A 55,683-nucleotide genomic window follows, 5' to 3' on the forward strand; every position below is an offset into this window, starting at 1 on the left:
CAGCCGTACGTGCCGCCCGCCGCGACAGCCACAACGGCCAGCAGAACGAGCACCGCGCGCCGCAGCCTCCTGCGCTTCTTCGGCTGCCGGGCGTGGGCGCGCCGGGGGCCGTAGCGAGAGCTGGGGCGTTCGGCGAACCGCTCACGCACGGCAGAGTCCTCCGGGGCCGCGTACAGGCCCTGGCCGACGCGCGGATCCGGATCAACGTACGGATCCGGTTCAAGGTACGGATCCGGGTCGGCGTACGGATCCGGATCGGCGTACGGCCCCCAGTGCGCAGGACGACTCACGGCATCGCCGTGCCTGCCCTGCTCCCCCGTGGGTATGGTGCGCCCGGCCCGCTGGTCAAGCGGGTCTGTCATCGTCAACTCCCTTGGTCACGTCCCAGCTCCGACTCGCGCGGCCGCTCGCCGGTTCCCCTCCTGTCGCATCCCGCCCCTCGCGGACCTGGATCACCGCGACGACAGGCTCCGCCGCGGGGGCGGCTCGTCGAGCGGATCTCCGGTCGGCGCTTCGAGGAGATACGGGTCGGCGGTTCCGGCGCGCTTCATGCTGTGCCACTTCAGGCGGGTGCCGAGCAGCGCCGTGGTCACGGAGTGAATGACCACCAGGTACATCAACTGCCGGTAGACGAACTGCTGGAGCGGCAGCACCCACAGCACGCGCAGCCGTTCGCGGTCGAGCCGCAGCGCGTACACGGCGGTGACCAACTGGACGGAGAGGAACCCGAACCAGACCAGGGCTGCCTCCCCGGGGTCGCGGAACAGCGCCCCGAACAGAGCGAACATGTCCACGACCGGTGCGCACAGCGGCAGCGCGATCTGGAACAGCGTGACGTAGAGCAGCACGCGACGGCCGAAGCGTCCGGCGGGGCCGACCTCCGTCACCGCGTGACGGTGTTTCCACATCGACTGGAGGGTGCCGTAGCACCAGCGGTAGCGCTGGCGCCACAACTGCCGCAGGGTGGTGGGCACTTCGGTCCAGGCCACCGCCGACTGCTCGTAGACCACGCGCCAGCCGGCCCGCCAGAGCGCCATCGTGAGGTCGGTGTCCTCGGCCAGGGTCTCGTCGCTGACGCCGCCGACGCCCATCAGCGCATCCCTGCGGAAGGCGCCGATCGCCCCCGGCACCGTCGGCATGCACTCCAGGACCTCGAACATCCGCCGGTCGAGGTTGAAGCCGAGTACGTACTCCAGGTGCTGCCATTTGCCCAGCAGGCGGCGCCGGTTGCCGACCTTGGTGTTGCCGCTGACCGCACCGACGGCCGGGTGGGCGAGCGGCTGGACAAGACGGGCCAGCGCCTCGGGTTCGAAGACGGTGTCCGCGTCGACCATGACGACGATGTCGTGCCGGGCGCGCGCCAGGCCGGTGTTGAGGGCGCTGGGCTTGCCGCCGTTGGGCTGCCGGATCACCGTCACCCGCGGGTCACCGATGCCCTCCGCGATGTCGGCGGTGGCGTCGGTCGAGCCGTCGTCGATCACGATGATCTCGAAGTGCGGGTGGGTGGAGGCGAGCAGCGAGTACACGGTGGAGGCGATGCCTACCTCCTCGTTGTACGCGGGCACCAGGACCGTCACCGGGTCCCGCACCTCGCGCAGCCGTGGTGCGCCGGGCCGGTACCGGTGCAGTCTGCGCACGTGGAGCCGGGCGAACACCGCGAACAGGAGCATCCGCAGGACACCGAGCACGCCGGTGAGGGTCAGCGCCCACACCATCGCCGTGAGGAAGGCGTGCCCGAGCCGCGCCGACCAGATCAGGCCCTCGCCCTTGATCTCCTGGGCGACCGGCACCCCGTCGACGAAGGCGGGGCGCCCGAGCCCGCCACTGATGGTGGTGAACCGCTTCGCCCCGGGGTCCCGCAGCAGGTCCTCGGCCTCGTGGTAGCCCAGATCGGTCTGGCTGTGCTGCGTGACCACCCCCCGCCACGGCTCGCGGTCCTTGTGGTCCGACGCGACCACCAGATACCCCTGCGCCGCCGCGCGCTGCGCGGCCGGCCACTCGGGGCCGCAGAGCGTGTCCGCAGCCGTGGTGTGCGGCAGCCGCAGCAAGGTGGTGTTGATGCCCGCCGCACCCGCGAAAGCAGCCTGGCTGAGCGACAGTTCGAGGCGCGAGCGCAGCGGCGAGGCGACACCGAGATCGCCACCGCTGTAGGTGTACGAGCCGATCTCGTGGCCCTCGTCCAGGATCCGCCGCAGCAGCTTCGGGTGCCGGGCAGCATCCTGCCCGTAGACGAAGAAGGTCGCCCGCGCGTGGTGCATGCGCAGCAGGTCGAGCAGGCGCGGCGTCCACACCGGGTCGAACCCGCCGTCGAAGGTGAGGGCGACGGTCCCCGGCGGCATGGCTGCCGTGGTGACCCCCTTGGGGCCGAACCGCAGCAGCGGCTTCCCGTCGTCCGCCTCGCGCGGGATCGGTCGGGTGCATGGCGGCTTGACGCGCGCGGCGTCGACCTGGTGGGTCGTCCAGCCCTCGAAGAGGAGAGTGACGCCGACCACCAGGAGCACCAGCAGGAGCACCAGCCAGTGTCCGCGCGGCGGGCGACGGACGGCGGCGCGCCGGCTCACTGCTTCGGGCCTCCGGCCGACGGCGGTGCGGATCTGCCGGACAGCGGGCGGCGGTAGTGGTCCGCGTGGGCGTCGGCCCGGACCGGTGTGCCGGAGCCGTGCGACGACTTGCCGGTGTCCGGGCCGGAACGCGCAGGTCCGTTCGTACTCGGCGGTTGCGTGCCGACGGGCTGCCGGAGTCCGCTGATCAGCACTCCGGCGAACAGCAGATACCCGAGGCAGGCGAGGCCCACGGCCAGCCCCACGCCTTGCAGCGTCCGCCTTCGCCAGCCCGACTGGTCGATGAAGACAGGGAGTTGAGGGGCGGCGGCCCGGGGACGCCGTGTCACCGGGGCCACGTGGGTCGCCACCACCTGGTGCGGCAGGCGTTGCGTCATGTCCCGCCCTGGGTGCTGCGCACTGCGCGCAGGGGGTAGGGGCGACGATCGCCCGTCGTGCGGTGTGCCGGCTATGTGGGGGGTGCCCTGCACTGGTGCTCCTGATCTGCGGCCGCGCACGCGCGGCTCTTTGTGTAGAGGGGTACGGCCCCCTGAGGGAGCCGCTGTCATGCCCGCGAAACGTCAGGAGCCGCATCCCGGTGCCCGGCGCGTACGGGGCCCGTACGCGCGCATGCCGTGCGCCCTTCCCGGGTGGGGCCGGGAAGGCCACGTACGCATGTGTCCCCACAAGGACCGGGAGGCCAGGGTGCAGCCGTCAGCCGTCACGCAGCCCCCGACCCTACTCGGACACCCGGGTGGCACGGCAACAGGCCACCCAGGAGCGGCAGTCGGCCGAAGGCCGTCGGCATCCTCCAGGCCGACGGACGTACGGATCATGCTGTCGGCGATGCCGCGTTCGACGGGGCCGAGGCCGTGGCGGTGACCGGCTGGGCGCCGAGGCTTTGCACACCGCCGAGGCGCAGACCTTCGCCGACAAGGTGTACGGCACGGTGTGACTGCTCGCCCGGAACGAGGCCGATGTCACCGCGCTGACGGGAGCCTGCGGCGTCGCGCGCCCGGCAGTGAGCCGGCACCTCGCGGTTTCTGGAGACCGGTGCAGCACGTGGTCGGTTCGACCGGGCCGCGAGCGGTTTGTGCAGGCGCTCGGCCGGGGTTTCCCAACCGAGCGTTGTGCGTGGGCGGCCGCTGAGCTCGGCGGCGTCAGCTCTGTGCGGTGTCGTCGCCCGTCTGCCCGGCGCCCTCGGCCGCGCCTGTCTTCTCGCGCATCTTGCGCACCAGCTCCGCCTTCTGGTCGGCTGCACCCCGGCGGTCGAGGTTGCGGTGCGGACCGTTGTTCTGCCGTTCGGTGCGGGACAGCTTCTTGCGCTGGCCGCCGCCCATGCCCACCGGGTTGTTGATGTTCTTGCTCACGGTCACGGGTTCTCCCGGTATTGATGTGAAGTGATCTACGGATTCATCGGTGAGGGCCGGGCGCGGCGAAGTCGAAGGACGTCAGCATGTGCCGGGTCGTTCCGAAGGAGGGACCGATGACACCTGCTCCACCGCAGTGAGGCGCTGCCCGGCCCCGGGGTGGGGTCAGGGGGTTGCCGTGGACACCACGAAAACGACCGGCTTGTCCGGGTCGGTCTCGTCGACGGTGATGTTCTGGGTGGGCAGCGGGTCCTTCTGGGCGTGCGTGGTGCCCGCCCAGTCATGGCCCGCCGGGAAGGTCCAGCCGACCTTCAGGGCGTCCTCGGGGGCGATCGTCACGTCGCCGGGCTTGAGGGCGGCCGTGCTGGTGCCGCCGTCCTTCATGAACTCCGCGAGGCCCGCCGCACTGGTCTTGAACTGGACGTACAGCTTGCTGACCTTCCAGCTGTTCGTCTCGTAGTAGGCGACGGAGACCGCGTCGTCGGGGACGGGCACGTCGTAGATGCGCCGCTGGGTCTTGGACGGCCAGTCGTTCTGGAGGCCGTGCGCCGAGGCTTCGGACTCCTTGTCGCGGCCGCTGGTGCGGCTCTGCTCGGCGGAGATCGCCAGATATCCGGCGGGCACCCCGATGAGCAGCACGATGATCACCGCGGTGATCCAGCGCCGCCGGATCATGTGCCGGCGGGTCTCCGGGGGCTTCTCGTCCGGCGGCGGGGACTGGCGCGGCACCGCGGGGCGGTCGGACGGTGTCATCAGTCGGATCCCTGGGTGGTGCGGGTGGTGCCCGTCCTGCGGACGGCTTCGGCGGCCTTGGCGTACCGCTCGTAGCGCTCGACGCGGCGGCGGTTGGCCCGGCGGAAGCGGCGGGCCACGAGCCGGGCGAGGTCGGCGGCGCCGACCATACCCGCCTCGGGGCCCAGCTGAGCCTTGGCGATCCGCGCCTCGGGGCGGTAGCCGCGGCCGGTGAGGTGGCGCCTGAAGGCGTCCCTTGCGGGGGCGATCAGGAGGTCGTCGGCGGCGCTGACGCCCCCGCCGATGACGAAGCAGGAGGGATCGAGCGCGGCCGCCAGGTTGGCGATGCCGACGCCGAGCCACTGGCCGATGTCCTGGAGCAGTTCGACGCACATGGCGTCGCCCTCGCGGGCCAGCTCGGTGATGAGCGGCCCGGTGATCTCGGGGATGTTCCCGCCGACCCGCTCGATGATGTTGTACGCCACCGGGGAGTCGGCCGTGGCGAGCTCGCGGGCCTCGCGGACCAGGGCGTTGCCGGAGCTGTACTGCTCCCAGCAGCCGCGGTTGCCGCAGGCACAGCGGTGACCGCCGGGCACGACCTGCATATGGCCGAACTCGCCCGCCACCCCGTACTTGCCGCGCTTGACCTGGCCGTCCTCCAGGATCGCGCCGCCGATGCCGGTGCCAAGGGTGATCATGACCAGGTGGTCCTCGCCGCGCCCTGCGCCGAAGCGCCACTCGGCCCAGGCGGCCGTGTTGGCGTCGTTGTCGACCATCACCGGCACCGCGAGGCGGGCCTGGAGGGCGTCGCGCAGCGGCTCGTTGCGCCAGGCGAGGTGCGGGGCGAACAGGATGGTGGAGCGGTCGGCGTCGACCCAGCCGGCCGCGCCGATGCCGACCGCGTGCACGTCGTGCCGGTCGGAGAGGTCGAGGACCAGCTCGGTGATGGTGTCCTCGACGACCTTGGGGCTCTTGGACTTGTCCGGGGTCTCCGTGCGGAGCTTCTCCAGGATGTTCCCGTCCGCGTCCACGACGCCGGCCATCACCTTCGTACCGCCGATGTCGATGCCGACGGTGGGAACCCGGGGGGCCGTCAGGTGCGAACGGCGTTCCCGGGTGCCTACGGTGCGCAGCACGGTGGCCCGGGCGGAACCCCGGTGGGCTAGGGCGAAGTCGCGGTACGTGGTCATCGGGGCCGATTCTGCCACCCCTGGGGGTGGCGGACCGTGCGCCGGGGGCCGCCCCGGTGACCCGGGGCGGCCTGCTCACTCCTTGTCGGACGGCCCGCCGAGGTGGCCGGGGTCGGGGGCCCGCTGGAGTTCGTGGCTGAGCTCTTCGAGCTCGCTGCCGCCCGCCATCTGGCGGGTGAGCTCGTCCAGGGTGATGTCCGAGCGCAGGTGGCTGCCGGTCATCGTGCCGCGCTTGAGCAGGACGAAACGGTCGCCGACGAGGTAGGCGTGGTGCGGGTTGTGCGTGATGAGAACCACGCCGAGCCCGGCATCCCGGGCGGCCGCCACGTACTTCAGGACGACGCCGGACTGCTTCACGCCGAGGGCCGCGGTCGGCTCGTCGAGGACGAGGACCTTGGCGCCGAAGTAGACGGCGCGCGCGATGGCGACGCACTGGCGCTCGCCGCCGGACAGGGTGCCGATCGGCTGGTCGACGTCGCGCAGGTCGATGCCCATGCGGAGCAGCTCCGCGCGGGTGGTGGCGCGCATCTTCTCGACGTCGAGGCGCTTGAAGGGTCCCTTGCCCTTGGTGGGCTCGGAGCCGAGGAAGAAGTTGCGCCAGACCGGCATCAGCGGGACCACGGCCAGGTCCTGGTAGACGGTGGCGATGCCCCGGTCCAGGGCCTCGCGGGGATTGTTCAGCGAGACGTCCTCGCCCTCGATGCGGAAGCCGCCGGCGTCGTGCCGGTGCAGCCCCGCGATGATCTTGATGAGGGTGGACTTGCCGGCTCCGTTGTCGCCCAGTACGCAGGTGATCTCCCCGGCGTGCACCTCCAGGGAGACGCCCTCCAGGGCGCGGATGTTGCCGTAGTACTTGCTGACGTCGTCGAGCTCGACGAGCGCGGTGCGCCCGTCCGTCTTCTCCGGGGCCGTCTTCTCAGGGGTGGTTGTCATGCTGTCGCCTCCGCCCGCTTGCGCACCCACGCGTTGAGGAGGGTGGCGAGCAGGAGCATCGCTCCGAGGAAGAACTTGAACCAGTCCGGGTTCCACTCCGCGTACACGATGCCCTTGCTGGTCATGCCGAAGATGAAGGCGCCCACGGCCGAGCCGATCGCCGAGCCGTAGCCGCCGGTGATCAGGCAGCCGCCGATGACGGCCGCGATGATGTAGATCAGCTCGTTGCCGACGCCCTCGCCGGACTGCACCACGTCGAACGAGAACAGCAGGTGCTGACCGGATACCCAGGCCGCGAACGCGACGCCCATGTAGAGGCCGATCTTCGTCTTGAAGACCGGTACGCCGACCGCGCGGGCCGCGTCCGCCTCGCCGCCGACCGCGAAGATCCAGTTGCCGAAGCGGGTCCGCAGCAGGATCCAGGTGGCGACCGCGACCAGCGCGAACCACCACAGGATGGTGACCTTCAGGTCGACGGAGCCGACGGTCAGCTGGGAGGCGAAGAGCTTCTTCGCCGATTCGAAGCCCTCCATGTCGGCGATGGACTTCGTCGAGACCGTGCCGCTGATCAGCTTGGTGAAGCCGAGGTTGAGGCCGGTCAGCATCAGGAACGTACCGAGCGTGATGATGAAGCTCGGGAGCTTGGTGCGGGTCAGCATGAAGCCGTTGAACGCGCCGATGGCGAGGGTGACCAGGAGCGAGACGCCCACGCCCACCCAGACGTTGGCCGTCATCTGGTAGCTGAACATCGAGGAGACCAGGGCCGAGGTCGTCACCAGGACACCGGCCGACAGGTCGAACTCGCCGCCGATCATCAGCAGCGCGACCGGCACCGCCATGATGCCGATCGTCGAGGCCGCGTACAGGACCGTGGAGAGGCTGGAGGGCTGCAGGAAGCTTCCGGCGACGACCGAGAAGAAGAGGAAGACGGCGCCGGCGCCGACCACCGAGCCGAGTTCGGGACGGCCGATGATCTTGCGCCAGACCGAGCGGCGCAGCAGCCGCTCGTCCTCGGCGATGTCTGTCGCGCTCATCGCGTCCCCCGCTTCGTGTACTCCTCCAGCTTGGCGGCCTGGTCCTTGGTGATGATCTGCGGCCCGGTCAGGACCGGGAGCCCACCGCCGAGGACGTCGGCGTTGTACTTGTAGAGCCAGAGCAGGTCCACCGCCTCGTACCCCTGGAGGTAGGGCTGCTGGTCGACGGCGAAGCCGAGCGTGCCGGCCTCCAGGGCCGTGGCCACCTTGGCGTTGAGGTCGAAGGTGTCGATCTCGGCGGAGCTGCCGGCCGACTGCTTGGCCTTGACGGCCGTGTCCGCGAAGGGAGCGCCGAGGGTGACCACCGCGTCGATGGACGGGTCGGCCTGGAGCTTGGCCTCGATGGAGGACTGCACGTCGGGCATGCTGGTGCCGGTGACGTAGAGGTTCTGGACCTCGCCCTTGAACGTCTTCTTGGTGCCCGCGCAGCGCTGTTCGTGGCCGACGTTGCCCTGCTCGTGCAGGACGCACAGGGCCTTCTTCCTACCGCGCTTGCTGAGCTCGTCGCCGACGGCCTCGCCCGCGATGGTCTCGTCCTGGCCGATGTGGGTGAGCGCCCCGAACTCCTTGGACTTCTCCGAGCCCGAGTTCACGGTGATCACCGGGATGCCGGCCTTCTCGGCCTTGGCCACGACGTCTTTGAGGGCGTCCGGCTTTGCGAGCGTGACGATGAGGCCGTCGACCTTCTGGTCGATGGCGGCCTGCACGAACTGCGCCTGCTGCTGACCCTGGTCGCTGTGCGAGTAGAGGAAGTCGATGTTGTCCTTGACGGCGGCCTGCTTGGCGCCGTTCTGGACGATGTCCCAGAACGTGTCGCCGTCGCCCGAGTGGGTGACCATCGCGATCTTCCAGCGGGGCGTGTCCACCGCGGCCCTGCCCTGGGCCTGCGCGGACTTGCGCGCGTCCTCGGCGCGCTTGCCGCCGGTGCTGCTGCACCCCGCCAAGGAGGCCCCGAGCACCGCTGCCAGCACCGCGCCCATGACGCGTACCCCTGTCCGAACCCTTGCCACGACGCCGTGCCCTTCTTGCTGTACCACCGGGTGCCTCCGGGGCTGGTTCAGGCCTGCCCCGGCCGCCCAAGTATGGGTCACGCCGGGTCGCCGGGCGATCATCGGGTACCGCGGGCGGTGTACTTCTCCAGCGTCGGCACGTCCTTCTCGGTGACGATCGCGGGTCCGGTCAGGACCGGCCGGCCGCCGCCGATCACGTCCCCGTTGGTCTTGTTCAGCCACAACTCGTCGACGGCGAGATAGCCCTGGAGGTAGGGCTGCTGGTCGACGGCGAAGCCGATCTCCTTGGCCTTGAACTGCTTGATCACGGCCGCGTTCAGGTCGAAGGTGTCGACCTCGGCGGAGCTGTTCGCGTCGCCCTTCGCCTTGACCGCGGCGGCCGCCATCGGCGCGCCGAGCGTGACGACCGAGTCGATGTCCTTGGCCGACTGGAGCTTGGCCTCGATGGACGAGGTGGACGCGGGCGTGTTGGTGCCGTCGACATCGAGGTTCTCGACGCTGCCCCGGAAGGTCTTCTTCGCTCCCGCACAGCGCTGCTCCAGGGAGACGTTGCCCTGCTCGTGGATGACACACAGGGCCTTCTTCCTGCCCCGCTTGGTGAGCTCGTCGCCGACCGCCTCGCCGGCCACGCCCTCGTCCTGGCCGATGTGGCCGAGCGCGCCGAACTCCTTCGAGAAGTCGGCGCCGGAGTTGATCGTGACGACGGGTATCCCCGCCGCGACGGCCTTCTTGACAACGTCCTTGACCGCCTCCGGCTTGGCCAGCGTCACGACGATGCCGTCGACCTTCTGGTCGATGGCCGCCTGCACGAGCTGCGCCTGCTGCTGACCCTCCTTGTTCGCCGAGTACAGAAAGTCGACGTTGTCCTTGGCCGCGGCCTGTTTCGCGCCGCTCTGGACGATGTCCCAGAAGGTGTCGCCCTCGCCGGAGTGGGTCACCATCGCGATCTTGAGGCGGGGGGTGTTCACGCCCTTGCCGCCGCCCGGTGATCCGGAACCCTTGTCCTCGGAGCTCTTGCCCCCCGAGCTGCTGCAGCCGCCGAGCGCGAGCGTCAGTGCGGCGACGGCCACGGCCGCCGTGGTTGCCGTGCGGGGTGTGCGCATGGGTTCCGCCTTCTGTCCCGGCCGCCCGGTTGCGGCACGTGAGTTCTAGCGGCGGTTCCGCAACACCGTCAATACTTTGTCCGAACATTCTTACTCAAGAGCGTTCCGGGACCGCCCACGCCCGTCACGGGCGTATCTCACGGGCGTACGAGCAGCTGGAACTCGAAGGAGTAGCGCGAGGCCCGGTAGATGTGCGAGCCGAACTCGACCGCCCGGCCGGTGTCGTCGAAGGTGGTGCGCTCCATGGTGAGCAGCGGCGCGCCCACGGTCTCGGTGAGGAGGTCGGCCTCCTGCGCGGTGGCCGCCCGCGCCCCCACCGTCTGGCGCGCGCTGTGCAGGGTGATGCCCGCGCCCCGCATCAGCCGGTACAGGCCGGTGCCCTCCAAGTACTCCGTGTCCAGCGGAAGCAGCCCGGCCGGCAGGTGGTTGCGCAGCCGCGCCATGGGCTCGCCGTGCGCGTACCGCAGCCGCTCCACCAGGTGTACGTCGCTGCCCTCGGGCACCCCGAGCGCTGCGGCGACCTCGGCGGTGGCCGGCTCGAAGGTGTTGCGAAGGACGGTGGTGGCGGGCTTCTGGCCGGCCGCCTCCAGGTCGTCGTACAGGCTGCTCAGTTCGAGCGGGCGCTTGACCTGGCTGTGCACGACCTGGGTGCCCACCCCCCGGCGCCGGACCAGGAGGCCCTTGTCGACCAGGGCCTGGATGGCCTGGCGGACCGTGGGGCGGGACAGGCCGAGGCGGCTCGCCAGGTCGATCTCGTTGCCGAGGAGGCTGCCGGGCGTGAGCGTGCCCTTCTCGATGGCCGCCTCCAGCTGCTGCGAGAGCTGGAAGTAGAGCGGGACCGGGCTCGTGCGGTCCACGCTGAGCTGGAGCGGCTTGGGGAAGTCCATCGCTGGTCTGGGCTGCTTGGGCACGGAGCGAGCGTAATGCGCCGGGATGTTGACGGGAAGTCCAGAAGTTCGATTGTCAGGACAAACTCTTGACAGGATGAGCCTCCACGGCCACGGTGTGCCCATGCGTATCGGACTGATCGGAACGGGACGGATCGGCTCATTCCACGCGGGAGTCCTCGCCCGGCATCCCGGGGTCGAGCGCCTGGTGGTCGCGGACACCGACGCCGCGCGGGCCGCCGAGGTCGCCGCGCTGACCGGCGCGACGGCCGCGGCCACGGTGGCGGATGCGTTCTCGGGGGTCGACGCGGTGGTGATCGCCTCGGCGACCTCCGCGCACGCCGGGCTCATCACGGCCGCCGCACACGCCGGACTGCCCGCCTTCTGCGAGAAACCGGTGGCCCTGGACGTGCCGGGCACCCTTGAGGCCCTCCGCGCGGTCGAGGCGGCGGGCACCGAGCTCCAGCTCGGCTTCATGCGCCGCTTCGACGCGGGCTACCGAAACGCCCGGGACCTCGTGCGTTCGGGGCGGCTCGGCCGACTGCACACCGTGCGGGCCGTCACCTCCGACCCGGCGCCGCCGCCCGCCGCCTATCTGCCGCTCTCCGGCGGGCTCTACCGCGACTGTCTGGTCCACGACTTCGACATCGTGCGCTGGGTGACCGGCCGCGAGGTCACCGAGGTGTACGCGATGGGCTCGGACGCGGGGCCCGCGATGTTCCGCGCGGCCGGCGACGTCGACACGGCGGCCGTCGTCCTCACCCTGGACGACGGCACCCTGGCGACGGCGACGGCCGCCCGCTGCAACGGCGCCGGCTACGACGTACGGCTCGAACTGGCCGGAGAAAGGGACCAGTTCGCCGTCGGTCTGGACGACCGCACCCCGCTGACCTCCGCCGAACCGCACGGCCCCGGCCGCCCCGACAAGCCGTGGCCCGGCTTCCTGGAACGCTTCGCCCCCGCCTACGAGGCCGAACTGGACGCCTTCCTCCAGCTCGTACGGGGCGAGGCGCCGAACCCCTGCGACGGCCGCGACGCCCTGCACGCGCTGCGCATCGCGGAGGCCTGCGAGGTGTCGCGCCGGGAGCGGCGGGTGGTGCCGGTGGCGGAGATCCCGGCGGGCTGAGCTACCACCTGACCGGCAGCGCCTCCGGCCCCCGCACCAGCATCCCCGTACGCCACTGGATGGCCGCCGGGTGGATGTCCAGGGTGAGGTCCGGGCAGCGGTCGAGCAGCGTGCGGACCGCGATCCGGGCCTCCAGACGGGCCAGCGGGGCGCCCAGGCAGTAGTGGATGCCGTGGCCGAAGGCGACGTGGCCGCGGGCATCGCGCCGGATGTCGAAGCGGTGCGGCTCCTCGAAACGCGCCGGGTCGCGGTTGGCGTCGGCCATGGCGACGAGGACCAGCTGGCCGCCGCCGGGAATGAGGGTGCCGCCGATCTCGACCGGATCCTTGGTGAAGCGGTACGTCGGCGTCTCCACCGGGCCGTCGTAGCGCAGCATCTCCTCGACCGCGTTGTCGATGAGCCCGTCGAAGTCGACGCGCAGGGCGGCCAGTTGCTCGGGGTGGGACAGCAGGGCGAGCATGCCGTTGGAGATGAGGTTGACGGTGGTCTCGTGGCCCGCGACCAGCAGCAGCCAGGCCATGCCGAGGAGTTCGGGGCCGGACAGGTGGTCCCCGTCCTCGTCGTCGACGGCCTGGATCAGCGCGCTGATCAGGTCGTCGCCGGGATCGGCGCGCTTCTCGTCCAGCAGGCACCTCAGGTACGCGTCGATCGCCTTCGCGGCGGCGAGCCGGTCTTCGAGTGCGGGCGCCGAGACGGAGATGTTGGACCACTGGCGGAACTTGTCCTGATCGAGCGTCGGCACGCCGATCAGTTCGCAGATGACCGTTATCGGCAGTGGGAAGGACAGCGACTCGACGAGGTCGGCCGTGCGGTCCGGGGCGGCCAGCATCGCGTCGACGAAGCCGTTGGTCATCTCCTGGATGCGCGGGGCGAGTTCGTCGACCCGGCGGGGTGTGAAGTGCCGCGTCACCAGCTTGCGCAGCCGGGTGTGGGCGGGTGCGTCGGAGCTCAGCATGGTGGGCGCGGGCGAGACCGCCTGCACACCGAGGCCGGGTGCGGCCCTGCGCCACTCCTTGGAGAGCCGGTCGTCGGCGAGCGTGGCCCGCCCGGCCTCGTACCCGACGACGAGCCAGGCGTCGGCCCCCTCGGGCATCCGGATACGGTGCACGGGGCCCTGTGCCCGCAGCTCCGCGTACACCGGGTAGGGGTCGCGGGTGAAGTCCTCACCCAGTGCGGCGAGATCGACTATGACATCGCTGGTCAACGCGTGTCCCTTCAGGACGGTCCGGTGGATACGGCGGACAGTACGGTGCCCTGGGCGACCGCGCACAGCTTTTCCCCGCCGTCGCCGTCCCGGGTGAACAGGTCGCAGCGGACGGGCCGATCCGAGATCGGGTCCCCCCATGCCCCGCACCTCTCGTCGAGTGATCGGCCACACCCTGACTCTCCAGTAGCTTATGAGGCTTCTACCCTGGTCGGAGCGAGGGAGGCAAGGGTGCTGAGGCGTTGGTGGTTCATGGAGAGGCTGCGCCCCGCCGTGCCCGTGCAGCGGCCCGGGGAGCTGTCGAAGGAGCAGCAGCTGGTCCTCGACGAGTGGACCACGGCCCGCGAACGGCTCGACCGGCTGGTGTCGGCGCGGGTGACGGCGGTGGGCGACGTGCTGCGGACGGCCGAACTGCCGCTTCGAACAAACCGGTTGGCGGACAACTCCGGGGCCGACTCGCAGGCCGAGGGCGACTGCGCCTGGGCCTTCGACGCGTTCCAGGCCGCGGGCAAGCTGCTCGACGAGGCGTCCGATCTGCCGGATCTCGCGGCCGCGGCGGTGCTCGCCGACCGAGCGCTCGAACGGTTCGCGGCGGTCCACGCCCGGGCGGCCGGGCAGCCGGTACCCAAGGCCGCCCGGCGCTGCTTCTACAACCCGCTGCACACGGCGGCCGAGGACACCCACTCCCCCGTCCGCAAGCAGCACCGCCAGAAGGCGCGGCGCCGCACCGGACCGCGCGAGGCGGCGGCCGACCGGCGCCCGGCCTGCCCGTCCTGCCGCCGCGCGATTCTGGCCGGCCAGACGCCTGACGTGCTGCCCGCGCTCGTTCCGGTGAAGCTGTCGCGACTGCGGACGGCCAGGGTGCTCGTGCCGTACTACTCGGTGCCGCAGCAGTGGTCGCTGTGGTCGGTCTGCGCCTGCGGGGCGTACGGGGACGAGTGGCCCTCACTCGTGCTGCGCGGCGAGCACCGCAGGCGGGCGGCGGCCGCGCGCAAGGTGTGAGTCACCGACGCGTGTGCATCACCAGCGCACCGGCAGGTGGCGCACGCCCCGGATGAGCATGCCCGGCAGCCACTCCAACTCCCCTGCTTCCGCCGCTAGTTGGAGGCCGGGGGCGCGCTCCAGGAGGGTGCGGACCGCGATCCGGCCCTCCATGCGGGCCAGCGGGGCACCGAGACAGAAGTGGATGCCGTGGCCGAACGCGAGGTGGCCCTGCGGTGCGCGGAGGATGTCGAAGCGGTCCGGGTCGGGGTGGCGGTGCGGGTCACGTCCCGCAGAGGCGAGGGAGACCAGGACAGGGGCGCCCGCCGGGATGAGCACCTCGCCGACCAGGAGGGGCTCCTTGGCGAAACGGTAGGTGGCGGTCTCGACCGGGCCCTCGTAGCGGAGCATCTCCTCCACCGCGTTGTCGATGAGCCCGTCGAAGTCGGCGCGCAGCGCGGCCAGTTGACCGGGGTGCCCCAGCAGGACGCGTATGCCGTTGGAGATCAGGTTGACCGTCGTCTCGTGGCCCGCGACGAGCAGCAGGAAGGCCATGCCGATGAGCTCGTCCGGGGACAGCTGGTCGCCGTCCTCGTCACGCGCCCGGATCAGGGCGCTCAGCAGGTCGTCGCCGGGGCGGGAGGAGCGCTTGTCCTCGATCAGCTCGATGAGGTACTCGCCCATCTCGCGCACGGCCGTGTTCTTGCCGTCGTCCGCGGCGGGCGCGACGGCCGCGTTGGACAGCACCCGGAAGGCCTCCTGGTCGAGGTCGGACACCCCGAGGAGCTCGCAGATCACCGTCATGGGCAGCGGGAAGGCGAGCGAGTCGACCAGGTCGGCGGTGCGGCCGGGAGCGGCCAGCATGGTGTCGAGCAGGCCGTCGGTGATCTCCTGGACGCGCGGCCGGAGCTCGTCGATGCGGCGCGGGGTGAACTCCCGCGCCACCAGCTTGCGCAGCCGGGTGTGCTGCGGCGGATCGGTCTCCAGCATGTTGGCGCTGGCCGGCAGCGCGCCGTACTCCCAGTCGCCGTTGCTCCGCCAGTCCTTGGACAGGCGGGGGTCGGCGAGCGCGGCCCGGCCCTCCTCGTGCCCGACGATCAGCCACACCTCGCCGCCCTCGGGGATGCGCACGAGATGCGCGGGGCCTTCGGCCCGCAGCTTGGTGTAGACCGGATGGGGGTCGGCGGTGAACTCCTCGCCGTACTCCCCCAGATCGATGACCTTCATGTCCCCGCCCTCCGCTCGGTTCTTCTCAGCCTACGTCGCGTCCGGGCGGTCGAGCAGTCCGGCATCGTGCACCAACAGGGCGATCTGGACGCGGTTGTTGAGGTCGAGCTTGGCCAGGACGCGGGATACGTGGGTCTTCACGGTGGGCACGCTCAGATACAGGCGGGCGGAGATCTCGGCGTTGGAGAAGCCCCGGCCGACGGCGACGGCGACCTCGCGTTCGCGCTCCGCGAGTTGCGCGATGCGCGCTCGGGCGCGGGCCGCCCGGTCGCCGGGTGCCGCGGACGACACCTGGGTCATCAACTGCCGCATGACGGCCGGGGACAGGACCGGATCGCCGTTGGCGACCTGGCGTACGGCGGCGACGATCTCGGCGGGCGGGGTGTCCTTGAGGACGAACCCGGCGGCTCCGGCCCGCAGCGCCCGCAACACCTGTTCGTCGGCGTGGAAGGTGGTCAGGACGATCACCTCGGGCGCGTCGGGGCGGGCGCGCAGCGTCTCGGTGGCGGTGAGGCCGTCGACGTGGGGCATGCGGATGTCCATGAGGACGACGTCCGGGCGCAGTTCCCGGGCCAGTTGCCCGACCCCGGAGCCGTCGGCCGCCTCGCCGACGATCTCGATGTCCTCCGCTCCGCCGAGCATGAAGGTGAGTCCGGCGCGGACCAGGGGGTCGTCGTCGACGATGAGCAGGCGGATGGTCATGAGGGCCACGGTAGCCAGGCGACGACCGAGAACCCGCCGTCGGGCCCGCGCCCATGGTCGAGCCGGCCGCCGGCCAGGGTGGCGCGTTCGGTGAGGCCGATGAGCCCCTGCCCCGATCCGGGGACCTCGGGTACGGGTCCCGGGGGCGCGGGGTTGCGGACCTCGACGGTGAGTCCCTCGCCGGGGCGGCCGGTCACGGTGACAGTGGCCTCGGCGCCGGGCGCGTGTTTGCGGGCGTTGGTGAGCGCCTCCTGGGCGATGCGGTACGCGTTGCGCCCGGTGGCGGCCGGGACGCCCGCCGCGTCCGGGATGCGGCTGTCCAGGGCGACCTTCATCCCGGCCGCGCGGGATTCGGCGACGAGCGCGTCGAGGGTGGCGAGGGTGGGCTGGGGCCGGTCGTCGGCGCCCTCGCCGGGGCTGCGCAGGACCCCGATGATCTGGCGCAGGTCCTGGAGCGCCTCGTGTGCGCTGTCCCGGATGACGCCGGCGGCGCGGGCGACCTGGGCGGGCGGTGCGTCGGGGCGGAATTCGAGGGCGCCCGCGTGCACGGAGAGCAGGGTGAGCCGGTGGGCGAGCACGTCGTGCATCTCGCGGGCGATGGCCTCGCGGGCGAGCCGCTGCGCGTTCTCGGCCCGCAGCGCCGCCTCGGCCTCGGCTCGGGCGGCCCGTTCGCGCAGCGCGAGGACGAGCTGGCGCCGGGAGCGGACGAGCATGCCCCAGCCGGTGACCAGCAGGATCAGGACGGTGCCCACGACGGCGTTGGTGAGGAAGCTGGTGGTCGGGTCGGGGCGGACCACGGGCTGGAGCAGCGAGCTCGCCACGGCGAGGGTGCCCACCACCAGCACGGCGGGCTTGAACGGCCGGTGCACGGCGAGGCTGAACAGGGCGACCAGGAATCCGCCCGAGGCGACCGGCGCGACGACCGACACCACGGCGAGCACCGCCGCGAGCCCCACCGGCCGGCGCCGCCGCAGCCACACCGCGCAGCAGGCCGCGGCGCCCACCAGCTGGTCGAGGAGCAGGACGGTGTCGGAGTGGCCGGGCGTCCTGCCGAGAGCGTCGGCCGTGAGCATGCCGATGAGGGCGGCGGCGAGGAAGGCGCAGATGTCGACGACCCAGTCGCGTACGGTGCGCCGCGGCCGGACCCGGTCGCCGGGCAGCTCGGGGTCGGCCACCGCCGAGGGCAGCAGCCAGCGGAACTCGGGTCCGGCTCGTGTCATGTCGACAAAGTTACGCAGCCCGGCGGGCCCGCGGCGTGATGTGGGCGCGGGACGCTACCAAAGTCGTACGGACACAGACTTTGGGCGCGGGGGCGGTGTCCCGACGGCCGACGCGGTGGCCCGGCCGGACGGCGCAGGCTCGGGGCATGAGGAAGTTTCTGGAGGTCGCCGGGTTCCTGCTGCTGCTCCAGGGCGTCGGTGGCCTGGTGCACGAGTGGACCGGGTGGTTCAGCCTGTGGACGCTGGTGCACCGCCCCGATGCGCTTGAGGGCCACGAGGTGTTCGCGAGCATCGTGCTGGCGGTGGCGGGCGTGGCGGCGCTGATCGCGTCGGAGCGGGCCGCGAAGAAGTAGTCAGGCCGCGGCCCGGCGCCCCCAGCCGGTGCCCGCGAGGACCAGGATTGCGCCCAACAGGGCGAGTGCGCCCAGGCGTTCGCCGCCGAGCGCGATGCCGGCGGCCGCCGCCCACAGCGGCTCGGTGCCGAGCAGCAGGCTCACGCGGGACGGGGAGGTGCGGCGGACCGCCCACATCTGCACGAAGAACGCGAACAGCGTGCAGAACACGGACAGGAACAGCAGCCCGCTCCACTCGCGGACGCCGAAGCCGGCGGCCACCGTCCACGGCGCGTCCGCCGTGCCGGGCGCGGCGGCCAGGACCGCGAACACCGCTACGGCGCCGCCCAGTTGGACGGTGGTCAGCGACAGCGAGTCGGCGTCCTGGACCGCCTTGACGCGGGCCATGAACAGGACGTGCGCGGTACGGGCGAGGGCGGCGAGCAGCATCAGGAGGTCGCCCGCCGAGGGCGTTGTGAAGCCGCCGCCCTGGGTCAGCAGGACGACGCCCGCCACCGAGAGCGCGGCCGCCGCGAGGAAGGCGCGCGGCGGGCGAACCCTGGTGACGGCGGCCTCCGCGAGCGGGGTGAAGATCATGGTGAGGCTGATGATGAGCCCGGCGTTGGTGGCCGAGGTGTGCACGACGCCGTATGTCTCCAGGAGGAAGATCCCGCTGAGGACGAGGCCGAGCAGTCCCGCGCCGCGCCACTGGGCGGCGGTCAGCGCACGCAGGCCGCGCCATCCGGCGGCCACCAGGACCGGCACGACGAGCCCGAAGCGCAGCACCAGGACGGCGGTCACGGTGTGCGCGGTGGTGATGTCCTTGGCGGCGAGGTAGCTGGCGCCCCAGACGACGGCCACCAGGAGGACCGGCAGGTCGGTGAGCCAGGCGCGGCGCGGGGCGAGGCCTGCGGAGGGTACGGCGATCGACGACACGGGCCCGGTCTCCAGACGGTGCGGGGGTGTGGAGACGTCGGCGGCTCGCACGGGGAACGATCACCGTACCCGTACGTGATCGACCCCGGAAGGGCGGTTTCGCACACCGGCTCTCACACGTCGATGAGGTCGAAACTCCCGTACTGGGGACGGCCGGTGGGACGGTAGCCGTTGACAGGTGCGCCTGCCGAGCAGGAACGCGTCGACGCCCCCCCGGAACTCATCGCCCTGCGCCGCGCGTCATCCGGCGTGGGTGGAGAAGAGGCCGCCCGTGGGGCCCTGCTTGTCGCCGCCCTGGGCCTTCTTCAGGGCGTTGGCCAGGCCTTCGATGGTGAGGGACTGGAGGATGACGCGGCCGTTGCCCTCCAGGGTGGCGAGCGAGAGGCCCTCGCCGCCGAAGACGGCGTTCATCAGGCCCTGGCGGTTGAGGCCGCCGATGCGCTGCACCCCGTACTGGATGCCCTCCTCGAAGGCGACGATGCAGCCGGTGTCGACCTCGATGCGGCCGCCGAAGTCGGCCGGGTTGAGGTCGATGAAGTTGCCCGCGCCACAGATGATCACGGTGCCGGTGCCGGTGAACTTCTCCAGGATGAAGCCCTCGCCGCCGCTCATTCCGGTGCGTCCGCCCTGGAAGGCGATGCCGAAGTCGACGGTGGACTCGGCGGCCACGAAGGCGTCCTTCTCGGCGAACCAGGCGCGGTTTCCGGTGAGTTCGAGGGCGCGCATCTCGCCGGGCAGCACGCCCGCGAAGCCGACCGTGCCCTCGCCTCCGGTGGAGGTGAAGTACTGGAAGGCGAGCGATTCACCGGCGAGGGCGCGCTGGCCGACCTGCATCGCGGTGCCCATGGCCTGGCGCAGCATGCCGCCCATGCCCCCGCCGCCCTGGCCGGCCTGGTCGCGGCCGCCCCTGTCGGGGCCGGAAAGACGGGTCTCCATCGACACGTTGGCGGTCTTGAAGAGGAACTTCCCGGCCTCGCAGTAGACGGTCTGGCCAGGGGTGAGGTTCACGACGGCCATCTGCATGGCGTTGCCGACGATCTCTTGCTGAAGGGTCACGGCCGGTCTCCTGTGGCGTGCGGGGGTGGTGGTGCCGGTGGTCAAGGTACGACACGGAGGGGCAGATGCCGCTCCTGCGGACTCGGTGTCCGAAGCCCGCCAGCGTGGGGGCCGCGCGAGGGCTTTGCTTGAACACGCAACCACACACGGTTCAAGGAAATCCGAAGAAAAGGACCTCACCATGAACGCGCTCAACGGCAAGAAGGCCCTGGTCACGGGTGGCAGCCGGGGCATCGGGGCAGCCACCGCGCTGCGGCTCGCCGAGCAAGGTGCCGATGTCGCCCTCACCTACGTCCAGGGCGAGGAGGCGGCCCGCGAGGTCGTCGCGAAGATCGAGGCGATGGGCCGGCGCGGGCTCGCGCTTCGTGCGGATCTCGGCGAGCCGGCGGATGCGGCCGGCGCGGTCGAGCGGGCGGCCGAGGCCTTCGGCGGGCTCGACGTCCTGGTCAACAACGCGGGCGTGGGCGTGCTCGCCCCGCTCGACCAGCTGAGCCCGGCCGATGTCGACCAGGTGCTCGCGGTGAACGTACGCGGTGTCTTCCTCGCCTCCCAGGCCGCGGCGGCCCTTCTGCCGCGCGGCGGCCGCATCATCACGATCGGTTCCTGTATGACCCAGCTGGTGCCGGGTCCCGGCGGAACGCTGTACGGGACGAGCAAGGCCGCGCTCATCGGCCTCACCAAGGCGCTGGCGCGGGAGCTCGGGGGGCGCGGGATCAACGCCACGGTCATCCACCCGGGCCCCATCGACACCGACATGAACCCGGCGGACGGGCCGTCCGCGGCCGGCCAGGCGGCGATGACCTCGCTCGGGCGGTACGGGACGGCCGACGAGGTCGCCTCGATGGTGGCGTACCTCGCGGGTGACGACGCGGCGTATGTGACGGGCGCGGAGCTGTCGGTGGACGGCGGATACGCGGCCTAGCGTGCGGGCACAAGAACGCGAGGCACCCCGGTGCTGTCGGGCCGGGGTGCCTCGCGGCTGCGGGCGGGTGTCGTGCCGCCCTGTTCTCGGGGGAACGGGCCGGGTCAGCCGCCCAGTTCCTGGTGGCGGGCGGTGAGCCGGGCCGAGCCTTCGGCGGTCAGGGAGCCGAAGAGGCGCAGGCGCGAGATGCCGCCGTCGGGGAAGATGTCGATCCGCACGTGGGTGCCCACGGCGGGGGTGTCCAGGACGAAGCGGTGGTTGGTGTCGGGCTGCAGGCGCGTGCGGGGCAGCACCTCGGCCCACTCGCCCGACTCGCCGTCGCGGACCGAGAGCGCCGCCCAGCCCGCCGAGTTGCCCTTCAGGTACGCCGTGTCGATCTCGATCGCGCGGATCTCGGACTGGGCGGCCAGCTGGTAGCGGATCCAGTCGTTGCCCTTGTCGCGGCGGCGCCGGGTCTCCCAGCCGTCGTCCATCTTGCGGGAGCGGCCCGGCTGGATGGTGTTGGTGGCGGGCGAGTAGAAGCGGTCGGAGGCGTCCTCGACCTGGCCGCCGTTCTCCAGGGCCGCGAGGTCGAAGGTGCCGAGGGTGGCCAGCCAGCGCGGGTCGGGGGCGACCTCGCCGTGGACACGCAGGCGGGCCACGCCGCCGTCGGGGTGCTGGTTGAGGCGCAGGTGGGTGAAGCGCTGCTCGACGTCCACCGCGAAGCCGTTGGCCGCATGGCCGCCAACTGCCGTACGGGGTACGAGAGTTACCCACTTCACGTCCGGGGCGAGCAGTTCCTCGGGAGAGGGGGAGCCCGCCACCGAGGTGGCCTCGACCGAGACGGCCTGCGGGTAGTTGCCGCGGAAGTGGGCGGTGTCGACGACGATGCCGCGGATCACACCGGGCGCGCCGAGGCGGATGAGCGCCCAGTCGTGGTCGTCGTCGGTGGGGTGCGGCTGCGCGGCCGAGACGCCGCGGCGGCGCCGGGTCTCCCAGCCGTCCATGATCTTGCCCTTGTGCCCGAAGTGCTCGGGGTCGAACTCGGCGGCCTCGGGCTTGAGCAGGTTCTCGCGCTCGGCGAAGAACTCGTCGTTGGCGGCGATCACGCCCGCGCCGAGGCGCCGGTCGGCCAGGTCGGCGTACTGGGTGAAGCCGAAGTCCGCGGTGCGGTAGTCGGCGTACGGGTCGCCGCCGCCGAAGGGGCTGGCGTCACCGGTGAAGGAGGGAAGGGTGCTCACGGTGTCAGTTGTTCCTTTCGAGCAGGCGGCCGGTGGGCTCGGCGATGACGCCGTCGTGCTGGATGCGCTCGCCGCGCAGCCAGGTCGACTTGACGACACCGTGCAGCGTCTTGCCGGCGTAGGCGGTGACGCGGTTGCGGTGCTGGAGTTCGGCCGGGTCCACGGTGAAGGTCTCGTCGGGGGCGAGCACCGCGAAGTCGGCGTCGCGGCCGGCCTCGATGGCGCCCTTCTGGGTCAGCCCCACCAGGTTCGCGGTCGCGGTCGACATCCAGCGGACGACGTCCTCCAGGGTGTAGCCGCGCTTGCGGGCCTCGGTCCAGACGGCGGGGAGGCTGAGCTGGAGACCGGAGATGCCGCCCCAGGCGGTGGCGAAGTCGGCGGTCTTGAGGTCGGCCGTGGAGGGCGAGTGGTCGGTGACGATGCAGTCGATGGTGCCGTCGGCCAGCGCGTCCCACAGCAGGTCGCGGTTGGCGTCCTCGCGGATCGGCGGGCAGCACTTGAACTCGCTCGCCCCGTCCGGGACTTCCTCGGCGGTGAGCGTGAGGTAGTGCGGACAGGTCTCGACGGTGAGCTTGACGCCCTCGCGCTTGGCGGCGGCGATCAGGGGCAGCGCGTCCGAGGAGGACAGGTGCAGGACGTGGACGCGGGCGCCGATGCGCCTGGCCGCGTCGATCAGGCCCTCGATCGCGGTGTTCTCCGAGACGCGCGGCCGGGTCGCCAGGTAGTCGGCGTACTTGGGCCCTGTCAGGTGCGGGGCGGCGTCGAGCTCGTGCGGGTCCTCGGCGTGGATGATCATCAAGCCGTCGAAGCCGGCGATCTCGGCGAGCGAGCGCTCCAGCTGCTTCTGGTCGAGCTCGGGGAACTCCTCGACGCCGGAGGGCGAGAGGAACGCCTTGAAGCCGAAGACGCCGGCCTCGTGCAGGGGGCCCAGGTCCTTGACGTTGTCGGGCAGCGCGCCGCCCCAGAAGCCGGTGTCGACGTGCGCCTTGCTCGCGGCGACCTCCTGCTTGACCCGCAGGTTCTCGACCGTGGTGGTCGGCGGCAGCGAGTTGAGCGGCATGTCGACGAGGGTGGTGATGCCTCCGGCGGCGGCCGCGCGGGTGGCCGTCCAGAAGCCCTCCCACTCGGTGCGGCCGGGGTCGTTCACATGCACATGGGTGTCGACGATGCCGGGCAGCAGCACGTCGTCACCGAAGTCCTCCAGGCGCGCGCCGGCCGGGACCTCGGCCTCGTACGGCAGTACGTCCGCGATCTTCCCGTCGGCGACGGCGACGGTCGCCGGGCGCGTCCCCTCGGGGGTGATGACGCGCGTCGAGCGCAGTACCAGGTTGACGTCGGACACCCGAGCCCCTCACTTCCCAGCGGATTTTCGTGTACCAGTTTTTCCGTACACCGGAATTCAACGATCTGTTGAAGGAGTTTGCGCCGCCGCCGACGAAGCCGTCAAGAGTGGCCGACGAGTGACGGCCGACACGGACGCGAGTCTTGGAGGTTTCCACAGAATGGAATTAGAATTTCGCCAAGCAAAATGTAGATATCGCCACGGGGTGCCGCGAACGAACGGACAAACCCGCTCTGACCGGCAAGGACACCCGACCTGTCCAGGGTAGGCCGGACAACCGCCCGATAGTCTGCTCCTTCGCCTGCCAGTACCGAAAGGAACGCGCCGTGCCGACGTCAAGCGCCAGCACCACCGACGCCTCCAAGACCCCTGCCGCCAGTGGAGGAGTCCAGTCTCTTGAGCGCGCCTTCGATCTCCTCGAGCGGATGGCCGACGCCGGGGGAGAGGTCGGCCTCAGCGAGCTCTCCGCGAGCAGCGGCCTTCCCCTTCCGACCATCCACCGTCTGATGCGCACGCTGGTGGCCTGCGGCTACGTACGCCAGCAGGCCAACCGGCGCTATGCGCTCGGCCCCCGTCTGATCCGCCTCGGCGAGTCGGCGTCGCGTCTGCTCGGCACGTGGGCGCGGCCGTATCTGACGCGCCTGGTCGAGGAGACCGGTGAGACCGCGAACATGGCGCTGCTCGACGGCGACGAGATCGTGTACGTGGCGCAGGTGCCCTCCAAGCACTCGATGCGGATGTTCACCGAGGTCGGCCGCCGCGTGCTGCCGCACTCCACGGGCGTGGGCAAGGCGCTGCTCGCGCACACCCCGCCCGACGAGGTCCGCGCGCTGCTCGCCCGCACCGGCATGCCGGCCGCGACGGAGAAGACGATCACCACGGCGGACGGTTTCCTCGACGCCCTCGAGCAGGTGCGGCGCGCCGGGTACGCGGTGGACGACAACGAGCAGGAAATAGGAGTGCGCTGCCTCGCGGTGTCGGTGCCCAACTCGCCCACCGCGGCGGCCATTTCGATCTCCGGCCCGGCCGGCCGGGTCACCGAGGCGGCCACGGACCGGATCGTCCCGATCCTCCAGGGCATCGCCCAGGAACTCTCGACGGCGCTGGCGAACACGGGCGCGCAGGCCTGAGCCCCACCCGGTGGGCCCCTGCCGGACGGCAGGGGCCCACCGGCGTTTTCAGCGCACGGGCAGCACGCGGGTGTGCTCGCGCCGTACGGCCTGCAGGTCCTGCGGGTCCAGGCCGAGCAGGGCCAGGATGGTGGGCGCTATCTGCGTGGTGTGGACGCGGCCCTCCTCGCGCACCCCGGCCGGGGTGCCCGCGCCGGAGACGACCAGCGGGACGTCGAGGTCGTCGGCGTTGGCTCCGCCGTGCTCGGCGATCTTCTTGGTGCCGCCGGTGTAGACCACACCGTTCTGGGCGATGCCGAAGACGTCGGGGACCCGGGCGTCGCCGGCCGGCACGCCGAAGTAGCGAGCCGCCTCCTTGCCCGCGTACGCCCTGGTCAAGCCGCTCGCCGTGAAGGCCTTCGGCTTGGCGTCGATGTCGGTGCCGGTGCCGTGCTGGGCGAGCAGGTAGGCCTTGGCGAAGTCGGCGGCGGCCTGCGAGTGGTCGGTGAGCCACAGCATCACGCCGTCGTCGTCCGCAGAGTGCGCGACGAGGTCGCCCGCGCCCGGGTGGGCCTTCTTCCAGGCCGCGTCGAGGCCCGCGAGCAGCGGCGCGTCGTCGATACGGGTCAGCGCGGCCGGGTCGGTCGGCGACTGGCCGTGCTTGGCGGACAGGACGATCGTGGTGCTCGTGTCGAGGTGGCGGGCCTTGAGCTCGGCGACCAGCGAGCCGAGCTCGGAGTCGACGAAGCCGATGCTCTTCTCGACCAGCGGCCCGGGGACGCCCTTGGCCGCGTAGCCGCCCTTGAGGCCGTCGGAGGCGGGCAGCTTCTGCGCGGTCGACACGGACTGGAAGTTGAGGCCGAAGACCGCCGGGGTTCCCGTGCGGTGGCTGCGGCTGTGGTCGTAGCCGTCGATCTCGTTGCGGACGGCCTGGACCTTGTAGTGGTCGTACTGCTGGGTGGCCTTGTTGTCCTTGGTCCAGTCGGTGCCCTTGGGGTAGCCGATGGCGTCGGAGTTGATCTCGGGCGTGAACAGGTCCTGGATGCCGTTGCCCGAGGGCCCGGCGAGGATGTCGTACGCGGCGTGCTTGTCCGACCAGGCGGTGCGCAGCCCCGCCTGGCGGGCCACGTCGAAGACGGTGTTGACGCGCAGGTAGGAGTGCGGCGCGACCGGCTTGCAGGTCTTCGGGTCGACGGGCAGCGCGGCCGGGTTGAGCAGGGTGGCGGGGTGGCCCGTCATGTTCAGGATGCTGCCGGGCAGCCCGGTCAGGCCCTGGCCCGCGTCGAGGGACGACTTGTCCTTGTCGAGGTCCTCGGTGAGGTCGACCTCGGCGCCCGCCTTGGCGTTCTTGCAGTCGGTGGTGCCGGCCGGGAGGAGGCTGCGGTCGTAGGAGTCGTCGTAGTAGACCCCGGTGGTGCCCGGGCCGCCGCCGGTGACCTGCGCGGTCATGCCGGGGAAGGAGTCCGAGGGCGTGGTGGTGCTCGCGTGCGTGTACTGCACGCCGCCGTGCGCGAGCCGGGCCAGCACGGACTGCGGGTGCTCGGCGGTGTACCGGTCGAGGTCGGCCTGGTGCAGTCCGTCCACGGAGATGAGCAGGACGTGCTGGGCGGCGGCTCGGTGCGGGCGCGCCGGGGTCGCGTCGGCGTGCAGCACGGTCGTTCCGGCGAGCGCGCCGGCGGCGCCGAACGTGGCGGCCAGCCGGAGGAGCGGGCGGTTCACAGGTATCCCCTGACGTTGGTGGAACCGGGGTGGGGGGGTGCGCCTCATGAGTAGTGGCGCGCTGTGTACCGCTGTGGCCGGGGAGGTGAACCTCCGGCGCACGGGCGGTATGGAGCAGCCCATGCGCCGGCCAATGTTGTGCCGCGCCGTGGTTCCCGGGTGCTCAGCCCGCCACCGCGCGCGCCGCGCTCAGGCGCCCGTCGGCCATGGTCACCACGGCGTCCATGCGCTCCAGGTGGGCGTGGTCGTGGGTGACCAGCACGGTGGCCGTGCCGCGGTCGCGGGTGAGGGTGAGCAGGAGGTCGAGTATCGCGGCGCCCCGCTCGTGGTCGAGGGCGCTGGTGGGCTCGTCGACCAGGAGTACGGCGGGGTCGTTCATGAGGGCGCGGGCGATGTTGACCCGCTGGCGCTGGCCGCCGGAGAGCTGGTGCGGGCGGCGGTGGGCCTCGGTGGCGAGGCCGACGGCGGCCAGCAGTTCCAGGGCGCGCCCGCGCGCCTCGCGCGGCCCGCGGCCCGCGAGGTGGGCCATCACCTGGAGCTGTTCGGCGGCCGTGAGCGAGGGCAGCAGATTGGGCTGCTGGAAGACGATGCCGATGGAGTCGCGGCGCAGCGCCGCCTTCTCGGCCGGGCCGAGCGCGCCGGTGTCGGTGCCGGCCACTTCGACGCGTCCGCTGTCCGGGGTGACCAGGGTCGCGGCGACCGCGAGCAGGCTGGACTTGCCGGATCCGGAAGGCCCGACGCAGGCCGTCACCGTGCCCGCGTCCACCGAGAGCGAGACCGCGTCGAGGGCGGTGAGGCGGCCTTCGCCGTCGGGGTAGGTCAGCGTGATGTCGTCGAGGAGCAGGGTCGAGGCAGTCATCGGGCACTCCCGAGCGCGGTCAGCGGGTCGACGGCGGTGATGCGCCGGATGGACAGGGCGGCGCCGATCACGCCGAGGACGATCAGGACGGCGGCCGGACCGAGTGTCGTGGTGAGGTCGAGCACGAAGGGCACCGCGCCGCCGACGAGCCCTCCGGCGAGCGAGGCGAGCCCGGTGCCCACGAGCGTGCCGACCGTGAGCATCACGACGGCCTGGCCGAGCGCGTCCTTGAGGAGGTAGGGCGTCGAGGCCCCGAGCGCCTTCAGTACGGCGATGTCGCCGCTGCGCTGGATCGTCCACACGGTGAAGAACGCGCCGACGACCAGCGCCGAGATGACGAAGAGGAAGCCGCGCATCAGCTGGAGCGAGCCGTTCTCGGCCTTGTACGAGGGCAGCGCCGAGAGCGCGTCGGAGAGCGTCAGGCTCTTGGTGCCGAGTTCCTTGTCGGTGGCCGCGAGGTCCGCGCCGTCGTCGAGGGTGAGTGCGACGACCGTGGCGGGTGCGTCGTCGGCGAGCGCCGTCCAGGCGACGGGGGTGTGGCTGTAGGAGTCCTCGCCCGCCACCGCCGACACGGTCAGCCGCTTCCCGCCAAGGGTCACCGTGTCGCCCGCTTTCGCGGCCAGGTCCTTGGCGGCGCCGTGCGAGAGGACGACGGATCCGGCGCGTACCGCGGCCGGGGCGAGGTCCGAGCCGGGCGGCACCGCGAACGAGGAGACCGCGGCCGTGCGGGCGGCCGCCTTGGCGTTCAGCGTGGAGACGCCGATGGGCTGGGCCTCCTTCACCCCCGGCGCCTGGCGCCACTTGTGCCAACTCCCGCTCGGCACAACGGAGTTGGTGAACGACACCGATTGCCCGGACGGCGGTGCGGCGAAGGCGAGCCGGTCGGCGGGCAGGGCACTGACGGCCGAGGTGTTGTCCCGGGCAAGGCCGGCCGTGAGTCCGGACAGCAGCCCCACCAGCAGGGTGATGAGCACCACGACCGTACCCATCAGCGCGAACCGGCCCTTGGCGAACCGGAGGTCTCTCCATGCGACGAACATGGGTCAAGCCTTCCGGCCAGGGCCCGGCGCCACATCGCGCGCGGGCATGCTTCCCCGTATCGAAGGATGCATCCGCACATCAAACTTTCGGTTGACCGGGGCCGCCCGCCTCACCCGTACGCTGGAAGGCCTATGGATTCCGCACGCCCCCACACCCCCGTCGCCGCCCTGCTGCGCCTGTGTCTGCACGCACTGCTCGGCGGGCTGCTCGCGCTCGCCGCGGTACGGGCCGTCGGCGACGGCGCGCCGCACGCGGGGGTCGTCGTGGCGGCGGTCGTCCTGATGGCTGCGGTGTACGCGGCGGGCGTCGCCCTGCCCGCGGTGCGTCCGGGGACGTCGGCGGCCGCGGTGTGGCTCGGGGCGCTCGGCGCGTCCTGGCTTGCGCTGCTCGTCCTCTCCCCCGAGGCGCTGTGGGCCGCCTTCCCGCTCTACTTCCTCCTGCTCCACCTGCTGCCGCTGCGGTGGGCGCTGCCCGCCGTGCTCGCGACGGCGGGCGCGGCCATCGCGAGTTTCGTGCTGCACGGGCAGCAGGTCACGCCGGGTGCCTTCATAGGGCCGCTGCTGGGGGCGGCGGTCGCCGTCGCGACCGTGCTCGGGTACGACGCGCTGTACCGCGAGAGCGAGCGGCGCCGCGAGCTGATCGACGAGCTGGTGGCGACGCGGGCCGAGCTCGCCGAGGCCGAGCGCACGGCCGGCACGCTTGCCGAGCGGGAGCGCCTGGCCCGCGAGATCCACGACACGCTGGCCCAGGGCCTCTCCTCGATCCAGCTGCTGCTGCGCGCGGCCGAGCGCGCGCTGCCCGCCGGAGATCCGGCCCGCGAACATGTCGAGCAGGCCCGGCGGGCGGCCCAGGACAACCTGGCCGAGGCGCGCCGGTTCGTGAAGGCGCTGACCCCGCCGGACCTGGAGCACGGCTCGCTGTCCGGCGCCCTGGAGCGGCTCTGCGCGGCGGCGCCGGGACCGGCCGTGCAGTTCGGCGTGAGCGGCACCCCGGTCGAGCTGCCGACGCCGTACGAGGTGGCGCTGCTGCGCATCGCGCAGTCGGCGCTCGCCAACACCGTGCAGCACGCCGGTGCAGGGCGCGCCGAGATCACGCTCAGTTTCATGGACACCTCGGTGGCCCTGGACGTCGTCGACGATGGGCGCGGGTTCGACCCGGCGAAGCGGCGGCCGAAGGAGGGGACCGGCGGCTTCGGCCTTCCAGCCATGCGCTCGCGCGCCAAGTCGCTCGGCGGCACCCTGAGCGTGGAGTCGGCGCCGGGCCAGGGCACCGCCGTCGCGATCACGCTGCCGCTGCCCGTGGCGGGTGCCCGGTGAACGCGGCACCCATCAGGCTGCTCCTTGCCGACGACCACCCCATCGTGCGGGCCGGGCTGCGCGCGGTCCTCGACACCGAGCCGGACTTCTCGGTGGCCGGGGAGGCCGCGACCGCCGAGCGCGCGGTGGAGCTCGCGTCGTCGGACGCGTACGACGTCGTCCTGATGGACCTCCAGTTCGGGGCCGGGATGCACGGCGCCGAGGCGACCGCGAAGATCACGGCGCGGCCGGGCGCCCCGCGCGTCCTGGTGCTCACGACGTACGACACCGACGCGGACATCCTCGCGGCGGTGGAGGCGGGCGCGGCGGGCTATCTGCTGAAGGACGCCCCGCCCGAGGAGCTCGCGGCGGCGGTGCGCACCGCGGCCTCGGGCCGGTCGGCGCTCGCCCCTGCCGTGGCGCACCGGCTGATGGACCGGATGCGCACACCCGCCGAGGCGCTGACCCGGCGCGAGCTGGAGGTGCTGCAACTCGTCGGCGACGGGCTCTCCAACCAGCAGATCAGCAAGCAGCTGTTCCTCAGCCAGGCCACCGTCAAGTCCCATCTCGTCCATATCTACGCCAAGTTGGGAGTGGACTCGCGCACGGCGGCGGTCGCCGCCGCGAGCGCGCGCCGTCTGATCCGCCAGCCGGGCTGAACGCTCCCGTCCCCTGGCGGCCACCGATGGCAAGCAGGGTCCGGGCGCCCCGGGTTCCTGCGTGCCGCCGGCCTCTCCTCGGCACGACACGGACGGGACGGCCCGGTGGGGCCGGGCCGTCCCCCGTACGGCCCGGCCCCGGCTCTGTTCACCCGTGCAGGGCGAAGTCCTCGGCCCGGGCGTGCCGCAGGGCCCGCACCGTGTGCCTGGACAGGTGCGGCGCCGGGGCGGTGAGGACGGCGCTGCGCGCGTGCTGCTGTAGGTAGCGACGTACCGGAGCGCGCCGCACGCCGGGCCGCGCGCCGATGACCAGCAGGTCGTCGGGCCGCTCCGCGAGCGCGCACAGGACCCGCCCGGCCCTGCCGCGTACGACCAGTTTCCGCGCGGCCACATCCTCGGGCAGTGCGCCGAGCGCCTCCTCGACGGCCCGGTCGAGCATCCGGCGCGCCAGACCTTCGTGGTACGCGGCCCACGCGCTGTCCGGATTGCGCGCGTAGAGGATCTCGCCCTCCGGCGGCTCCCACGCGGTCACCGCGACCAGAGCGCGACCGCTGTTACGGGCCGCGTCGACCGCGGCCCGCAGCGCCGCGAGGCTGCCCAGCGAACCGCTGACGCCCACGACCACCCGCCCCCGGGTCACTTCGCGCGCCCCTTGCGCAGCCGCAGCCCGCGGAACCAGACGCGCGAGATCCCTCTGGGGCCTTCCTCGCTCCGCCGCTGCATCTCCCGCTCGAACCGGTCCGTGACCGCCACATCGCGTTCCATGACAACTCACCCTCCTCGGCCATCCAGGCCAATGCGCTGACAGGGCCCGAGTCTGTACGCTGATTGGCCTGGAAGGCAGGGCCAATTCATGGAGGTTGGTATGGCAGGCATGCGGGTGGTCCGCTCCGTGGACACCGTCAGCAGTACCGCGCGCACGCTCGGCAGCCGCCAGCTGGCCGCCCAGGTCACCGCCATCACGGGCCCGCACCCCGGTTACCGCGCCCTCGCCCAGGGAGTGCGCACCCTGCTGCTCGACGGTCGCATCCCACTGCACACCCGGCTGCCCGCCGAGCGCGAACTGGCCACCGCCCTGGAGGTGAGCCGGGCCACCATCACGGCCGCGTACGACCTGCTGCGCGAGGGCGGGTACGCGCTGAGCCGGCGCGGCTCGGGCACCTGGACCGAGCTGCCCGAGGGCGCGACCCCGGCCAATGTGGCCCGGTACCAGGCGCCGGACGGCGTCATCGACCTGGCGATGGCCTCGCCGTGCGCCCCGGCCGCCGAGCTGGCCGCCGCCTTCGAGCTGGCCGGGCCCGAATTGGCCTGCCACGCCGCCACCAACGGCTACCACCCGCTCGGCCTGCCCGAGCTGCGGGCCGCCGTCGCCGAGCGCTACACCCGGCGCGGACTGCCCACCCTGCCCGAGCAGATCCTGATCACCACCGGCGCCCAGTCCGCGGTGTCCCTGGTGGTGAACCTCCTCGGCCGCCCCGGCGACCGGGCCCTGGTCGAGAGCCCCTCCTACCCCAACGCCCTGGACGCGGTGCGCCACACCGGGCTGCGGATCACTCCCGTACCGGTGACCGAGGACGGCTGGGACATCGAGCTCCTCGAATGCACCCTGCGCCAGACCGCGCCCCGGCTCGCCTACCTCATCCCGGACTTCCAGAATCCGACCGGCGCGCTGATGAGCGCCGAGCAGCGGACCCGGCTCCTTCGCGCGGCCCGGGCGACGGGCACCTGGCTGCTCATCGACGAGACCATGGCCGAGATGTCCCTGGAGGGACCGGCCCCGGCACCGTTCGTGTCACTGGCCCACCAGGGCGAGTCCGAGCAGATCGTCACGGTCGGCTCGCTCAGCAAGACCCACTGGGGCGGGCTGCGCATCGGCTGGGTGCGGGCGGGCTCCCGGCTCGTCAACGAGCTGGCCGCGCTGCGCATCCATGTGGATCTGGCGCCCTCGCTCGTCGACCAGGTGCTCGCCAAGACGCTGCTGCCCGGCATGGACGACGTCCTGGCCAGGCGGCTGCCCGAACTGCGCGAGCGGCGCGACGCGCTGGCCGATTCGCTGACCCGTCATCTCCCGGAGTGGCGCTGGCAGGTGCCGGTCGGCGGGCTCAGCCTCTGGGTCGACCTCGGCCGCCCGATCGCGGGAGCGCTGGCCCAGGCGGCCCTGGACCACGGTGTGAACATCCAGCCGGGTTCGCGCTTCGCCGCCGATCCGGGCACGCACGAACACCGTCTGCGCATTCCTTTCGTCCACGAGCCGCAGCGGACGGACGAGGCGGTCCGTCGGCTTGCCGCGACCCTGGACGCGGGCCTGCCCGCTGTCACGGGCGAGCAGAACCGGCCGCACTGGGTGGCGTGAACCCGGCCTGAATTTGGGGGAGTTCAGGCCGAGCCGCCACAGAACAACCTCCAGGTGATCAGTACCGGCCCGGCGGCCCGCCGAACAACTCGACCGCTTTCCGTACGTCTGTGACGGCGCCCGCCAGCGCGCTGACCGAGCCGATCGAGCCCGCGATCAGCAGCAGCGAGCGGCGAAGGCGCGGCACCTCCGGGACGCCGCTGATGGCCATCGCGTCAAGCGCCGCCAGCTCGTCCTCGGCCACGGCCCGGTCGGGAAACTCCGCCGGATGACCGGCCAGCTCCCGGCGCAGCCGGGACACGGCCGCCCGCAACTCGCTCACTCTGGGGTCCTCACCACTGCCGGCCACGGCCCTCTGCTCCACGCTTCGTAACAAGAGTCCTCCCCCACGCACGTCCTTGTGCAGGTGTCAAAAACCCGTGCAGCGAAGGTCAACTGCCGGGATTCGCGGGCCAGTTAACGCCATCCGGTGTGCCGTGCGCCACTGCGCGGACGGAATTCGACAGAAGCATTGGGTATATGTGGGGGCATGACGCAACCACCGACAAATGCGGCAGGGGTCACGGGACTGCTGCTCGCGGCGGGCGGCGGGCGGCGGCTCGGCGGCCGCCCCAAGGCCCTGCTCCCGCACCGCGGCCGCCCGCTCGTCGAGAACGCGGTCCGGGTCCTGCGCGAGGGCGGCTGCCGCACGGTGTACGTGGTGCTCGGCGCCGCGGCCGAGGAGGTACGGGCGCGCGCGGACCTGGCGGGCTGCGTGCTCGTCGACAACCCGGACTGGGCTCAGGGCATGGGCTCCTCCCTCCGGGCAGGGCTGGAGGCGCTGACCGCATCGGACGAGGCGTCGGGGGCCGCCCTCGTCTCGCTCGTCGACCAGCCCGGCATCGGCCCAGAAGCGGTGGCCCGGGTGCTCGCCGCCCACCGTTCGGGCGATTCGCTCGCGGCGGCTTCGTACGACGGAAAGCGGGGCCATCCGGTCCTTTTCGGCGCGGACCGCTGGGCGGACATCGCGGCGAGCGCCACGGGCGACCGGGGGGCGCGCGCCTATCTGAAGGCCCACGAGGCGGAGATCGCGCTCGTCGAGTGCGGGGACATCGCGGAGCCGTACGACATCGACACGGAGGCGGACCTCGGCCGCCTCCAGTAGACCTGGAGTACACGAAGCACCCGGGAAACGGCCGGGACAGCATGGAGTGAACGGGGTGGCACCCAGCGCCATGGTCTGTCGACCCGGAGAATCTCGACATCAACAAACCATTGAACTTCCACTATGAGGAAACTAGTATCCACTGTTCAGAAGCGCCCGTCAGATCAACCGGCGCCCGCAGTCGTACCTCGGAGCCCTGGCACTGAGTGCCATTCATGGCGACCCGGCGGCCGTCAGGGCACCGCCCGCGAAGGAGTGACAGCTCATGTCCGCACCAGCGCCGTCCCCGCTGGCCATCGTCGATGCCGAGCCCCTGCCCCGGCAGGACGAGGTACTCACCGACGCGGCCCTCGCCTTCGTGGCCGAGCTGCACCGGAACTTCACGGCCCGCCGTGACGAGCTCCTCACCCGCCGCCAGGACCGCCGCGCCGAGATCGCCCGCACCTCCACCCTCGACTTCCGCCCCGAGACCGCCGAGATCCGCGCGGCCGACTGGAAGGTCGCGCCGGCCCCGGCCGCGCTGAACGACCGCCGTGTGGAGATCACCGGTCCGACCGACCGCAAGATGACCATCAACGCCCTGAACTCGGGCGCGAAGGTCTGGCTCGCCGACTTCGAGGACGCCTCGGCCCCCACCTGGGAGAACGTCGTCCTTGGCCAGCTCAACCTGATCGACGCCTACGAGCGTCGCATCGACTTCACCGACGCCAAGTCGGGCAAGTCCTACGCCCTGAAGGACGCCGACCAGCTCGCGACGGTGGTCATGCGCCCGCGCGGCTGGCACCTGGAGGAGCGCCACCTCCAGTTCGACGGCCGCCCGGTCCCCGGTGCGCTCGTCGACTTCGGCCTGTACTTCTTCCACAACGCGCAGCGCCTGATCGACCTCGGCAAGGGCCCGTACTTCTACCTCCCGAAGACGGAGTCGTACCTGGAGGCCCGCCTCTGGAACGACATCTTCGTCTTCGCGCAGGACTACGTGGGCATCCCGCAGGGGACCGTCCGCGCCACCGTCCTGATCGAGACGATCACGGCCGCGTACGAGATGGAAGAGATCCTCTTCGAGCTCAAGGACCACGCGGCCGGTCTGAACGCGGGTCGCTGGGACTACCTCTTCTCCATCGTGAAGAACTTCCGGGACGGCGGCTCGAAGTTCGTGCTGCCGGACCGCAACGCGGTGACGATGACGGCCCCGTTCATGCGGGCGTACACCGAGCTCCTGGTGCGCACCTGCCACAAGCGCGGCGCCCACGCGATCGGCGGCATGGCCGCGTTCATCCCCTCGCGCCGGGACGCCGAGGTGAACAAGGTCGCCTTCGAGAAGGTCAAGGCCGACAAGGACCGCGAGGCGGGCGACGGCTTCGACGGCTCGTGGGTGGCCCACCCCGACCTGGTCCCGATCGCGATGGCCTCCTTCGACGCGGTCCTCGGCGACAAGCCGAACCAGAAGGACCGGCTGCGCGAGGACGTGTCCGTCGCCCCCGGCGACCTGATCGCCATCGACTCCCTCGACGCCAGGCCCACGTACGCGGGCCTGGTCTCCGCCGTCCAGGTCGGCATCCGCTACATCGAGGCGTGGCTGCGCGGCCTCGGCGCGGTCGCCATCTTCAACCTGATGGAGGACGCGGCCACCGCCGAGATCTCGCGCTCGCAGATCTGGCAGTGGATCAACGCGGGGGTTGTCTTCGAGCACGACGGAAAAGCCGTGAAGGCCACGGCCGAGCTCGCCCGCAAGGTCGCGGCCGAGGAGCTCGCGGCGATCCGCGCCGAGATCGGCGAGGAGGCCTTCGCGGCCGGCAAGTGGCAGCAGGCCCACGACCTCCTCCTGAAGGTCTCCCTGGACGCCGACTACGCCGACTTCCTGACCCTCCCGGCCTACGACCAACTGGTCGGCTAGCCCCGGCAGTTGTCCCCTGGCTCCGCCCCCGGTACCGCACAGCACCGGGGGCGGAGCCATTGCCGTGGGAACGCCGCTGCTAGGTGAACGCCGCTCCCACCGCCACGAACGCGCAGATCAGCACGAACAGGATGCCGAGCAGCGGGGTCACGAAGCGGAGGTACTTGTTGTAGCCGACCTTCGCCAGGGCCACGCCGCCGATCGTGACGGCGGTCGTCGGGACCCACAGGTTCATCCATCCGCTCGCCGCCTGCCAAGCCGTCACCACCACCGCCCGGGAGACGCCCGCGAAGTCGGCCAGGGGGGCCAGGATCGGCATCGCGAGGGTGGCGTGGCCCGAGGTCGAGGGGATGAGGAAGGCCAGGGGGAGGTTCACCACGAAGACGAGCACGGCGAACAGGGCGGACGGGGCGCCCTTCACGACGCCCTCGATCGAGTGCAGCACCGTGTCCGTGATCTGCGAGTTGTTCATGATCACCGTCACGCCCCGGGCGAGCACGATGACCAGCGCCGGGGAGATGAAGTCGGCGGCGCCCTGGATGATCGTCGCGCTCAGTTCGGCCTCGCCGAGGCGTGCCGCTACGCCCACCAGGACCGCGGCCACCAGGAACAGGGCCGCCAACTGCGGGAAGGACCAGCCCAGTTCCCAGCCGTACGGGGTGGCGTCGGCCTTGCCCGTCAGGGCGCTGGACCACGGCACCACCGAGAAGATCATGAAGGCGAAGACGAGGGTGAGGAGGGCCAGGACCAGTTTGTGGGTCCGGGTCAGCTCCGGGGGCTCGGCCCGGGGAGACTCCTCGGTCGGCCCGGCCGCCCCGTCCGCCGAACGTACCTCCGCCTCCCGGTGTTCCAGGTCCCCCGGCAGGAAGCCCGTCAGGGAGGTCGACGGGTCCCGCTGGACGCGCCGCCCGTAGCGGACCACGTACAGGATCGACACCGCCGTCAGGACCACCCACATCACGAAGCGCAGGACGATGCCGTCGCCCAGGGAGATTCCGGCGGCCGAGGAGGCGACGCCCGTCGCGAAGGGGTTGACCGTCGAGCACAGCACGCCGATGCCCGCGCCCACGATGATCGTGCCGGTCGCGACCAGCCGGTCGTAGCCGAGCGCCAGCATCAGCGGCACGATCAGGCCGTAGAAGCCGAGGGTCTCCTCGGCGAAGCCCTCGACCGTGCCGAGCACCGAGAACACCGTCATCACGCCCGCGATGAGCAGCGCGCCGCGCTCGCGCAGGCGGTGGGCGAGGAGGCCGATGCCGCGGTCGAGCGCGCCCGTCGCGAAGACCACCGTGATGAACGCGCCGATGGCCAGCACGAAGAGGAACACCCCGGCGCTGCCGTACAGTTCGCCGGCCATGGTGGGGCCCACCCGGCCGGATTTGGCGTCCTGGATGCCGTACAGGCCGTTGACCGGCGAGAGGAACAGGTCGTTCAGACGGTCCACGAAGCTCTGGCCGTTGTCGACCCGGTGGTAGGTGCCCTTGACGGGCGCCCCGTCGGCGTTGCGGTCGTACGCGCCGGACGGAACGACGAACGCCAGGAACCACACGGCCACCGTGACGATCGCGAGGATCGTCAGCGCGCTCGGGAAGCGGAATCCCCCGGCCCTGGACGACGGCCCTGGGTCCTCGAACGGAGGCTCCGGGGGCGGCACTTGAGGTGGCGGCGCTGGGGGTGACTGTCCAGCAGGCGGGCTCGTCGTCATGACTCACCCCCGAACGCCGCCGCGTACTCCCGCAGGAACGCCGCCTCGGCGAGTCCCCCGCCGCGCAGCTCGGAGAAGAGGACGCGTTCGGTCGGGGCGTGCAGCGCGCACATGCTGTCCGAGCCGCCGCCCGCCGCGAAGTCGGGCTCCGCGCCACAGCCCTCGCCCAGTGCGGTGAGCGCGGCGCGGTGGGCAGGACCGCCGGTCGCGGGCTCGAAGCCGAGGGCGGTGTCGCCCGGGGCGGCGGGGAGCGGAATTCCGAAGGGCCGCGGTGCCTCCGAATGGGCGACGAGCGCGCCCTGCGCCTCCCCCGGATCCTGCTGCGGATGGAGGCGGAGGGTCAGCTCGGCGCGGGCGTACGGCACGAGCGCGGACGCGGCGCGGTCCGCGCTCGGGGCATCCGTGCCGGTGCCGCCGAACTCTCCGCCGTGCCGCGCCTCGACCGGCGTGCACACCTCCACGATCACCTCGCTCCCGTCCATCAGTGCGTCGACCGTCGATCGCAGGTCCTGGTCCGCGTCCATGGGCTCAATGGACCATGCGGGGCACGGCGCCGCATCCCGTGATCACCCGAGGCCCCTCCTGCGCCCGGCACCGGTTGCTGCGACAATCCCGCGGGGGCGTTCGCCGGGCCGGGGAGGCCCGGCACTCTGTCTGACGAGGACTGCGAGGGCGTTGGGGATGCGTGGAGGGCGAGTTGCCATTGTGGGCGGGAGCGTCGCGGGGTGTGCCGCGGCACTGGCCGCGCACCGCGGTGGCGCCGAAGGGATCACGGTGTACGAGCGGGCCGCGGGGCAGCTGGCCGACCGCGGGGTGGGGCTCGCGATGCACAACGACCGCTATGCCGAACTGGAGGCCGCCGGGTACGTGGACACGGCGATGCCGTGGATCCAACTGGTCAGGCGCTGCTGGTACGTTCGCGACGGCGAGGCCCCGCTGGGCCGCTGCGTCGGGATCCTGCCCTTCCCGTTCCGCACGTACAACTGGGGCCCGCTCTGGCGCGAACTGCGGGCGCGCGTACCGGATTCGGTGGAATTCCTGGCGGGTACGTCCATCGAGCGCCTCGAAGTCGGCCCGGAGCGCGCGGAGTTGAGCACGAGTGACGGACGTACCGTGCGGTTCGACTTCGTCATCGGCGCCGACGGCTACCGCTCCGTGGTCCGCACCGCCGCCTGCCCCGAGGTGCGCCCGGAGTACGCGGGCTATCTCGCCTGGCGCGGCTCCTTCCCCGTCGAGCGGCTCCCCGATCCCGGACTCTGGCCGGTGGAGGACTGCGTGTACGCCGTCTTCCCGGGCGGGCACGCGATCATCTACCGCATCCCGGACGGCCGGGGCGGCCACCGCGTGAACTGGGTGCTGTACGCGGCGCCGCCGGCCGGCCACGGGCTGCCCCTCGACTCCCCCACCAGCCTGCCGCCGGGAACCCTCACCGACGCGCTGCGCGCCTGCGCCCTGGAGATCGCGGACACCCAACTCGCGCCGTACTGGGGTCAGTTGATGCATCTGACGGCGCCACAGGAGCTCTTCATCCAGCCGATGTACGACTTCACCGCGCCCCGGTACGCTGTCGGCCGGCTCGCTCTCACCGGGGACGCCGCCACGGTGGCCCGTCCGCACACCGGCGGAGGCGCGGTGAAGGCGCTCCAGGACGCGACCGCACTGGGCTCGGCGCTGGCCTCGTCCGATAGCTGGCCCGAGGCCCTTGCCACGTACGACACCCGGCGGTCCGCGCTCGGCCGCAGCATGGTCGACCTCGGCCGCCGCCTGGGCCTCGGACTCGTGCAGGCGAGCCCCGACTGGAGCGCGATGGACCAGAGCGGCCTGGAGAAGTGGTGGCAACAGGCGGACGGATCAGGCGCGTTCGGCGGCCGGAAGCTCACCTGACGGGACATCAGAGTACGGCCACGGTCGGCTGCGCCGAGAAGTCGCCCCACTTCCCGTCCGCGAGCCTCGCACGGATCTTCACGCTGTAGCGGGTGCCGGGCGGATCGGTGACCGTGAAGGTGTACGAGCCGAGACCGCCCGGCGACGCGATGCCGGGCACGATCGTGGTGGTCGGTGCGCCGTTGAGGAAGAGCTGGTAGGCGCTGATCGTGCCACTGGTGAGCGGCGGAACCCAGTGGAGGGTGACATCGGTGCCGCCGCCGGACGTGGCCCGCGCGCAGCTCGCGCGCAGCCCGGTGGGCGCGGTACTCGGGGGCGCGCCGGGGGGCGGCGGCCGTGGTGACGTCGACGGCGTTGCTGTCCTGCGAGGCGTTGTCGGCGGCATCCCGGGCGCGCACGGTGAAGGTGTAAACGGTGCCGGGCCGCAGCCCGGTCAGCCGGGTCGTGGCCAGGGCGCCGCCGACGCTGTGGATGCGGGCGCCCTCCTGATAGACGTCGTACGCCGTCACACCCACGTCGTCCCAGGCGCGGGCCCAGGTCAGGATGGCCGCGCCGGTACCGTCGGCACGCCCCGCGAGGTGCGCCGGAGCGGTGGGCGGGCGCTTGTCGGCCGGGGTCGGGGCCGGGGTGGTGACGGCGGCGGGAGCACTGGGGGACGACAGGTTCCCGGCGGCGTCCCGGGCACGGACGGTGAAGCGGTACGCGGTCGAGGCGGCGAGCCCGTCGACGTCGATCATGCTCCGGTCGGCCGGGACCTGCTTGACCACGGCCCCGTCGCGCAGGATCTCGTACCCGGCGACGGCCCTGTCGTCGGTCGACGGCTGCCACATGACGTGTACGGACGTGGCACTGCTCGCCTGCGCGGTGACCGCGCCGGGCACGGACGGGCTCCGCCGGTCCTCGTCGTCCCCTCCCCCGCATGCGGTGAGCAGCAGGGGCAGGGCGACGAGCAGGCCGATGGCTCCCCCGGTCCGGCGGCCGGCCCGGCGGCTGGTTCGGCTGCGCACGGCGGGGCCTCCCGTCCCACGGAAAAGGTCCAGACCTGTATGACACGGTGAACGCGGCCATGACAAGGGGCCGGACGTCAACTCCCGCTGATTGCAACCCTGTTGATCCCGTCCGAGCCCCTCACCGAAGCAGGGCGACACCCAGGCGATGCCCCCGAACGGATTCGTGGCGCGACCGGCGATGAGTTCTCGTTCCCCCTACCGTCTCCCTTTCATGAGCAGCGAAACGAACGCACAGGCATCCCTCCCGGATCTCGGCCCCGCGGCGGCCGAGCTGACACACCTGCTCGAAGGCGTGCGCGACGATCAGCTGGGGAGCCCGACGCCCTGCCCCGAGTACGTGCTGCGGGATCTCCTCTCGCACATCGCGGGCCTCGGCGTCGCCTTCAGGGATGCCGCGCACAAGGAGTTCGGCCCGTCGACCAGCACGGCCCCGGGCAGTGTCCGGCCGCCCGAGCCGGCCGCGGACTGGCGCACGTCCATACCCCAGACCCTCGCCGCGATGGTCGACGCCTGGCGGGATCCGGCGGCCTGGGAGGGCGACACTCAGGCGGGCGGCATCACGCTCCCCGCGGCGATCGCGGGCCGCGTCGCCCTCGACGAGCTGGTCGTCCACGGCTGGGACGTGGCACGGGCCACCGGCCAGGCGTACCGGCCCACCCCGGCCGACCTGGAGGTCTCCTACGAGCTCCTCGCCCCGTCGAAGGACGACCCGGCCGCGCGCGGCGAGGCGTTCGGCCCGGCCGTCGAGGTACCGGACGGGGCGCCGATGCTGGACCGCCTCATCGGCATGAGCGGGCGGGACCCGGGGTGGGGGCGCTGAGCGCTCCGCCGGCCGTGGCCCTCACCAGTGCGTGGGCCGCACCAGCGACGGCGGGAGCTTCGTCGTCGCATCCCCCTTCGCCGCGTTCAGCTGGGCCTGGGTGAGGAAGAACGCCTCGGTCAGGTCGGCGCCGGAAAGGCGCGCGTCGCGGAAGTCCGCGCCGATCAGGTCGGCCATCCGCAGGTCGGCGCCGCGCAGGTCCGCCGCGATCAGGAAGGCGCCCCGCAGGTTCGCGCCGCGCAGGTCGGCGCCCTTGAGCTTGGCGCCCATGAGGTCGGCACCACGGCGGTCCTTCTTCTTGCCCTTGAAGTCGGCCCTGACCAGCTCGCTCGCCTTGAGGAGCAACTTGTTGACCTTGTCGCGGTGGGCAGGAACGTCCAGGCCGGCGAGGGCCTCGGGGGCCAGGGCCGTGAACGCCTCGGTCTCCTCCAGGGCGGCGCGCAGCTCGGGGTGGACGGGCCGCGCCTTCGGCAGGGCGAGCGCCTCGGTGACGTACCAGAGCAGCTCGTGGAGCTGGCGCATCACCGGGAAGACCTCGAACATCGAGGCGGCGGTCTCCGGCGCCGTACGCCAGTCGCGGCCCTCGAAGGTCTGCTGGGAGACCTTCTGGCCGGCACCGAAGCAGTCGTACACCGTGCAGCCCTGGAAGCCGCGTCCCCGCAGGTCGCGGTGGATCCCGCAGCGGAAGTCCTGCTGGAGGTTGGGGCAGGGCTTACCGGCCGGCTTGTTGATCGCGAAGTCGGCGGAGGCCGCGTAGGCCAGGGCGACACAGCACAGGCCGAAGCAGTTGCCGCAGTCGGAGACGAGGGTGAGGCGGGTCGCACCCGGGGCCGGGACGGCTGCCTCGTGGTTCTCGGACAACGTGCGGGACTCCTTCTGGCTGGTCTTCTGACGTGCGGCAACGGCAGCCAGTCAGTCTAGCCCGGCCTCCGCGACCGGCACCCTGAGCTGGTTGAAGCCGTAGTACACGGCGAGCAGGCCGTGCGCGGCGAGGGTCAGCGGGGCCGAGACGAAGGCGAGCGCCACCGTCGCGGGGTAGGCGAGCGAGCCGATCGCGAACCTGGCACGGGTGGCGCGGGCGGCCGTGTTGTCGACCCGGTCGTCGAAGAGGTGGCCCGTACGGGTCAAGTGCCACCACAGGGCTTGGTAGTTGAGGGCCATCACGACCATCAGGCCGCTGTAGACGACGGCCGCGACGTGCGAGGCGCCGGGCTCCCGCAGGTACTCCGCCATCAGTGCGGCCGGCCAGGGAATGGCGACCACCGTCATCAGGAGCAGCAGGTTGAGGAACATCAGGGTCCGGTCGATGCGGGCCACATAGCTGAACAGGGTGTGATGGTTGACCCACATGATCCCGATGATCAGGAAACTCACCACATAGGCCGCGTACGAGGGCCACATGTGGCCCAGCTCCCGCCACAGGTGGTCGCCCGCGTGCGGCGGCACCTTGATCTCCAGGATGAGAAGGGTGATCGCGATGGCGAAGACGCCGTCGCTGAACGCCTCGACGCGGCTCGACTCGGAACGGCTGGTTTCGGTCACCCGGGAAAATGAACCCCACAACCGCCCCGGCTGCAAGGGTGGTTGAGGGGCCGTCGCGTGTCGTTCGCTCAGGGCGTCGACGGAGCCGTCGCCCAGCGACGCGAAGAGCAGCAGGTCCGCCATGGTGAGGGTGCCGGTACGACGAGATCGGGCCGGCCCGCCTCGGCGAAGAGCCGCAGAGCCACTTCAACTTCCTTGTGCCGCAGGGGTGTACGACCGCTTCACGACAATGGTAGGAAAGTTTCCTAACAGAACACCGGAGCGACGAACTTCCTCATGGAGGTCCAGGTGCACACCCCCCACCGCAAGGCCACCGCACGTCGTACCAAGATCGCCGTACGCGCCCTGCTCGGCACCGCTCTCCTCGCGGTTCCGGTCACGGCGTACGCCGCCGAGAATCCGGCCACCACCACAGCGGACAATGCGACGGTGAACAACGCCGCCGCGACCGGGCTCGACGACCCGGCGAAGAAAGACATAGCCATGCAGCTCGTCTCCAGCGCGGAGAACTCCTCGCTGAACTGGAAGGCTCAGTACAAGTACATCGAGGACATCAAGGACGGGCGGGGCTACACCGCCGGCATCATCGGATTCTGTTCCGGCACCGGCGACATGCTCGACCTGGTCAAGCTCTACACCGCCCGCAATCCCGGCAACGTCCTCGCGAAATACCTGCCGGCCCTGGAGAAGGTCAACGGGACCGACTCGCACAAGGGGCTAGACCCGAACTTCACCAAGGACTGGAAGACCGCCGCGTCCGAGACGGCCTTCAAGGACGCCCAGAACGACGAGCGCGACCGGGTGTACTTCGACCCGGCCGTAAGGCAGGGCAAGTCAGACGGGGTCGGCACGCTCGGCCAGTTCATCTACTACGACGCCATCGTGATGCACGGCGACGGCAGCGACCCGACCAGCTTCAGCTCCATCCGCAAGAAGGCACTCGCCAAGGCGAAGCCCCCGTCGCAGGGCGGCAACGAGACGACGTACCTCAACGCGTTCCTGGACGCCCGGGTCTGGGCGATGAAGCAGGAGGAGGCGCACAGCGACACCAGCCGCGTCGACACCGAGCAGCGGGTCTTCCTGAAGAAGGGCAACCTGAACCTGAACACCCCGCTCGACTGGAAGGTGTACGGCGACCCGTATCACATCGGGTAACAGCCCCCGCGGGAACGGCGGGTACGGCAGCGGAGGGCTGTCGTACCCGTCTTTTCGTGCGTTCTTTGACCGTACGGCGGCTGAATTCGGCCGAGTTGGCCGAACTTGCTTTACGTAACCTTTGCGGCCCGTACTCTCTCTTCACCAGATCATCACAAGCACCCGATCGTCCGAAAGAGCCGCCGCATGCGCATATCCAGCCCAGCCGTCCGCACTCTGCTCATTTCCGGCCTGCTCGGTGCGCTCGCGTTCACCACGACCGGCTGTCAGGACGACACCGCCAAGCCCGAGAAGATGAAGGCGCCGGTTGCCAGCGCCTCGGCTGTCACTCCTTCCGCATCCGCTTCACCTTCGCCGACGCCGTCCGCCAGCCCGAGCGCCACGCCGTCCTCGACGCCCGCCGTCCCGACGCCGCCGGCTCCCAAGGCTCCGCCCAAGCCCAAGACGAACGGCCCCAGCCTGCCGCCCCCGATGAACGACGGCGGGGGCAACGGCGGAGGGGACAGCGGCAGTGGCGGCGGAGGCAGCGTCTACTACAAGAACTGCGCCGCCGTCCGCGCCGCCGGAGCCGCTCCCCTCCACCGCGGCGACCCCGGCTATGCCGCCCACCTGGACCGGGACGGCGACGGCATCGCCTGCGAGAAGTAACAGGTCAGGGGACCTGTCGTCGGCTGAGCCGCCGGGTCGTCCCGGCAGGTGGTGCCACAGGTCCCGTGACCGGCCGGGACCTTCCGGGCCGAAGGGCTGGGCGTCAGTGCAGGGCGACGGCCGGTTCGGCCGAGGGCAGGTCGTCGTCGGCCTCCGCCTCGGCGCGCTTCTTGCCGAAGTGGTTGAAGGCCAGGTTGAGGACGATGGCGACCACGCACCCGGTGGAGATCCCGGAGTCGAGGACGACCAGCGCCTTGTCGGGGAAGGCGTGGTAGAAGTCCGGCTTGGCGATCGGGATCAGGCCGATGCCGACCGAGGCCGCCACGATCAGCGCGTTCTCGCCCTTCTCCAGGGCAGCCGTCGACAGGGTCTGGATACCGCTGGCGGCGACCGAGCCGAACAGCACGATGCCCGCGCCGCCGAGCACCGGCAGCGGTACGAGGGAGATCACCGAGGCCGCGACCGGGCAGAGCCCGATGACGATCAGGATGAGCCCGCCGGTCGCGACGACGAACCGGCTGCGCACCTTGGTCATCGCGACGAGCCCGATGTTCTGGGCGAAGGCGCTGGCCATGAAGCCGTTGAAGACGGTGCTGAGCACGGATCCGAGGGTGTCGGCGCGCAGGCCTGCCGCGATGGTCTCCTGGTCGGCCGGACGCTCGACGATCTTGCCGAGGGCCAGCATGTCGGCGGTGGACTCCGTCATGCAGACCAGCATCACGATGCACATCGAGACGATCGCGGCGATGTCGAACTGCGGGGCGCCGAAGTGGAACGGCGTCGGGAAGCCGATGACGTCCGCGTTCTTGATGGCGTCCAGGCTGGTCTTGCCCATCGGGATGGCGATGACCGAACCCGCCACCAGACCGAGCAGGATCGCGATCTGCTGCATGAAGCCGCGCAGCAGTTTGCGCAGCGCGAGCACGATGACGAGGGTGATCCCGGCGAGCGCGAGGTTGGAGAGCGAACCGTAGTCGGCGGCCTTCTCGTTGCCGCCGGAGGACCAGTTGAAGGCCACGGGGAGCAGCGAGACACCGATCAGGGTGATCACGGTGCCGGTGACGACCGGCGGGAAGAAGCGGACGAGCCTGCCGAAGTAGGGGGCGGCTATGAAGCCGAGCAGTCCGGCGACGATCACTGCGCCGAGGATGACGGGGATCGCGTCGTGGCCGTGCTCCTTGCCGATGGCGATCATCGGGGTGACCCCGGCGAACGAAACCCCGTTCACGAAGGGCAACTTGGCGCCGATCTTCCAGATCCCGAGGGTCTGCAGAAGTGTGGCGAGCCCTGCGGTGAACAGGCTCGCGGCGACCAGAAAAGCGGTTTCTTTGGTGTCGAGCCCCACAGCAGGGCCGACGATCATGGGCGGGGCCACCACACCCGCGTACATCGCGGCCACGTGCTGGAGGCCACTGGTGAACATTTTCAGCGGGGGGAGCGTCTCGTCGACCGGGTGCTTCTCGCCGGTCTGGGCGGGGCTGACTGCGAAGTTGCGAAACCTGGGCTGTGCGGCCACGGCGGTTCCTCCGGTCGGTTACACGTCGGCGGTGGACGCGGATGTCAGGGAGGTGGTGCGGTGTGGTGCGTTGAGCAGCTGGAACAGGTGGTGCGGTGTGGTGCGTTGAGCAGCTGGAACAGGTGGTGCGGGGCAGTGCGAACAGCGCGGCGGGCTGTGTGGCGCGGGTGCCACCGATCGGGTTGCGGGTGGGGCCGAACGGTGTGGGGTGGCCGGATGATGACGGGTGGCGCCGGACGGTCACGGGGTGGGACCGAACGGTGCCGGGTGGTGCCGGACGGTTGCCGGTGGTGCCGGACGGTGCGGGCAGCGCGAGGATCACGCTTCCGGTACGGCCGGCGGTCGGCGCGGCTCGCGCCAACTCACGGTAATCGTGCGGGGATTGACACGTTCACCGTTCCGGGGGGTGCGTACGTCCTTGTAGTACGCACCCCCCGGTCCAGCTGCCGTGAACCCCGCTCGGGTTCACGGCGACCGGCCGAGGGCCGTCCCCCTCGGCCGGACTCCTTGGGGTCAGGCCTGCGCGGCGATCCGGGCGAGGCGCTGGGCCTCCTCGCGGGTCGCGACCGCGATGGCGTCCTCGTCGACCGTGGTGAGACGGCTGTTCTCGACGATCTGCCTGCCGTTCACGAACGAGGCGGTGACCGGGGCCGCGGCACCGAAGACGAGCGCGGTGACCGGGTCGGCGATGGAGGCGTGGGCCAGGGTGTCCAGCTTCCACAGCACGAAGTCGGCGAGCTTGCCGGCCTCCAGCGAGCCGATCTGGTCGGCGCGGCCGAGCACCTGGGCACCGCCGTAGGTGCCGAGGCGCAGCGCCTGGCGGGCGTTGAGCGCGGCCTCGCGGTGCTGCGCGTTGAGGCGGTTGATGAGGAGCGCGTTGCGCAGCTCGGTGTGCAGCTCGCCCGACTCGTTGGACGCGGTGCCGTCGACGCCGAGGCCTACCGGGACGCCCGCCTTCAGCATGTCCGGGACACGGGCGATGCCCGCGGCCAGGCGCGCGTTGGAGGACGGGCAGTGGGCGACGCCGGTGCCGGTGCGGGCGAAGGCGGCGATGTCGGAGTCGTTCATGTGGACGCAGTGCGCCATCCACACGTCGTTGCCGAGCCAGCCGGTCGACTCGAAGTAGTCGGTCGGGCCCATGCCGAACAGCTCCTTGCAGAACTGCTCCTCCTCCACGGTCTCCGAGCCGTGGGTGTGCAGCCGTACGCCCTTGGCGCGGGCCAGCTCGGCGCCCTGCTTCATGAGTTCGGTGGAGACCGAGAACGGCGAGCAGGGGGCGACGGCGACCTGGGTCATCGAGCCGAAGGAGGCGTCGTGGAAACGGTCGACGGTCTCGGCGGTCGCGGAGAGCGCGCCTTCGAGGGTCTCGACGGCGAAGTCCGGCGGCAGGCCGCCGTCCTTCTCGCTGCGGTCCATGGAGCCGCGGGCCAGGGTGAAGCGCACGCCCATCTCGGAGGCCGCGCCGATGATCGCGCCGGACAGGTCGCCCGAGTTCCGCGGGTAGACGTAGTGGTGGTCCATCGCAGTGGTGACACCGCCGCGGGCCATCATCGCGAGCGAACCCTGGGCCGCGACGCGACCCATCTGCTCGTCGATGCGCGCCCACGTCGGGTAGAGGGCGACCAGCCAGTTGAAGAGGTTGTGGTCGGTGGCCAGACCACGCGTGATCCACTGGTAGAAGTGGTGGTGCGTGTTGATCAGGCCGGGGGTGACCAGGTGGCCGGTGCCGTCGATGCGGCGGACCACGTTTTCCAGGCCCTTCGGGGCCTGACCGGCTCCGATCGACTCGATCTTGTTGTCGGCGACGACCAGGTACCCGGAGGCGTACTCGGTGTCATTCGCGTCCACGGTGGCGATCGCACAGTTCTCGATGACGATGCGCTGGGGGGCTGCCGAAGGTGCCATGGTGCTTCCTTCTCGGGTCAGTGGCGGCTGTGATGTGACTTGGGCACGGCAGGACCCTACGAGGATTTGAGTACCGGGGCGGTGACGCTGCTCCGGGTGCCGAGATGGTGGAAGAAAAGGTTGAGCAGGACCGCGGTGAGCGCTCCCGCGCTGATGCCGGACCCGAGCACGGTCTGTGCCCAGGCGGGGAATCCGGCGTAGAAGGTGGGCGCGGCGAGCGGGATGATGCCCGCCCCGAGTGCCACGGCCACCAGGATGATGTTGGAGCTGTCGTCGAGCCCGGCCTCGGAGAGGGTACGGATACCGCTCACCGCGATGGAGCCGAACAGGACGATCCCGGCGCCGCCGAGTACGGGCATCGGGACCAGCGAGACGACCGCGCCGAGCACCGGGAAGGCGCCGAGCACGAGCAGGGCGCCGCCCGCGACGGCGACAACGTACCTGCTGCGCACGCGAGTCAGCGAGACCACGCCGACGTTCTGGGCGAACGCGCTGGTGGGGAAGCCGCCGAAGACCGGGCCGAGCAGGGTGGCGATGCCGTCGGTGCGCAGGCCGCGGGCGATGGTGCGCCCGTCGGTGCGGCGTTCGCAGATCTCGCCGATGGCCAGCATGCCGGCGCTGGACTCGGTCATCAGGACCAGCATCACGATGCACAGCGACAGGACGGCCGCGGGGTGGAACTCGGGGGCGCCGAAGGAGAACGGCGTCGGCAGGGCCGCGACGGGCGCGGACTTCAGGGCGGAGAAGTCGGCCATCCCGAAGGGGATCGCCGCGAGCGTGCCGATCAGCAGGCCCAGCAGCAGGGCGACTTGGCGCAGGAAGCCGCGGGCGAAGCGCTGGAAGAGCAGGATCACGACGAGCGTGAAGGCGGCGAGCGCCAGGTGGTTCACGGACCCGAAGTCGGCGGCGTTCTTGTCGCCGCCCTGGGCCCAGGACACGGGTACGGGCATCAGCGTGACGCCGATGAGCGTGATCACGACACCGGTCACCAGCGGCGGGAAGAAACGCAGCAGCCGCCCGAAGAAGGGCCCCACCAGGAGGCAGAAGACTCCGGCGACCATCACCGCGCCGTAGATGGCGGGGAGTTGATGGCCGTTGGCGCTGGTTTCGGCAATCGCGAGCATGGGCGCGATGCCGGCCGACGAGGCGGCGTTGACGAACGGGAGCCGGTTTCCGGCGAAGTTCGCCACGCCGAGGGTCTGCAGGACAGTGGCGAGCCCGGCGATGAGCAGACTGGCCGCGATCAGACGGGTCTGTCCCGCGGTGTCCAGGCCGACGGCCTGGCCGATGATGAGCGGAGGGGTGACGACGCCCGCGTACATGGCGGCGATGTGCTGGAGCGCCGCGGGAACGAGCCGCGCGGCAGGAAGCTTTTCGTCCACCGGGTGCACGGCACCTTCAGGTGGAGTGGTACATGGGCCGTCGGCTGCTGCCGGCCCCGTTGCGGGCTGTGCCATGGGATGTCCCTCCGGTCTGGCCGGCCCCCGCCCGACTGCGGGCGGGCGGGGGCCGGCTCAGTGCCGCGTCAGAGGTTGGTCATGTCGACCGGGATCTGCGGCTCGACACCGTCGCGCAGGACGGTCGCCTCGATCAGACCGTACGGACGGTCCGCCGCGAAGTAGACCTCGTTGTCGTTCTTGAGCCCGAACGGTTCGAGGTCCACCAGGAAGTGGTGCTTGTTCGGCAGCGAGAAGCGAACCTCGTCGATCTCGGACCGGTTGTTGATGATGCGCGAACCCATCTGGTACAGGGTCTGCTGGAGCGAGAGGGAGTACGTCTCGGCGAAGGCCTGCAGCATGTGCTTGCGCACCTGCTCGTAGGACTTCTCCCAGTTCGGCGCCTTCTGCTCGTCATCGGTCCAGCTGAAGCGCCAGCGGGCCGAGACCTGCGTCGCCAGGATGCGGTCGTAGGCCTCCTGGAGCGTCGTGTACTTGTCCTTGACGTAACCCCAGAACTCGGAGTTCGTCGAGTTCATCACCACGAGGTCCTTGAGGCCCGAGATGACCTCCCACTTCTCACCGTCGTAGGTGATCTGGGTGACCCGGGTCTCCTGGCCCTTGCGGACGAAGGAGTGCTTGACGTCGTCGGAGCCGATGAACTTCGAGTTGGCCTCGGAGGTCTCGATGCGCTCCCACGAGTACTCCTCGATGCGGATGCGCGCGACCTTGATCGGCTCCTGCGAGGTCACGAAGTGCCGCGCGAGGTGGATGCCGAACTGCTCGGCGGACTCGATGCCGTACTCCTTGGCGAACGCGTACACCGTGTTCTTGGTGGTGTCGGTCGGGAGCACGTTGGCGTTCGAGCCGGAGTAGTGCACGTCCTCCATGTCGCCGGACAGGGCGACGGAGACGTTGAGGTCCTTGATGTGGTGCGTGTCGCCGTCCCGCGTGATCTTGACGACGCGGTTCTCTGCTTTGCCGTACTGGTTCTGGCCGAGAATCGTGGGCATGTCTGCTAGCTCCCTCGGTAAACGGAGTAGCCGAACGGGTTGAGCAGCAGCGGTACGTGATAGTGCTCGCCCGGATTGACGGCGAAAGTGATCGCCACCTCCGGGAAGAACGCACCGCTGTCCCTTACGCGGGGGGCGTCCTGCTGCGCCTCGGCTTGCTTCTTGGAACTGTGCTGGTTTTTGACGAAATACGTCTCGACCTCGAAGTCGAGTCGTACGTGGGTGGTGCCTTCCGGCAGGGCCGGCAGGTCCTTGCAGCGCCCGTCCGCGTCGGTCGCGGAGCCGCCGAGCGAGATCCACTCGGCGTCGGAGCCCGAGCGGGCCGCGAGCGAGATGGCGACGCCCTCGGCGGGGCGTCCGATGCTGGTGTCCAGGATGTGCGTGGACACCGAAGCGGTGGTCGCGGTGCTCATCAGTCCTTGTCCTCTTCTACGAGACGGGTCAGCCGGATTCGGTTGATCTTCCCGAGTTCGGTGCGCACGATCTCGCGCTCCTCCTCGGCGGTGTTGCCGATCCGGGTCTTCACCGCGTCGCGCATCTGCTCACCGGTGGCACCGGTGGCGCAGATCAGGAAGACATGGCCGAACTTCTCCTGGTAGGCCAGGTTCAGTTCGAGCAGCTCGGCCTTGAGGGCCTCGGAGGCCCCGGCCATTCCGCGCTGTTCACGTGCGGAGGTGGGGTCACCGGGCTTCGGCCGGCCGATCGGCGGGTGCCCTGCCATCGCCTCTTCCAGGTCCTTCACACCCAGCTCGGCCAGAGCGGCGTCACTGGCGGTGAAGAGGTCCTCTGCGGTGGCGTACGGGCGCTGGGCGAGCAGCTTGCTCCCCCACGCCGAACTGGCGCACACCTCGTGGAGCGCGGCGAGGGCCGCGTCATCCTGTGAGGTGTTGAACCGGGCGAGGCCCGGCGTCGAAGTCGTAGTCACGGCGGCCTCCGTGGCCTTGGTGCTGAACGGGCTGCGGATAGCTAACGCCCTGCGAAACATCCCGTCAACACTTTGTTGAAAACTTCGGGTTACAAAAACCGCCGCCCGGTGTCCGGACGGCGGTTCGTTGCGCGGGGGTGCCTGAACAGGCACCGAGCGTGCTCGCTCAGTCATCCTTGGCGGTGTTTTCCCTGTTCAGGTAGTTGTACACGGTGAACCGGCTGACCCCGAGGGCCGAGGCGACCGTCTCGACGCCGTGTCGCACCGAAAAGGCGCCGCGGGCCTCCAGGGTCCGTACGGCGGACTGCTTGGCCTTGCGGTCCAGGGACGCGAGCGGCATGCCGTGGCGGCGCTCCATGGCGGCCAGGATGTGATCCAGCGAGTCCGAGAGCTGGGGCAGCCGCACGGCCACCACGTCCTCGCCCTCCCAGGCGAGCACCACGTCGTCGGGCAGGGCGTGGGCGGGCGCCAATATCTCCGCACCCATGGCGTCGACGAGCGGCTTGACCGCCTGGATCAGGGGGTGGTCCGCGGGTTCGGTCACTTCTCGCCCTCCCCGATCACGTTGACCTGGAGCGAGACGCGGGTGGCGCCCGCCGCCAGGGCCTTGCGCAGCAGCGCGTCCACCGCGGTGAGCACCTCGTCGGCACCGCCTTCCGCGGTATTGCCGAAGGGGCCGACGTCGACCGCGTCGAGCCGGGCCGCCTGGATGACGTCGCGGGCGACCACCGCATGCGGGGGTGCCTCGTCGAGATCGAAGGGCTCGGTCGTGAACTCCACTCTCAATCGCACGCGCTCAACCTACTGCGAGGTGGACGAAATCCGGGAGGCCCCCTTGACAAGCTCGCCGGTCCCCCTGCAACCTTCCATCAAGCAGAAAACAACTTCCGCAATACGGAAGGAGCGCACACCCCTCATGGGCTACTCGAACCAGCGCTTCGATGTAAACCTTTCGATCCTCTTCACGGAACTCCCGCTCCTGGAGCGCCCGGCGGCCGCGGCCGCGGCGGGCTTCACGGCGGTCGAGCTGTGGTGGCCCTGGATCGAAACCCCCACCCCCGAGCAGGCCGAGCTCGACGCCCTCAAGAAGGCGCTCGACGACGCCGGCACCCAGCTGGTGGGCCTCAACTTCTACGCCGGCGCCCTGCCGGGCCCGGACCGCGGCGCGCTGTCGATTCCCGGCGAGGAGTCCGACCGCTTCCGCGCCAACATCGAGGTGGCGGCCGACTTCGCCGCCTCGGTCGGCTGCAAGGCGCTCAACGCGCTCTACGGCAACCGCGTCGAGGGGGCGGACCCGCAGGTGCAGGACGCGCTCGCCCTGGAGAACCTGGTCCTGGCGGCCCGCGCGGCCGACCGGGTCGGCGCGATCCTCCTGGTCGAGACCCTGAACAAGCCGGAGTCGCCGCTCTACCCGCTGGTGAGCGCCCCCGCCGCCATCGAGGTCATCGACAAGGTGAACGCCGCGACGGGCCTTGGCAACGCCAAGTTCCTGCTCGACATCTACCACCTCTCGATGAACGGCGAGAACGTCTCCGAGGTCATCGAGGCGTACGCCGACAAGACCGGCCACGTGCAGATCGCCGACAACCCGGGCCGTGGCGCGCCGGGCACCGGCTCGCTGCCGCTGGAAGAGCTCCTCGACCAGCTGGGCAAGGCCGGATACGACGGCTGGGTGGGTCTGGAGTACAAGGCCGCCGACGCCGCGGCCTCCTTCGAGTGGCTCCCCGCCGAGGCCCGCGCGGCCCGCTGAGGCACGCCCCTCGGGCCTCAACTTCTTGACGTACCAAAGCTTTTAGGAAGGCAGCACCCTCATGAGCAACCTCCCCAAGATCGCATGGGTCGGCCTCGGCATCATGGGCTCTCCCATGTCCGAGAACCTGATCAAGGCCGGTTACTCGGTCACCGGCTTCACCCTGGAGCAGGACAAGCTGGACCGCCTCGCGGCGGCCGGCGGCACCGCGGCGGGCTCGATCGCCGAGGCCGTCAAGGACGCCGACGTGATCGTCACGATGGTTCCGGCGTCGCCCCAGGTGGAGGCCATCGCGTACGGTGAGGCCGGCATCCTGGCCAACGCCAAGCAGGGCGCGCTGATCGTCGACATGTCGTCGATCACCCCGCAGACCTCGGTCGACCTCGCGAAGAACGCCGCCGAGAAGGGCATCCGCGTCCTGGACGCCCCCGTCTCCGGCGGCGAGGCCGGCGCCATCGAGGCCGTCCTGTCGATCATGGTGGGTGGCGAGCAGGCCGACTTCGACGCGGCGCTGCCGATCCTTCAGGCCCTCGGCAAGACCATCGTCCTGTGTGGCCCGCACGGCTCCGGCCAGACGGTGAAGGCCGCCAACCAGCTCATCGTCGCGGTCAACATCCAGGCCTGCGCCGAGGCCGTCGTCTTCCTCGAGAAGTCCGGCGTGAACCTCACCGCCGCCCTGGACGTCCTCAACGGCGGTCTGGCCGGCTCGACCGTGCTGACCCGCAAGAAGGACAACTTCCTCAACCGGGACTTCAAGCCCGGCTTCCGGATCGACCTGCACCACAAGGACATGGGCATCGTCACCGACGCCGCCCGCAACGTGGGCGCGGCCCTTCCGGTCGGCGCGGTCGTGGCCCAGCTGGTCGCCTCGCTGCGCGCCCAGGGCGACGGCGGCCTGGACCACTCCGCCCTGCTGCGCGCCGTCGAGCGCCTCTCCGGCTCGCAGGTCTGACCCACTCCGCGGGTCCGACCCACCGGAAGCACCCCTTCGGGGGCCCCTGATTTCCGGGTGGCGGCGGCGCTGACACCTGTCCTGTCGCGCCCAGGCGCCGCCGCCGCCCGGAAGCTCACATCTCGTTTTCAACAAACTGTTGACGTTCCCTTCCGGGCGTATTTACGCTCCAGGAACCGCGGAACAGCTCAGCGGTGCAGCTCCAGTACGGAAGGTCACGATGTCGAAGCGCGTGCTTACGACCGAGTCCGGCGCCCCCGTCGCCGACAACCAGAACTCCGCCACCGCCGGCGTCGGTGGCCCCATCCTGCTCCAGGACCAGCACCTCCTGGAGAAGCTCGCGCGCTTCAACCGTGAGCGCATCCCGGAGCGTGTGGTGCACGCCCGCGGCTCCGGTGCGTACGGCTACTTCGAGGTGACCGACGACGTCACCGGCTTCACCAAGGCCGATTTCCTCGGCGAGGTGGGCAAGCGCACGGAGACGTTCATCCGCTTCTCCACCGTGGCCGACTCGCTCGGTGGCGCGGACGCGGTCCGCGACCCGCGCGGCTTCGCGCTGAAGTTCTACACCGAAGAGGGCAACTACGACCTCGTCGGCAACAACACCCCGGTGTTCTTCATCAAGGACCCGATCAAGTTCCCCGACTTCATCCACTCCCAGAAGCGCGACCCGTTCACGGGCAAGCAGGAGCCGGACAACGTCTGGGACTTCTGGGCGCACGCCCCCGAGGCGACCCACCAGATCACCTGGCTCATGGGCGACCGCGGCATCCCGGCCTCGTACCGTCACATGAACGGCTACGGTTCGCACACCTACCAGTGGACGAACGCGCAGGGCGAGGCCTTCTTCGTCAAGTACCACTTCAAGACGAACCAGGGCATCCGCTGCCTCTCCTCGGAGCAGGCCGCCGAGCAGGTCGGCAAGGACGCGAACAGCCACCAGACGGACCTCCTGCAGGCCATCGAGCGCGGCGTGAACCCGTCCTGGACGCTGTACGTCCAGATCATGCCCGCCGCCGAGGCCGCGGACTACCGCTTCAACCCGTTCGACCTCACCAAGGTGTGGCCGCACAGCGACTACCCGCTGCAGCGCGTGGGCCGCCTGGTCCTGGACCGCAACCCGGACAACGTGTTCCAGGAGGTCGAGCAGTCGGCCTTCTCGCCGAACAACTTCGTCCCCGGCATCGGTCCGTCCCCGGACAAGATGCTCCAGGGCCGCCTGTTCGCCTACGCCGACGCGCACCGCTACCGCCTGGGCGTCAACCACACCCAGCTGCCGGTCAACGCGCCGAAGGCGACCGAGGCCGACAACTACGGCCGCGACGGCCTGATGGCGACCCGCAACGGCCGGCGCACCGACAAGAACTACGAGCCCAACTCGTACTCGGGCCCCGCCCAGACCGACGCGGCCCTCTCGGCCCCGCTCGCCATCCACGGCTACACGGGCACGCACGCCGCCCCGGCCCACGTGAAGGACGACGACTTCTTCCAGGCCGGCGAGCTGTACCGCCTGATGTCGGACGACGAGAAGTCCCGCCTCGTCGCGAACATCGCCGGCGGCCTCTCGCAGGTCTCCCGCGACGACGTCATCGAGAAGAACCTGGCCCACTTCCACGCCGCGGACGCCGAGTACGGCAAGCGCGTGGAGGAGGCGGTCCACGCCCTGCGCGAGGACTAGCCGACCCGGTTCGACGAGGTAACTCCCAGACCGTGCAAGGGATTTGACGGGAGGTCAAACCCTTTGCACAGTCCGATCCGCCGACCCGGATGAGGGGTGGTCGGCGGATATGGACAACCCGAGGATCGCGGCGGTGTGGCGATGCCAGTGCGGTGGTGAAGGCGTGAGCGCCGCCCTTCCTGACCTGAAGGAAGGCCCCCGGCGCCCACACCAATCGCCGCCGCCGCGATCCCGGCAACCTCCCCCGAGGACCCCGCCCGGCGGTGCGAACGTCCTGTCGCGCCAGCCTCGTTCCGCCGGGCGGCAACAACTCCACAGCCAGGACGCTGGGTTCGGTTTACGGTCCCGAACCGAGCGTTCGATGATCAAGGCCCTGCCTGCACGTTCGGGTGGGGCCTTGATCTTTTCGCGGCTCACGGGAACATCACGGGAACATGGCCCTCGCCGCCTGGGCAGCAGCGCCATAATTCACGTGCCGGCATCACGTCACGCAGATACCGTGGTTCTCGTCCAGGTGCGCAGGCAGCGGTTACTTCGTTTTGGGAACGGGCGGTTGCGGGTTCGAATCCCGTCGTCGACTTCGGGTCGGCGTAGCTCAATTGGT

54 protein-coding genes and 1 pseudogene (1 of these 55 cut by a window edge) are annotated in these 55,683 nt (G+C 71.0%); 17 read left to right on the forward strand and 38 right to left on the reverse strand.

Going from position 1 to position 55,683, the window contains the following annotated elements; translation table 11 throughout:
* The 11 genes from IE206_RS21995 to IE206_RS22045 form a co-directional block, all read right to left on the reverse strand.
* Nucleotides 1–362: the start of an LCP family protein gene (locus IE206_RS21995; protein WP_373300963.1), read on the reverse strand. 916 nt of this gene lie to the left of the window's left edge; 362 of the gene's 1,278 nt are visible here — the first part of the coding sequence; its start codon is at nucleotides 360–362; its stop codon lies beyond the left edge, outside the window.
* A 90-nt stretch (nucleotides 363–452) separates the two neighbouring features.
* Entirely contained in the window at nucleotides 453–2,561 is a 2,109-nt protein-coding gene (locus IE206_RS22000; protein WP_189964615.1) for a bifunctional polysaccharide deacetylase/glycosyltransferase family 2 protein, read from the reverse strand.
* Entirely contained in the window at nucleotides 2,558–2,938 is a 381-nt protein-coding gene (locus IE206_RS22005) for a hypothetical protein (RefSeq protein ID WP_189964617.1), read from the reverse strand. The genes IE206_RS22000 and IE206_RS22005 overlap by 4 nt, the downstream gene beginning before the upstream one ends.
* Before the next feature lie 762 nt (nucleotides 2,939–3,700).
* A complete protein-coding gene (locus IE206_RS22010) occupies nucleotides 3,701–3,916 on the reverse strand; it encodes a DUF6243 family protein (RefSeq protein WP_189964620.1) in 216 nt (71 codons plus the stop codon).
* Nucleotides 3,917–4,075: 159 nt separating this feature from the next.
* The gene (locus tag IE206_RS22015) at nucleotides 4,076–4,663 is read right to left on the reverse strand and encodes a hypothetical protein (RefSeq protein ID WP_189964622.1); all 588 of its coding nucleotides are present in this window, start codon (nucleotides 4,661–4,663) and stop codon (nucleotides 4,076–4,078) included.
* A complete protein-coding gene (locus tag IE206_RS22020) occupies nucleotides 4,663–5,832 on the reverse strand; it encodes an ROK family glucokinase (protein ID WP_189964624.1) in 1,170 nt (389 codons plus the stop codon). Before IE206_RS22020 ends, IE206_RS22015 begins: the two co-directional genes overlap by 1 nt.
* A gap of 75 nt (nucleotides 5,833–5,907) precedes the next feature.
* Nucleotides 5,908–6,765, reverse strand: a complete 858-nt coding sequence (locus IE206_RS22025; RefSeq protein ID WP_189964626.1) for an ATP-binding cassette domain-containing protein — start codon at nucleotides 6,763–6,765, stop codon at nucleotides 5,908–5,910.
* Nucleotides 6,762–7,799: an ABC transporter permease gene (locus IE206_RS22030; RefSeq protein ID WP_189964628.1), complete on the reverse strand. Its 1,038-nt coding sequence runs from the start codon at nucleotides 7,797–7,799 to the stop codon at nucleotides 6,762–6,764. The genes IE206_RS22025 and IE206_RS22030 overlap by 4 nt, the downstream gene beginning before the upstream one ends.
* Nucleotides 7,796–8,809: a sugar ABC transporter substrate-binding protein gene (locus tag IE206_RS22035; RefSeq protein WP_373300964.1), complete on the reverse strand. Its 1,014-nt coding sequence runs from the start codon at nucleotides 8,807–8,809 to the stop codon at nucleotides 7,796–7,798. The genes IE206_RS22030 and IE206_RS22035 overlap by 4 nt, the downstream gene beginning before the upstream one ends.
* A gap of 98 nt (nucleotides 8,810–8,907) precedes the next feature.
* Nucleotides 8,908–9,912: a substrate-binding domain-containing protein gene (locus IE206_RS22040; RefSeq protein WP_189964630.1), complete on the reverse strand. Its 1,005-nt coding sequence runs from the start codon at nucleotides 9,910–9,912 to the stop codon at nucleotides 8,908–8,910.
* Between the two features lie 137 nt (nucleotides 9,913–10,049).
* Nucleotides 10,050–10,799 carry a GntR family transcriptional regulator gene (locus IE206_RS22045; RefSeq protein ID WP_189964936.1) on the reverse strand — a complete coding sequence of 250 codons (750 nt, stop codon included), beginning with the start codon at nucleotides 10,797–10,799 and terminating at the stop codon, nucleotides 10,050–10,052.
* A 124-nt stretch (nucleotides 10,800–10,923) separates the two neighbouring features.
* Here IE206_RS22045 and IE206_RS22050 point away from each other — a divergent pair, with 124 nt between their 5' ends.
* Nucleotides 10,924–11,925 carry a Gfo/Idh/MocA family protein gene (locus IE206_RS22050; RefSeq protein ID WP_189964632.1) on the forward strand — a complete coding sequence of 334 codons (1,002 nt, stop codon included), beginning with the start codon at nucleotides 10,924–10,926 and terminating at the stop codon, nucleotides 11,923–11,925.
* A 1-nt stretch (nucleotide 11,926) separates the two neighbouring features.
* Here the strand turns inward: IE206_RS22050 and IE206_RS22055 are convergent, their stop codons facing one another.
* Nucleotides 11,927–13,129 (reverse strand): cytochrome P450 family protein, encoded by a 1,203-nt coding sequence (locus IE206_RS22055; protein WP_189964634.1) that lies wholly within the window; start codon nucleotides 13,127–13,129, stop codon nucleotides 11,927–11,929.
* Between the two features lie 231 nt (nucleotides 13,130–13,360).
* Here IE206_RS22055 and IE206_RS22060 point away from each other — a divergent pair, with 231 nt between their 5' ends.
* Nucleotides 13,361–14,131 carry a hypothetical protein gene (locus IE206_RS22060; protein WP_189964636.1) on the forward strand — a complete coding sequence of 257 codons (771 nt, stop codon included), beginning with the start codon at nucleotides 13,361–13,363 and terminating at the stop codon, nucleotides 14,129–14,131.
* Between the two features lie 18 nt (nucleotides 14,132–14,149).
* On the opposite strand, the gene IE206_RS22065 is transcribed toward IE206_RS22060, so the two are convergent.
* From IE206_RS22065 to IE206_RS22075, 3 genes are read right to left on the reverse strand one after another with little or no spacing between them, the layout of a single operon-like run.
* The gene (locus tag IE206_RS22065; RefSeq protein ID WP_189964638.1) at nucleotides 14,150–15,337 is read right to left on the reverse strand and encodes a cytochrome P450 family protein; all 1,188 of its coding nucleotides are present in this window, start codon (nucleotides 15,335–15,337) and stop codon (nucleotides 14,150–14,152) included.
* A gap of 30 nt (nucleotides 15,338–15,367) precedes the next feature.
* Complete coding sequence (locus tag IE206_RS22070) at nucleotides 15,368–16,039, reverse strand: response regulator transcription factor (RefSeq protein WP_189964639.1); 672 nt, start codon at nucleotides 16,037–16,039, stop codon at nucleotides 15,368–15,370.
* Entirely contained in the window at nucleotides 16,036–17,259 is a 1,224-nt protein-coding gene (locus IE206_RS22075) for a sensor histidine kinase (protein WP_189964641.1), read from the reverse strand. The genes IE206_RS22070 and IE206_RS22075 overlap by 4 nt, the downstream gene beginning before the upstream one ends.
* 146 nt (nucleotides 17,260–17,405) lie before the next feature.
* On the opposite strand from IE206_RS22075, the gene IE206_RS22080 reads away from it, so the two are divergent.
* Nucleotides 17,406–17,612 (forward strand): hypothetical protein, encoded by a 207-nt coding sequence (locus IE206_RS22080; protein ID WP_189964643.1) that lies wholly within the window; start codon nucleotides 17,406–17,408, stop codon nucleotides 17,610–17,612.
* On the opposite strand, the gene IE206_RS22085 is transcribed toward IE206_RS22080, so the two are convergent.
* On the reverse strand, nucleotides 17,613–18,527 hold the full coding sequence (locus IE206_RS22085) for a DMT family transporter (protein ID WP_189964938.1): 915 nt from the start codon (nucleotides 18,525–18,527) through the stop codon (nucleotides 17,613–17,615).
* Between the two features lie 240 nt (nucleotides 18,528–18,767).
* Nucleotides 18,768–19,583: an AIM24 family protein gene (locus IE206_RS22090; RefSeq protein ID WP_189964645.1), complete on the reverse strand. Its 816-nt coding sequence runs from the start codon at nucleotides 19,581–19,583 to the stop codon at nucleotides 18,768–18,770.
* 181 nt (nucleotides 19,584–19,764) lie between these two features.
* On the opposite strand from IE206_RS22090, the gene IE206_RS22095 reads away from it, so the two are divergent.
* Nucleotides 19,765–20,505: an SDR family NAD(P)-dependent oxidoreductase gene (locus IE206_RS22095; RefSeq protein WP_189964647.1), complete on the forward strand. Its 741-nt coding sequence runs from the start codon at nucleotides 19,765–19,767 to the stop codon at nucleotides 20,503–20,505.
* A 104-nt stretch (nucleotides 20,506–20,609) separates the two neighbouring features.
* Here IE206_RS22095 and alc read toward each other — a convergent pair whose 3' ends face one another.
* Nucleotides 20,610–21,725, reverse strand: coding sequence for an allantoicase (gene alc, locus IE206_RS22100; RefSeq protein WP_189964649.1), 1,116 nt, complete (start codon nucleotides 21,723–21,725; stop codon nucleotides 20,610–20,612).
* Between the two features lie 4 nt (nucleotides 21,726–21,729).
* Nucleotides 21,730–23,067 (reverse strand): allantoinase AllB, encoded by a 1,338-nt coding sequence (allB, locus tag IE206_RS22105; protein ID WP_189964651.1) that lies wholly within the window; start codon nucleotides 23,065–23,067, stop codon nucleotides 21,730–21,732.
* Nucleotides 23,068–23,393: 326 nt separating this feature from the next.
* Between allB and IE206_RS22110 the strand changes: the two genes are divergently transcribed.
* The gene (locus IE206_RS22110; RefSeq protein WP_189964653.1) at nucleotides 23,394–24,197 is read left to right on the forward strand and encodes an IclR family transcriptional regulator; all 804 of its coding nucleotides are present in this window, start codon (nucleotides 23,394–23,396) and stop codon (nucleotides 24,195–24,197) included.
* A gap of 48 nt (nucleotides 24,198–24,245) precedes the next feature.
* On the opposite strand, the gene IE206_RS22115 is transcribed toward IE206_RS22110, so the two are convergent.
* From IE206_RS22115 to IE206_RS22125, 3 genes are all read right to left on the reverse strand, one after another.
* Nucleotides 24,246–25,895, reverse strand: coding sequence for an alkaline phosphatase family protein (locus IE206_RS22115; protein WP_226599749.1), 1,650 nt, complete (start codon nucleotides 25,893–25,895; stop codon nucleotides 24,246–24,248).
* A 163-nt stretch (nucleotides 25,896–26,058) separates the two neighbouring features.
* Complete coding sequence (locus IE206_RS22120; protein ID WP_189964657.1) at nucleotides 26,059–26,754, reverse strand: ABC transporter ATP-binding protein; 696 nt, start codon at nucleotides 26,752–26,754, stop codon at nucleotides 26,059–26,061.
* Nucleotides 26,751–27,794, reverse strand: coding sequence for an ABC transporter permease (locus tag IE206_RS22125; protein ID WP_189964659.1), 1,044 nt, complete (start codon nucleotides 27,792–27,794; stop codon nucleotides 26,751–26,753). The genes IE206_RS22120 and IE206_RS22125 overlap by 4 nt, the downstream gene beginning before the upstream one ends.
* Before the next feature lie 132 nt (nucleotides 27,795–27,926).
* On the opposite strand from IE206_RS22125, the gene IE206_RS22130 reads away from it, so the two are divergent.
* Nucleotides 27,927–29,111, forward strand: a complete 1,185-nt coding sequence (locus IE206_RS22130) for a sensor histidine kinase (protein WP_189964662.1) — start codon at nucleotides 27,927–27,929, stop codon at nucleotides 29,109–29,111.
* Nucleotides 29,108–29,749: a response regulator gene (locus tag IE206_RS22135; protein WP_189964664.1), complete on the forward strand. Its 642-nt coding sequence runs from the start codon at nucleotides 29,108–29,110 to the stop codon at nucleotides 29,747–29,749. Before IE206_RS22130 ends, IE206_RS22135 begins: the two co-directional genes overlap by 4 nt.
* Before the next feature lie 148 nt (nucleotides 29,750–29,897).
* Here the strand turns inward: IE206_RS22135 and IE206_RS22140 are convergent, their stop codons facing one another.
* Nucleotides 29,898–30,389 carry a universal stress protein gene (locus IE206_RS22140; RefSeq protein WP_189964666.1) on the reverse strand — a complete coding sequence of 164 codons (492 nt, stop codon included), beginning with the start codon at nucleotides 30,387–30,389 and terminating at the stop codon, nucleotides 29,898–29,900.
* Nucleotides 30,386–30,514, reverse strand: coding sequence for a hypothetical protein (locus tag IE206_RS43205; RefSeq protein WP_264198712.1), 129 nt, complete (start codon nucleotides 30,512–30,514; stop codon nucleotides 30,386–30,388). The genes IE206_RS22140 and IE206_RS43205 overlap by 4 nt, the downstream gene beginning before the upstream one ends.
* A 100-nt stretch (nucleotides 30,515–30,614) precedes the next feature.
* Here IE206_RS43205 and yczR point away from each other — a divergent pair, with 100 nt between their 5' ends.
* Complete coding sequence (gene yczR / locus IE206_RS22145; RefSeq protein ID WP_189964668.1) at nucleotides 30,615–32,102, forward strand: MocR-like transcription factor YczR; 1,488 nt, start codon at nucleotides 30,615–30,617, stop codon at nucleotides 32,100–32,102.
* Between the two features lie 58 nt (nucleotides 32,103–32,160).
* Here the strand turns inward: yczR and IE206_RS22150 are convergent, their stop codons facing one another.
* On the reverse strand, nucleotides 32,161–32,478 hold the full coding sequence (locus IE206_RS22150; protein ID WP_189964670.1) for a DUF5955 family protein: 318 nt from the start codon (nucleotides 32,476–32,478) through the stop codon (nucleotides 32,161–32,163).
* A 153-nt stretch (nucleotides 32,479–32,631) separates the two neighbouring features.
* Between IE206_RS22150 and IE206_RS22155 the strand changes: the two genes are divergently transcribed.
* Together IE206_RS22155 and aceB are read left to right on the forward strand one after the other, a co-directional pair.
* On the forward strand, nucleotides 32,632–33,246 hold the full coding sequence (locus IE206_RS22155) for a nucleotidyltransferase family protein (RefSeq protein ID WP_189964672.1): 615 nt from the start codon (nucleotides 32,632–32,634) through the stop codon (nucleotides 33,244–33,246).
* A gap of 265 nt (nucleotides 33,247–33,511) precedes the next feature.
* Complete coding sequence (aceB, locus tag IE206_RS22160) at nucleotides 33,512–35,140, forward strand: malate synthase A (protein WP_189964674.1); 1,629 nt, start codon at nucleotides 33,512–33,514, stop codon at nucleotides 35,138–35,140.
* Nucleotides 35,141–35,219: 79 nt separating this feature from the next.
* Here the strand turns inward: aceB and IE206_RS22165 are convergent, their stop codons facing one another.
* On the reverse strand, nucleotides 35,220–36,845 hold the full coding sequence (locus IE206_RS22165; protein ID WP_189964676.1) for a YfcC family protein: 1,626 nt from the start codon (nucleotides 36,843–36,845) through the stop codon (nucleotides 35,220–35,222).
* Nucleotides 36,842–37,369: a hypothetical protein gene (locus IE206_RS22170; RefSeq protein ID WP_189964677.1), complete on the reverse strand. Its 528-nt coding sequence runs from the start codon at nucleotides 37,367–37,369 to the stop codon at nucleotides 36,842–36,844. Before IE206_RS22170 ends, IE206_RS22165 begins: the two co-directional genes overlap by 4 nt.
* A 157-nt stretch (nucleotides 37,370–37,526) precedes the next feature.
* Here IE206_RS22170 and IE206_RS22175 point away from each other — a divergent pair, with 157 nt between their 5' ends.
* Nucleotides 37,527–38,729, forward strand: coding sequence for an FAD-dependent monooxygenase (locus tag IE206_RS22175; protein WP_189964679.1), 1,203 nt, complete (start codon nucleotides 37,527–37,529; stop codon nucleotides 38,727–38,729).
* Nucleotides 38,730–38,736: 7 nt separating this feature from the next.
* Here the strand turns inward: IE206_RS22175 and IE206_RS22180 are convergent.
* Nucleotides 38,737–39,688 (reverse strand): annotated as a pseudogene (locus tag IE206_RS22180) (fibronectin type III domain-containing protein).
* Between the two features lie 262 nt (nucleotides 39,689–39,950).
* Here IE206_RS22180 and IE206_RS22185 point away from each other — a divergent pair.
* Entirely contained in the window at nucleotides 39,951–40,559 is a 609-nt protein-coding gene (locus tag IE206_RS22185; RefSeq protein WP_189964682.1) for a TIGR03086 family metal-binding protein, read from the forward strand.
* A 21-nt stretch (nucleotides 40,560–40,580) separates the two neighbouring features.
* Here IE206_RS22185 and IE206_RS22190 read toward each other — a convergent pair whose 3' ends face one another.
* Nucleotides 40,581–41,420 carry a pentapeptide repeat-containing protein gene (locus IE206_RS22190; RefSeq protein ID WP_189964684.1) on the reverse strand — a complete coding sequence of 280 codons (840 nt, stop codon included), beginning with the start codon at nucleotides 41,418–41,420 and terminating at the stop codon, nucleotides 40,581–40,583.
* A 51-nt stretch (nucleotides 41,421–41,471) separates the two neighbouring features.
* The gene (locus tag IE206_RS22195; RefSeq protein ID WP_226599750.1) at nucleotides 41,472–42,101 is read right to left on the reverse strand and encodes a TMEM175 family protein; all 630 of its coding nucleotides are present in this window, start codon (nucleotides 42,099–42,101) and stop codon (nucleotides 41,472–41,474) included.
* Between the two features lie 276 nt (nucleotides 42,102–42,377).
* On the opposite strand from IE206_RS22195, the gene IE206_RS22200 reads away from it, so the two are divergent.
* Together IE206_RS22200 and IE206_RS22205 are read left to right on the forward strand one after the other, a co-directional pair.
* Nucleotides 42,378–43,256 (forward strand): chitosanase, encoded by an 879-nt coding sequence (locus IE206_RS22200; RefSeq protein ID WP_189964689.1) that lies wholly within the window; start codon nucleotides 42,378–42,380, stop codon nucleotides 43,254–43,256.
* A gap of 186 nt (nucleotides 43,257–43,442) precedes the next feature.
* Complete coding sequence (locus tag IE206_RS22205) at nucleotides 43,443–43,904, forward strand: excalibur calcium-binding domain-containing protein (RefSeq protein ID WP_226599752.1); 462 nt, start codon at nucleotides 43,443–43,445, stop codon at nucleotides 43,902–43,904.
* 103 nt (nucleotides 43,905–44,007) lie between these two features.
* Here the strand turns inward: IE206_RS22205 and IE206_RS22210 are convergent, their stop codons facing one another.
* From IE206_RS22210 to IE206_RS22245, 8 genes are all read right to left on the reverse strand, one after another.
* Nucleotides 44,008–45,420, reverse strand: coding sequence for a nucleobase:cation symporter-2 family protein (locus tag IE206_RS22210; protein ID WP_226599753.1), 1,413 nt, complete (start codon nucleotides 45,418–45,420; stop codon nucleotides 44,008–44,010).
* Between the two features lie 513 nt (nucleotides 45,421–45,933).
* Nucleotides 45,934–47,325, reverse strand: a complete 1,392-nt coding sequence (locus tag IE206_RS22215) for an 8-oxoguanine deaminase (RefSeq protein WP_189964690.1) — start codon at nucleotides 47,323–47,325, stop codon at nucleotides 45,934–45,936.
* 56 nt (nucleotides 47,326–47,381) lie between these two features.
* Nucleotides 47,382–48,782, reverse strand: a complete 1,401-nt coding sequence (locus tag IE206_RS22220) for a nucleobase:cation symporter-2 family protein (protein ID WP_189964692.1) — start codon at nucleotides 48,780–48,782, stop codon at nucleotides 47,382–47,384.
* Nucleotides 48,783–48,850: 68 nt separating this feature from the next.
* The gene (pucL, locus tag IE206_RS22225) at nucleotides 48,851–49,774 is read right to left on the reverse strand and encodes a factor-independent urate hydroxylase (protein ID WP_189964694.1); all 924 of its coding nucleotides are present in this window, start codon (nucleotides 49,772–49,774) and stop codon (nucleotides 48,851–48,853) included.
* A gap of 5 nt (nucleotides 49,775–49,779) precedes the next feature.
* On the reverse strand, nucleotides 49,780–50,187 hold the full coding sequence (gene uraH, locus IE206_RS22230; protein WP_189964696.1) for a hydroxyisourate hydrolase: 408 nt from the start codon (nucleotides 50,185–50,187) through the stop codon (nucleotides 49,780–49,782).
* Nucleotides 50,187–50,699 (reverse strand): 2-oxo-4-hydroxy-4-carboxy-5-ureidoimidazoline decarboxylase, encoded by a 513-nt coding sequence (gene uraD / locus IE206_RS22235; RefSeq protein WP_189964698.1) that lies wholly within the window; start codon nucleotides 50,697–50,699, stop codon nucleotides 50,187–50,189. Before uraD ends, uraH begins: the two co-directional genes overlap by 1 nt.
* 166 nt (nucleotides 50,700–50,865) lie before the next feature.
* Nucleotides 50,866–51,243 (reverse strand): helix-turn-helix domain-containing protein, encoded by a 378-nt coding sequence (locus tag IE206_RS22240; protein WP_226599754.1) that lies wholly within the window; start codon nucleotides 51,241–51,243, stop codon nucleotides 50,866–50,868.
* Nucleotides 51,240–51,491, reverse strand: coding sequence for a YkoF family thiamine-binding protein (locus tag IE206_RS22245; protein WP_053725798.1), 252 nt, complete (start codon nucleotides 51,489–51,491; stop codon nucleotides 51,240–51,242). The genes IE206_RS22240 and IE206_RS22245 overlap by 4 nt, the downstream gene beginning before the upstream one ends.
* A gap of 124 nt (nucleotides 51,492–51,615) precedes the next feature.
* On the opposite strand from IE206_RS22245, the gene IE206_RS22250 reads away from it, so the two are divergent.
* From IE206_RS22250 to IE206_RS22260, 3 genes are all read left to right on the forward strand, one after another.
* On the forward strand, nucleotides 51,616–52,449 hold the full coding sequence (locus IE206_RS22250) for a TIM barrel protein (protein ID WP_189964700.1): 834 nt from the start codon (nucleotides 51,616–51,618) through the stop codon (nucleotides 52,447–52,449).
* A 61-nt stretch (nucleotides 52,450–52,510) separates the two neighbouring features.
* Nucleotides 52,511–53,401: a 2-hydroxy-3-oxopropionate reductase gene (locus tag IE206_RS22255; protein ID WP_189964702.1), complete on the forward strand. Its 891-nt coding sequence runs from the start codon at nucleotides 52,511–52,513 to the stop codon at nucleotides 53,399–53,401.
* A 220-nt stretch (nucleotides 53,402–53,621) separates the two neighbouring features.
* Entirely contained in the window at nucleotides 53,622–55,079 is a 1,458-nt protein-coding gene (locus tag IE206_RS22260) for a catalase (protein WP_189964704.1), read from the forward strand.
* Nucleotides 55,080–55,683 lie beyond the last annotated feature (604 nt).

The organism is Streptomyces violascens, assembly GCF_014649955.1.
Taxonomy (GTDB): Bacteria; Actinomycetota; Actinomycetes; order Streptomycetales; family Streptomycetaceae; genus Streptomyces; species Streptomyces violascens.

What these genes read in the sequence shown, in the direction of transcription:
- IE206_RS22120 (WP_189964657.1), bottom strand. Translation starts at nt 26,754, where the DNA reads ATGACTGCCTCGACCCTGCTCCTCGACGACATCACGCTGACCTACCCC.
- IE206_RS22170 (WP_189964677.1), bottom strand. Translation starts at nt 37,369, where the DNA reads ATGGACGCGGACCAGGACCTGCGATCGACGGTCGACGCACTGATGGAC.
- IE206_RS22215 (WP_189964690.1), bottom strand. Translation starts at nt 47,325, where the DNA reads ATGGCACCTTCGGCAGCCCCCCAGCGCATCGTCATCGAGAACTGTGCG.
- yczR (WP_189964668.1), top strand. Translation starts at nt 30,615, where the DNA reads ATGGCAGGCATGCGGGTGGTCCGCTCCGTGGACACCGTCAGCAGTACC.
- IE206_RS22165 (WP_189964676.1), bottom strand. Translation starts at nt 36,845, where the DNA reads ATGACGACGAGCCCGCCTGCTGGACAGTCACCCCCAGCGCCGCCACCT.
- IE206_RS22075 (WP_189964641.1), bottom strand. Translation starts at nt 17,259, where the DNA reads ATGACACGAGCCGGACCCGAGTTCCGCTGGCTGCTGCCCTCGGCGGTG.
- IE206_RS22175 (WP_189964679.1), top strand. Translation starts at nt 37,527, where the DNA reads ATGCGTGGAGGGCGAGTTGCCATTGTGGGCGGGAGCGTCGCGGGGTGT.
- IE206_RS22045 (WP_189964936.1), bottom strand. Translation starts at nt 10,799, where the DNA reads ATGGACTTCCCCAAGCCGCTCCAGCTCAGCGTGGACCGCACGAGCCCG.
- IE206_RS22065 (WP_189964638.1), bottom strand. Translation starts at nt 15,337, where the DNA reads ATGAAGGTCATCGATCTGGGGGAGTACGGCGAGGAGTTCACCGCCGAC.
- IE206_RS22130 (WP_189964662.1), top strand. Translation starts at nt 27,927, where the DNA reads ATGGATTCCGCACGCCCCCACACCCCCGTCGCCGCCCTGCTGCGCCTG.
- IE206_RS22155 (WP_189964672.1), top strand. Translation starts at nt 32,632, where the DNA reads ATGACGCAACCACCGACAAATGCGGCAGGGGTCACGGGACTGCTGCTC.
- IE206_RS22070 (WP_189964639.1), bottom strand. Translation starts at nt 16,039, where the DNA reads ATGACCATCCGCCTGCTCATCGTCGACGACGACCCCCTGGTCCGCGCC.
- aceB (WP_189964674.1), top strand. Translation starts at nt 33,512, where the DNA reads ATGTCCGCACCAGCGCCGTCCCCGCTGGCCATCGTCGATGCCGAGCCC.
- IE206_RS22220 (WP_189964692.1), bottom strand. Translation starts at nt 48,782, where the DNA reads ATGGCACAGCCCGCAACGGGGCCGGCAGCAGCCGACGGCCCATGTACC.
- IE206_RS22200 (WP_189964689.1), top strand. Translation starts at nt 42,378, where the DNA reads ATGGAGGTCCAGGTGCACACCCCCCACCGCAAGGCCACCGCACGTCGT.
- pucL (WP_189964694.1), bottom strand. Translation starts at nt 49,774, where the DNA reads ATGCCCACGATTCTCGGCCAGAACCAGTACGGCAAAGCAGAGAACCGC.
- IE206_RS22040 (WP_189964630.1), bottom strand. Translation starts at nt 9,912, where the DNA reads ATGCGCACACCCCGCACGGCAACCACGGCGGCCGTGGCCGTCGCCGCA.
- IE206_RS22030 (WP_189964628.1), bottom strand. Translation starts at nt 7,799, where the DNA reads ATGAGCGCGACAGACATCGCCGAGGACGAGCGGCTGCTGCGCCGCTCG.
- IE206_RS22020 (WP_189964624.1), bottom strand. Translation starts at nt 5,832, where the DNA reads ATGACCACGTACCGCGACTTCGCCCTAGCCCACCGGGGTTCCGCCCGG.
- uraH (WP_189964696.1), bottom strand. Translation starts at nt 50,187, where the DNA reads ATGAGCACCGCGACCACCGCTTCGGTGTCCACGCACATCCTGGACACC.
- IE206_RS22080 (WP_189964643.1), top strand. Translation starts at nt 17,406, where the DNA reads ATGAGGAAGTTTCTGGAGGTCGCCGGGTTCCTGCTGCTGCTCCAGGGC.
- IE206_RS43205 (WP_264198712.1), bottom strand. Translation starts at nt 30,514, where the DNA reads ATGGAACGCGATGTGGCGGTCACGGACCGGTTCGAGCGGGAGATGCAG.
- IE206_RS22125 (WP_189964659.1), bottom strand. Translation starts at nt 27,794, where the DNA reads ATGTTCGTCGCATGGAGAGACCTCCGGTTCGCCAAGGGCCGGTTCGCG.
- IE206_RS22205 (WP_226599752.1), top strand. Translation starts at nt 43,443, where the DNA reads ATGCGCATATCCAGCCCAGCCGTCCGCACTCTGCTCATTTCCGGCCTG.
- IE206_RS22025 (WP_189964626.1), bottom strand. Translation starts at nt 6,765, where the DNA reads ATGACAACCACCCCTGAGAAGACGGCCCCGGAGAAGACGGACGGGCGC.
- IE206_RS22260 (WP_189964704.1), top strand. Translation starts at nt 53,622, where the DNA reads ATGTCGAAGCGCGTGCTTACGACCGAGTCCGGCGCCCCCGTCGCCGAC.
- IE206_RS22015 (WP_189964622.1), bottom strand. Translation starts at nt 4,663, where the DNA reads ATGACACCGTCCGACCGCCCCGCGGTGCCGCGCCAGTCCCCGCCGCCG.
- IE206_RS22250 (WP_189964700.1), top strand. Translation starts at nt 51,616, where the DNA reads ATGGGCTACTCGAACCAGCGCTTCGATGTAAACCTTTCGATCCTCTTC.
- IE206_RS22095 (WP_189964647.1), top strand. Translation starts at nt 19,765, where the DNA reads ATGAACGCGCTCAACGGCAAGAAGGCCCTGGTCACGGGTGGCAGCCGG.
- IE206_RS22185 (WP_189964682.1), top strand. Translation starts at nt 39,951, where the DNA reads ATGAGCAGCGAAACGAACGCACAGGCATCCCTCCCGGATCTCGGCCCC.
- IE206_RS22050 (WP_189964632.1), top strand. Translation starts at nt 10,924, where the DNA reads ATGCGTATCGGACTGATCGGAACGGGACGGATCGGCTCATTCCACGCG.
- IE206_RS22005 (WP_189964617.1), bottom strand. Translation starts at nt 2,938, where the DNA reads ATGACGCAACGCCTGCCGCACCAGGTGGTGGCGACCCACGTGGCCCCG.
- IE206_RS22255 (WP_189964702.1), top strand. Translation starts at nt 52,511, where the DNA reads ATGAGCAACCTCCCCAAGATCGCATGGGTCGGCCTCGGCATCATGGGC.